General features: G+C 41.6%; 52 protein-coding genes and 1 pseudogene. 33 read left to right on the plus strand and 20 right to left on the minus strand.

Annotated features, from left to right (window positions below):
* Positions 1-263 (minus strand): hypothetical protein (locus tag CQ839_RS21530; RefSeq protein ID WP_146048785.1); only part of this gene is annotated, 263 nt, incomplete at its 3' end.
* Positions 264-601: 338 nt separating this feature from the next.
* Here CQ839_RS21530 and CQ839_RS21540 point away from each other — a divergent pair.
* Positions 602-1,630: a bifunctional riboflavin kinase/FAD synthetase gene (locus CQ839_RS21540; RefSeq protein WP_258040829.1), complete on the plus strand. Its 1,029-nt coding sequence runs from the start codon at positions 602-604 to the stop codon at positions 1,628-1,630.
* A 117-nt stretch (positions 1,631-1,747) separates the two neighbouring features.
* Here CQ839_RS21540 and CQ839_RS21545 read toward each other — a convergent pair whose 3' ends face one another.
* Entirely contained in the window at positions 1,748-3,241 is a 1,494-nt protein-coding gene (locus CQ839_RS21545; RefSeq protein WP_103670360.1) for an LCP family protein, read from the minus strand.
* 412 nt (positions 3,242-3,653) lie between these two features.
* Between CQ839_RS21545 and CQ839_RS21550 the strand changes: the two genes are divergently transcribed.
* From CQ839_RS21550 to petG, 5 genes are all read left to right on the plus strand, one after another.
* Positions 3,654-4,535 (plus strand): DUF4349 domain-containing protein, encoded by an 882-nt coding sequence (locus CQ839_RS21550; protein ID WP_181016287.1) that lies wholly within the window; start codon positions 3,654-3,656, stop codon positions 4,533-4,535.
* A 65-nt stretch (positions 4,536-4,600) separates the two neighbouring features.
* Positions 4,601-5,050 carry a DUF3531 family protein gene (locus CQ839_RS21555; protein ID WP_103670362.1) on the plus strand — a complete coding sequence of 150 codons (450 nt, stop codon included), beginning with the start codon at positions 4,601-4,603 and terminating at the stop codon, positions 5,048-5,050.
* Positions 5,051-5,103: 53 nt separating this feature from the next.
* The gene (gene gloA, locus CQ839_RS21560) at positions 5,104-5,487 is read left to right on the plus strand and encodes a lactoylglutathione lyase (protein ID WP_103670363.1); all 384 of its coding nucleotides are present in this window, start codon (positions 5,104-5,106) and stop codon (positions 5,485-5,487) included.
* A gap of 254 nt (positions 5,488-5,741) precedes the next feature.
* Positions 5,742-7,175: a GDSL family lipase gene (locus CQ839_RS21565; RefSeq protein WP_103670364.1), complete on the plus strand. Its 1,434-nt coding sequence runs from the start codon at positions 5,742-5,744 to the stop codon at positions 7,173-7,175.
* 74 nt (positions 7,176-7,249) lie between these two features.
* On the plus strand, positions 7,250-7,348 hold the full coding sequence (gene petG / locus CQ839_RS21570; protein ID WP_071590170.1) for a cytochrome b6-f complex subunit V: 99 nt from the start codon (positions 7,250-7,252) through the stop codon (positions 7,346-7,348).
* A 198-nt stretch (positions 7,349-7,546) separates the two neighbouring features.
* On the opposite strand, the gene CQ839_RS21575 is transcribed toward petG, so the two are convergent.
* Positions 7,547-7,879 (minus strand): hypothetical protein, encoded by a 333-nt coding sequence (locus CQ839_RS21575; RefSeq protein WP_103670365.1) that lies wholly within the window; start codon positions 7,877-7,879, stop codon positions 7,547-7,549.
* A 236-nt stretch (positions 7,880-8,115) separates the two neighbouring features.
* On the opposite strand from CQ839_RS21575, the gene psbO reads away from it, so the two are divergent.
* The 3 genes from psbO (at position 8,116) to CQ839_RS21590 (ending at position 11,113) form a co-directional block, all read left to right on the plus strand.
* On the plus strand, positions 8,116-8,958 hold the full coding sequence (gene psbO / locus CQ839_RS21580; protein ID WP_103670366.1) for a photosystem II manganese-stabilizing polypeptide: 843 nt from the start codon (positions 8,116-8,118) through the stop codon (positions 8,956-8,958).
* Between the two features lie 122 nt (positions 8,959-9,080).
* Positions 9,081-10,505: an AAA family ATPase gene (locus tag CQ839_RS21585; protein WP_103670367.1), complete on the plus strand. Its 1,425-nt coding sequence runs from the start codon at positions 9,081-9,083 to the stop codon at positions 10,503-10,505.
* Positions 10,502-11,113: a hypothetical protein gene (locus tag CQ839_RS21590; protein WP_103670368.1), complete on the plus strand. Its 612-nt coding sequence runs from the start codon at positions 10,502-10,504 to the stop codon at positions 11,111-11,113. The genes CQ839_RS21585 and CQ839_RS21590 overlap by 4 nt, the downstream gene beginning before the upstream one ends.
* A gap of 57 nt (positions 11,114-11,170) precedes the next feature.
* On the opposite strand, the gene CQ839_RS21595 is transcribed toward CQ839_RS21590, so the two are convergent.
* Complete coding sequence (locus tag CQ839_RS21595; RefSeq protein ID WP_103670369.1) at positions 11,171-12,013, minus strand: Npun_R2479 family HD domain-containing metalloprotein; 843 nt, start codon at positions 12,011-12,013, stop codon at positions 11,171-11,173.
* A gap of 312 nt (positions 12,014-12,325) precedes the next feature.
* Here CQ839_RS21595 and CQ839_RS21600 point away from each other — a divergent pair, with 312 nt between their 5' ends.
* The 3 genes from CQ839_RS21600 (at position 12,326) to cobM (ending at position 14,795) form a co-directional block, all read left to right on the plus strand.
* Positions 12,326-12,865 (plus strand): hypothetical protein, encoded by a 540-nt coding sequence (locus tag CQ839_RS21600; RefSeq protein ID WP_103670370.1) that lies wholly within the window; start codon positions 12,326-12,328, stop codon positions 12,863-12,865.
* Positions 12,866-12,941: 76 nt separating this feature from the next.
* Positions 12,942-13,979, plus strand: a complete 1,038-nt coding sequence (cbiD, locus tag CQ839_RS21605) for a cobalt-precorrin-5B (C(1))-methyltransferase CbiD (protein ID WP_103670371.1) — start codon at positions 12,942-12,944, stop codon at positions 13,977-13,979.
* A gap of 57 nt (positions 13,980-14,036) precedes the next feature.
* Complete coding sequence (gene cobM / locus CQ839_RS21610; RefSeq protein WP_103670372.1) at positions 14,037-14,795, plus strand: precorrin-4 C(11)-methyltransferase; 759 nt, start codon at positions 14,037-14,039, stop codon at positions 14,793-14,795.
* Positions 14,796-14,984: 189 nt separating this feature from the next.
* Here cobM and CQ839_RS21615 read toward each other — a convergent pair whose 3' ends face one another.
* The 3 genes from CQ839_RS21615 to trxA all read right to left on the minus strand — a co-directional run bounded on the left by CQ839_RS21615 (position 14,985) and on the right by trxA (position 16,277).
* The gene (locus CQ839_RS21615; RefSeq protein ID WP_103670373.1) at positions 14,985-15,242 is read right to left on the minus strand and encodes an AbrB/MazE/SpoVT family DNA-binding domain-containing protein; all 258 of its coding nucleotides are present in this window, start codon (positions 15,240-15,242) and stop codon (positions 14,985-14,987) included.
* Between the two features lie 37 nt (positions 15,243-15,279).
* A complete protein-coding gene (pyrR, locus tag CQ839_RS21620; RefSeq protein ID WP_181016288.1) occupies positions 15,280-15,828 on the minus strand; it encodes a bifunctional pyr operon transcriptional regulator/uracil phosphoribosyltransferase PyrR in 549 nt (182 codons plus the stop codon).
* Between the two features lie 119 nt (positions 15,829-15,947).
* Positions 15,948-16,277 carry a thioredoxin gene (gene trxA, locus CQ839_RS21625; protein ID WP_094534188.1) on the minus strand — a complete coding sequence of 110 codons (330 nt, stop codon included), beginning with the start codon at positions 16,275-16,277 and terminating at the stop codon, positions 15,948-15,950.
* A 399-nt stretch (positions 16,278-16,676) separates the two neighbouring features.
* Between trxA and CQ839_RS21630 the strand changes: the two genes are divergently transcribed.
* Positions 16,677-18,107 (plus strand): MFS transporter, encoded by a 1,431-nt coding sequence (locus tag CQ839_RS21630; protein WP_103670375.1) that lies wholly within the window; start codon positions 16,677-16,679, stop codon positions 18,105-18,107.
* A gap of 193 nt (positions 18,108-18,300) precedes the next feature.
* Here CQ839_RS21630 and CQ839_RS21635 read toward each other — a convergent pair whose 3' ends face one another.
* The 3 genes from CQ839_RS21635 to CQ839_RS21640 form a co-directional block, all read right to left on the minus strand.
* Positions 18,301-19,080 carry a DUF3120 domain-containing protein gene (locus CQ839_RS21635; protein ID WP_103670376.1) on the minus strand — a complete coding sequence of 260 codons (780 nt, stop codon included), beginning with the start codon at positions 19,078-19,080 and terminating at the stop codon, positions 18,301-18,303.
* A 123-nt stretch (positions 19,081-19,203) separates the two neighbouring features.
* A complete protein-coding gene (locus CQ839_RS25280; RefSeq protein ID WP_181016289.1) occupies positions 19,204-19,380 on the minus strand; it encodes a hypothetical protein in 177 nt (58 codons plus the stop codon).
* Between the two features lie 47 nt (positions 19,381-19,427).
* Complete coding sequence (locus tag CQ839_RS21640) at positions 19,428-19,634, minus strand: type II toxin-antitoxin system prevent-host-death family antitoxin (protein ID WP_103670377.1); 207 nt, start codon at positions 19,632-19,634, stop codon at positions 19,428-19,430.
* Between the two features lie 316 nt (positions 19,635-19,950).
* Between CQ839_RS21640 and CQ839_RS21645 the strand changes: the two genes are divergently transcribed.
* Positions 19,951-20,541, plus strand: coding sequence for a hypothetical protein (locus tag CQ839_RS21645; protein ID WP_103670378.1), 591 nt, complete (start codon positions 19,951-19,953; stop codon positions 20,539-20,541).
* Positions 20,542-20,613: 72 nt separating this feature from the next.
* A complete protein-coding gene (locus tag CQ839_RS21650) occupies positions 20,614-21,288 on the plus strand; it encodes a hypothetical protein (protein WP_103670379.1) in 675 nt (224 codons plus the stop codon).
* A gap of 468 nt (positions 21,289-21,756) precedes the next feature.
* On the opposite strand, the gene CQ839_RS21655 is transcribed toward CQ839_RS21650, so the two are convergent.
* Positions 21,757-23,073, minus strand: a complete 1,317-nt coding sequence (locus CQ839_RS21655; RefSeq protein WP_103670380.1) for a dihydrolipoamide acetyltransferase family protein — start codon at positions 23,071-23,073, stop codon at positions 21,757-21,759.
* Between the two features lie 195 nt (positions 23,074-23,268).
* The gene (locus tag CQ839_RS21660) at positions 23,269-24,840 is read right to left on the minus strand and encodes a hypothetical protein (protein ID WP_103670381.1); all 1,572 of its coding nucleotides are present in this window, start codon (positions 24,838-24,840) and stop codon (positions 23,269-23,271) included.
* 358 nt (positions 24,841-25,198) lie between these two features.
* Between CQ839_RS21660 and CQ839_RS21665 the strand changes: the two genes are divergently transcribed.
* The 3 genes from CQ839_RS21665 to CQ839_RS21675 all read left to right on the plus strand — a co-directional run bounded on the left by CQ839_RS21665 (position 25,199) and on the right by CQ839_RS21675 (position 27,786).
* Positions 25,199-26,380 carry a peptidylprolyl isomerase gene (locus CQ839_RS21665; protein WP_258040830.1) on the plus strand — a complete coding sequence of 394 codons (1,182 nt, stop codon included), beginning with the start codon at positions 25,199-25,201 and terminating at the stop codon, positions 26,378-26,380.
* A gap of 67 nt (positions 26,381-26,447) precedes the next feature.
* On the plus strand, positions 26,448-27,410 hold the full coding sequence (locus CQ839_RS21670) for a PhoH family protein (RefSeq protein ID WP_103670382.1): 963 nt from the start codon (positions 26,448-26,450) through the stop codon (positions 27,408-27,410).
* A gap of 103 nt (positions 27,411-27,513) precedes the next feature.
* The gene (locus tag CQ839_RS21675; protein WP_103670383.1) at positions 27,514-27,786 is read left to right on the plus strand and encodes a MoaD/ThiS family protein; all 273 of its coding nucleotides are present in this window, start codon (positions 27,514-27,516) and stop codon (positions 27,784-27,786) included.
* Between the two features lie 52 nt (positions 27,787-27,838).
* Here CQ839_RS21675 and CQ839_RS21680 read toward each other — a convergent pair whose 3' ends face one another.
* Positions 27,839-28,054, minus strand: a complete 216-nt coding sequence (locus CQ839_RS21680; RefSeq protein WP_103670384.1) for a DUF2949 domain-containing protein — start codon at positions 28,052-28,054, stop codon at positions 27,839-27,841.
* A gap of 505 nt (positions 28,055-28,559) precedes the next feature.
* On the opposite strand from CQ839_RS21680, the gene CQ839_RS21685 reads away from it, so the two are divergent.
* A complete protein-coding gene (locus CQ839_RS21685; protein WP_103670385.1) occupies positions 28,560-30,581 on the plus strand; it encodes an ATP-binding protein in 2,022 nt (673 codons plus the stop codon).
* Positions 30,582-30,806: 225 nt separating this feature from the next.
* Here the strand turns inward: CQ839_RS21685 and CQ839_RS21690 are convergent, their stop codons facing one another.
* Positions 30,807-31,070 (minus strand): hypothetical protein, encoded by a 264-nt coding sequence (locus CQ839_RS21690; RefSeq protein ID WP_103670386.1) that lies wholly within the window; start codon positions 31,068-31,070, stop codon positions 30,807-30,809.
* A gap of 336 nt (positions 31,071-31,406) precedes the next feature.
* On the opposite strand from CQ839_RS21690, the gene CQ839_RS21695 reads away from it, so the two are divergent.
* The 4 genes from CQ839_RS21695 to CQ839_RS21710 all read left to right on the plus strand — a co-directional run bounded on the left by CQ839_RS21695 (position 31,407) and on the right by CQ839_RS21710 (position 35,327).
* Positions 31,407-32,168 carry a DsbA family protein gene (locus CQ839_RS21695; RefSeq protein ID WP_103670387.1) on the plus strand — a complete coding sequence of 254 codons (762 nt, stop codon included), beginning with the start codon at positions 31,407-31,409 and terminating at the stop codon, positions 32,166-32,168.
* Positions 32,169-32,345: 177 nt separating this feature from the next.
* Positions 32,346-33,704 (plus strand): phospholipid carrier-dependent glycosyltransferase, encoded by a 1,359-nt coding sequence (locus CQ839_RS21700; protein WP_103670388.1) that lies wholly within the window; start codon positions 32,346-32,348, stop codon positions 33,702-33,704.
* Positions 33,705-33,822: 118 nt separating this feature from the next.
* Entirely contained in the window at positions 33,823-34,794 is a 972-nt protein-coding gene (locus CQ839_RS21705) for a DnaJ C-terminal domain-containing protein (protein ID WP_103670389.1), read from the plus strand.
* Positions 34,795-34,844: 50 nt separating this feature from the next.
* Positions 34,845-35,327 carry a CRR6 family NdhI maturation factor gene (locus CQ839_RS21710; RefSeq protein WP_103670390.1) on the plus strand — a complete coding sequence of 161 codons (483 nt, stop codon included), beginning with the start codon at positions 34,845-34,847 and terminating at the stop codon, positions 35,325-35,327.
* Between the two features lie 40 nt (positions 35,328-35,367).
* Here the strand turns inward: CQ839_RS21710 and CQ839_RS25815 are convergent, their stop codons facing one another.
* Positions 35,368-35,499: a hypothetical protein gene (locus CQ839_RS25815; RefSeq protein WP_258040833.1), complete on the minus strand. Its 132-nt coding sequence runs from the start codon at positions 35,497-35,499 to the stop codon at positions 35,368-35,370.
* Positions 35,500-35,535: 36 nt separating this feature from the next.
* On the minus strand, positions 35,536-35,661 hold the full coding sequence (locus tag CQ839_RS25820; protein ID WP_258040834.1) for a hypothetical protein: 126 nt from the start codon (positions 35,659-35,661) through the stop codon (positions 35,536-35,538).
* Positions 35,662-35,828: 167 nt separating this feature from the next.
* Here CQ839_RS25820 and CQ839_RS21715 point away from each other — a divergent pair, with 167 nt between their 5' ends.
* The 10 genes from CQ839_RS21715 to CQ839_RS21760 all read left to right on the plus strand — a co-directional run bounded on the left by CQ839_RS21715 (position 35,829) and on the right by CQ839_RS21760 (position 46,340).
* Complete coding sequence (locus CQ839_RS21715; RefSeq protein ID WP_103670391.1) at positions 35,829-37,136, plus strand: P-loop NTPase fold protein; 1,308 nt, start codon at positions 35,829-35,831, stop codon at positions 37,134-37,136.
* Positions 37,137-37,151: 15 nt separating this feature from the next.
* On the plus strand, positions 37,152-38,726 hold the full coding sequence (locus CQ839_RS21720) for a tetratricopeptide repeat protein (RefSeq protein WP_103670392.1): 1,575 nt from the start codon (positions 37,152-37,154) through the stop codon (positions 38,724-38,726).
* A gap of 224 nt (positions 38,727-38,950) precedes the next feature.
* Complete coding sequence (def, locus tag CQ839_RS21725; protein WP_103670393.1) at positions 38,951-39,517, plus strand: peptide deformylase; 567 nt, start codon at positions 38,951-38,953, stop codon at positions 39,515-39,517.
* Between the two features lie 54 nt (positions 39,518-39,571).
* Positions 39,572-39,934, plus strand: coding sequence for a cupin domain-containing protein (locus CQ839_RS21730; RefSeq protein ID WP_103670394.1), 363 nt, complete (start codon positions 39,572-39,574; stop codon positions 39,932-39,934).
* A gap of 72 nt (positions 39,935-40,006) precedes the next feature.
* A complete protein-coding gene (locus CQ839_RS21735; RefSeq protein WP_103670395.1) occupies positions 40,007-40,801 on the plus strand; it encodes an ABC-2 family transporter protein in 795 nt (264 codons plus the stop codon).
* Positions 40,802-40,970: 169 nt separating this feature from the next.
* Positions 40,971-41,867: a neutral zinc metallopeptidase gene (locus CQ839_RS21740; protein WP_103670396.1), complete on the plus strand. Its 897-nt coding sequence runs from the start codon at positions 40,971-40,973 to the stop codon at positions 41,865-41,867.
* Between the two features lie 227 nt (positions 41,868-42,094).
* Positions 42,095-43,513, plus strand: a complete 1,419-nt coding sequence (locus tag CQ839_RS21745) for an efflux RND transporter periplasmic adaptor subunit (RefSeq protein WP_103670397.1) — start codon at positions 42,095-42,097, stop codon at positions 43,511-43,513.
* A 74-nt stretch (positions 43,514-43,587) separates the two neighbouring features.
* The gene (locus CQ839_RS21750; protein WP_181016290.1) at positions 43,588-44,886 is read left to right on the plus strand and encodes an ABC transporter permease; all 1,299 of its coding nucleotides are present in this window, start codon (positions 43,588-43,590) and stop codon (positions 44,884-44,886) included.
* A 63-nt stretch (positions 44,887-44,949) separates the two neighbouring features.
* Positions 44,950-45,636: an ABC transporter ATP-binding protein gene (locus CQ839_RS21755; RefSeq protein ID WP_103670398.1), complete on the plus strand. Its 687-nt coding sequence runs from the start codon at positions 44,950-44,952 to the stop codon at positions 45,634-45,636.
* A 62-nt stretch (positions 45,637-45,698) separates the two neighbouring features.
* Positions 45,699-46,340 (plus strand): type I restriction endonuclease subunit R, encoded by a 642-nt coding sequence (locus CQ839_RS21760; protein WP_103670399.1) that lies wholly within the window; start codon positions 45,699-45,701, stop codon positions 46,338-46,340.
* A 44-nt stretch (positions 46,341-46,384) separates the two neighbouring features.
* Here the strand turns inward: CQ839_RS21760 and CQ839_RS21765 are convergent.
* The 4 genes and pseudogenes from CQ839_RS21765 to CQ839_RS21780 form a co-directional block, all read right to left on the minus strand.
* A pseudogene (locus tag CQ839_RS21765) lies at positions 46,385-47,005 on the minus strand (PDDEXK nuclease domain-containing protein); the annotation flags it as partial.
* A gap of 122 nt (positions 47,006-47,127) precedes the next feature.
* The gene (locus tag CQ839_RS21770; RefSeq protein WP_103670401.1) at positions 47,128-47,550 is read right to left on the minus strand and encodes a PIN domain-containing protein; all 423 of its coding nucleotides are present in this window, start codon (positions 47,548-47,550) and stop codon (positions 47,128-47,130) included.
* A 2-nt stretch (positions 47,551-47,552) separates the two neighbouring features.
* Positions 47,553-47,813, minus strand: a complete 261-nt coding sequence (locus CQ839_RS21775) for a prevent-host-death family protein (RefSeq protein ID WP_103670402.1) — start codon at positions 47,811-47,813, stop codon at positions 47,553-47,555.
* Between the two features lie 173 nt (positions 47,814-47,986).
* Entirely contained in the window at positions 47,987-48,187 is a 201-nt protein-coding gene (locus tag CQ839_RS21780) for a hypothetical protein (RefSeq protein ID WP_103670403.1), read from the minus strand.
* Positions 48,188-48,320 lie beyond the last annotated feature (133 nt).

Raw genomic sequence — 48,320 nt, forward strand, 5'->3', positions numbered from 1 at the left:
CCAGCCGTGAATGTGGACTGTTTGGCTTCGTATATGGTTAACCAGTTTGCCGAGTTTGAGAAATCCATGACGCTTTTTGGGGATTCTATCCAAGTTATTTTCAGAGACTCAGCCCTATCTGCAATAAGTCGCGAATCATCGAGAGATAATTTTTTGCTGCTTGTTCCTTTGGGAAGAAGAAACAAGTTATAGCTGAAAGATGTGGTTGCCCCTCCATCACTTTTCATCAAGACTGCATCTACTTCTCCATCTGGTGATTTCACTCGATAATGTTCCGTGCTTGATGTCTCAAATAATGGAATTGCGTTGCATCCAAAAGAGTAAAAGCTGAAGAACAAAAAAGTATAGACTAAGAATTTTTTGTGATTCATTATTTCTAAAATAGTCGAGAATTGTAATCTGTGGGGAAAACTTCAAATCACCTGTTAAACGCAGATGGACTGATAATCCATAGGAATTTGGGGCGATAACATTAACGTTTAAGGGTGCTGGTGACAAAGATGATGATTGAGTCGATTCCCCAGATAAATCACTGTAGTTTTTTGAGTGATTATGTGACGGCGCAAAGCGCCTCCACATAATGTCATTGCAATTACATTGCATGACTACTATTTTTTGTTTCTATTATGTCAAAATGTTAAGCGTGAGAGTAATATTTGACCCAACCCAAATTTCTCGTCCCACTGCGATCGCCCTTGGTAACTTTGATGGCGTACATGTGGGACATCGTCATGTGATTGCGCCAATTTTGCCGATATCTTTGCGCGATCGTCATCCTAATTTAACCAGTACCGTCGTTTCCTTTTCGCCACATCCCCAAGAATTTTTTAGCCAAAAATCGCGATCGCTACTTGCTCCATTCGATGAAAAAGTAGCCTTGCTTAAGTCCCTCGGTGTTGAGCAGTTAGTCTTACTACCCTTTGATGCTGCTCTTGCCAAGCTAACTGCCGCCGAATTTATTCAGAAAATTTTAATTGACTCCCTCCAAGTCGAATTAATCAGCGTCGGCTTCGATTTTCACTTTGGGCGGCAACGTCAAGGCAATATCACCGATCTGCAAAATATTTGGGGCGATCGCCTAACGGTCATTCCAGAGCAAAAGATGAGTTTCGGGGATATAGAGCCGCCGCCCGTGCGCATCAGTAGCTCAAATATTCGTTCAGCTTTAGCTCAAGGCGAAATTGATTTAGCCAATTCACTGCTTGGTCGTCCTTATAACCTCGTGGGCAGAGTTGTGCAAGGCAAGCAATTAGGTCGCACAATTGGGTTCCCGACTGCAAATTTAGAGCTGCCTATGCAAAAGTGTTTGCCGCGTGATGGGGTTTATGCTGTCCAAGCAATTATCAATAATCCTGATGCAGCAACACAAACACAATCACAAATATTAGGTGTGATGAATATTGGGTTGCGTCCAACTGTGGATGGCGATCGGCGATCGGTCGAAGTACATTTATTTGACTGGCAAGGCGATCTTTACGATCAAGAACTAAGTGTAAATCTAATCAGATTTATCCGACCTGAAAAGAAATTTGATTCACTTGATGCTCTCAAAGCTCAAATTCAGTCTGATTGTCAGACTGCACGCAACTATCTTGCGCCAAACCAACAGAAACTAGTCACACCCTTTTAATACCAAAACACAAAATGGCTGCGCCACTTTGTGTTTTGGTATTAGTTCCTCTAATTCACGATAAAAAACATAAGAAGTGGCGCAAAGCAATACCTCTTATGTTTTTTATCGTGAGTTTTATCGTTGTTGTTTGGTTTGCGCAGGTTTCAAAGGCTTAAGGGGAATATTATTGGATTCAAGCCAGTCTTTGCCGATCCGAACAGTAATATCTGACTCGATATCTCCCGTTGACTCGATTACCACTTCACCAATACCCAGAGATTCTCGCAATTTCTCGGCACTTTCGCGATCGCCACTTTGAGCAACAATCTGTGTTTTCGCAAGAGGCTTTGTCCAGCGATCGCTAGCAGGAAATACTTGAGCGAATCCAGCCTTAGAGAGAACAGTTGTAGCTTTCTTTGAGCCTTCAGGTTGAGACATACTATCTTGGATCGCAATCCTCAGATTTTGAGGTGTGCTTTCCTCAAGACTTGCGTCTGCTTTCTTCATGATCCCAAAACTTTGGCTCATGATTTTAGAAAGTCGTCTATTATCCAAAATCCAGTAGCTCAAGCTATCGAATTCTCCAGGGTTACTAAACCGCCCAGGAGCCATATGCATCTGAATGTTTTTGCGATCAATTTTTGCCGTATACCCAGCAAGGGCAAGAATTTCTTCGACTGATAGATTTGTATCAATATTGTCCTTAACAATAGTAAGGATTTCAGGAAACTTAGTGACGGCTTGGGGGTTAAGTTTCTGATCGATAAAAGCGCGGAAAAATGCTTGCTGACGTTGTACACGACCAATATCCCCTAGATCGTCGTGACGATAGCGCATATATTGAATTGCCTTGCTACCATTTAACTTTTGCTGCCCCGCATTGAGGTTGATATATAGATGTTGGCTATCATCTTGATATTTCATCTTCTTCGGCACATATACATCAACACCGCCAAGGGCATCTATCAACTTCCCAAACCCATTGACATTGAAGCGGATATAACGATCAATTGGGATATCGCCCAATACTTGACTAACGGTTTGAGCTGATAGGGATGCGCCACCTGCATAGTTGGCAAAATTAATTTTTGTCTTACCTACACCTTGAATATCAACACGGGTATCACGAGGAATTGACAGGACGGAAACTTTTTGAGTTGCAGGCTCAAAACGTATCAGCAACATTGCGTCACTCATACCATTGAGATTGTCGTCAACCTCTGCCAAGTATTTACCTTTTGGCTTGGATTGGGCATCAGGTAAGTCAGAGGTAAGAATGATCGTTCCGAGTACCAAAATATTGACAGGACGAGTCAGCGTCGGTACACCCGCGATCGCTGAAGTCATGCCATCGGAATTGCGATTAAATACTGCCGCCTCATCAGTCGATAGTTGACGCTGCTGAAAAGGTTTACTACTCAATACAAATGCTAGTCCTGCACCTAGTCCCCCAGATAACAGCGCCACAAATAACACTATAAAGAGTGTCCATTTATGCCTAGTTGAAGCCGTTTTTGGCTTTGAAGACTTGCTGGACAAACCTGAATTACCTAAATTGATTGGATTTGTTGCCACAGGTAGGGAATACTCCTCACGACTGAACGTTTGCTTCAGCGATTGCCCACCCATGAGCAAAGATGGGACTCAACACACTTTTTTAACCTAACTCAAGAACTTCGGGTAGCACTCTTGAAGCTTTTAGACTAAATTTGAATTTAACTTTAGCACTGTATCGTAACTTATCGTTACAAAGTGCTAAATATCTTATTAGGCTAGCAAAAAGTCTGGCTATGCAAATTCTTTGGATGGATGATACTACATATTTACAGATATAGAGAATTACCCAAATCGGTAATTCTCTATATCTGTAAATATGTAGTGCTCTACAACTCAAGTGCAAGCTAAAAACAAAAACACAAGAAGGGCAGCGCTAAGCCGCCCTTCTTGTGTTTTTGTTTTTAATTCAGATGCTGAAACATATAAAATCTAGTTAACGTCAATTTGGCAACACAGTTTTGGCAACACAGTAATGAGAAAGAATTTGAAAATTCAACCTTCTCGATCGCTAAAAGTACTGAGCATACTTGCTGTGATTGCTCTTGCCAGTTGCGCTTCTTCGTTAAAAGCTCCCTCCTCCGCGCCTAATATTGCATCCCAACCCGAACAAGCCTCAAATTCTAATGCGCCCGTAACAAAGGACGTTGTCCCACGTCCGCAACTAATTAAATCGGCCGAAATTTCTTTGCAAGTTAAATCCATCGACGAGATTACACAGGCTGTCTCAGCGCTTATCAAACAGCAACAGGGAGATATTTTAGAATTACAGGACTTTCGTTCAGGAAATCCTGACATGGAGCAGTCAGTTTCCCTGAAACTAAGAGTTCCCCAAGAACGTCTCGATTGGGTGATAGATGCGATCGCTCAGTTAGGGATTGTCAAAGGGCGATCGATTAAAGCTGAGGATGTCTCTACTCAATTGGTGGATTTGCAAGCTCGCCTCAAAAATTTGCGCCAAACTGAAGTGCAGCTACAGGGAATCCTTCAACAGACTGGCTCCGTGGGTGATGTCCTAAAAGTTACGCAAGAACTTAGCCGTGTCAGGGAGGGGATTGAGCAAATTGATGCTCAGTTCACAAATCTAAAAAATCAAGTTGCTTATTCAACTTTACAGGTAAGACTCTTGTCAGCGATCTCGACTATTCCACCTCAATCGGATCTCGGCACACAATTACAAAATACTTGGAATAGTGCAACCAATTCGTTGGCAGTTGTGAGTGTTGGTCTGTTAAAGCTCTCGATCTGGTTGCTGGTCTATTGTCCCTATTGGCTAGTCCCCCTAGCAATTTTCTTTTTTCTGCGCCGTCGCCGCCGTCAACTTATTATGCAAGCGCCAAAGCCTGACTCTAATGTGAGTTCAGATTAAGCTACTGCTAAACTAGTATCGATATAATTTTTATCGCGATTTTTGAAAGATCTGTTAAGTGGACTATGGAAGTTAGATTTAGAGAATGTGATTGGTTTGACTTATGGATCTGGATAAAATTTAATGAAATTCCCTCCCAGCAAGAGAAACAACTGTTAGATGAAGTATTTAATTCTTGGTTCTTGCTTGGTAAATTAGGTGGTTTCAATGCTTGCAATATGCAGGTTTTAGAATCTGGTGTGGATGTTAGCTATTTTGACTATGACAACCAAGCCGCAGATGACGAGATGATGTCAGTCATGCACAACATGACTGATCTGGAGTACGAAAATGAATGGGGTCGCTGTTGGGTTGACTTAGGAACGACCGATGCGATCGCGATCGATACTTTGGTAAATGCGTTACGTCAGTTTGATAAAGAATATGTCGCGATCGAAGAAGTAATTATCGGTGGACAAAACTCTGACTGGTTAATTGAGCCTAAGAGTATAGATGATGAAGATTATGATCGTTAAACTGGTAGAGATGTGCTTTGCACATCTCTACCTAAATTGAGAGGAAAGCCAAAATGCGCGTTTTGCATACCATGATTCGAGTTGGTGATCTAGAGCGATCGCTTGATTTTTATAGTAATGTCCTCGGCATGAAAATATTGCGTCGTAAAGATTATCCCGATGGACGCTTTACCCTCGCATTCGTTGGTTATGGCGATGAATCAAGCAATGCCGTCATTGAGCTAACCCATAATTGGGATACCAGTGCCTACGACATTGGCACTGGCTATGGTCATATTGCTTTGGGTATGGAAAATATTTATACCGCCTGTGATGCTATTCGAGAAAAAGGCGGCAAAATCACCCGCGAGCCAGGACCGATGAAGCATGGCACAACTGAAATTGCCTTTGTCGAAGATCCAGATGGCTATAAAATCGAGTTGATTCAACTCAAATAAATAATACCAAAACACAAAATGGCTACGCCATTTTGTGTTTTTAAAACCCTTACTGGGTTTGGCTTTTAATTCACGAAAGTGTTGTCACACTTTTGTGAATTGGTATAAGAACCAGTTTTTTGGTGGAGCGGCAAAGCCGCTCCACCAAAAAACTTAACCCTAACTTGAATTATTACGAAGTACCAATTCAAGTTATTTGCAGATTGAGATAAAAATTGTTATAAGCTGTAAAGCTGCACACCAGTAGCCTAGTCATGCGTAGACCCCGATATACAACTTCTTGGCAATCCAAGCGCAAATCTTGGTTGCGAAATACTCTGCTCCTGATCTTGATTGGTCTGCCATTACTATTGATTTTGGCGGAACTAATTGCGAGAGGAGCAGTTTTAGCAACAGGTAGTAACAACCAGCTCGCTCCCAATAAAACTGTAGCGATCGCCCAGTCCTATGCCTTTAAATTGCAGGACTCTAATGGTAATAACTATCCTGGACTACCAGATGCTGGGCTGCTCCAAGTAAAACGCAGTCCACTACTGGGTTATGAATTGCTTCCCAGCCAAAGTAGTGAATATTGGCAAATCAACGATCAGGGCTTTCGCCAAGATTCATCCGTACCTGTTGTCAAGCCTCCTAGCGAAATCCGTGTGTTTTTGGTTGGTGGCTCCACCGCTTTTACGAATATGGCGGAAAAAAATCAAAAAGCATTGGCTTTTAAGGTTGAGAAATTACTCAACGAGCGCGTTCGTGCTCAAAATAGCAGCCCTGAAAAGTTTAAGCCCAAAGAAATCCCCTACTTTGCCGATCAAATTGAAGCAATGCGAGCATTGCCTCCGCGTATTCGTGATGGCAGCTATCGGGTAATTGCGGCGGCAGTCCCTGGCTATAACTCTGGTAATGAGCTTGCCCTGCTAGCTCATAAGGTGATGACATACAGCCCCAATGCACTGCTGATCCTCGATGGCTATGAAGATTTGCGATCGCCTAGCAATCAGACTGCTCGCGAAATAGGGAATGTTGAGCAAATGTTACGTGATCCACTTGCTCAATATCGACAATATCAAGCCCAGCAATTTAATAACTGGCTAAATTCGCTTTATCTAGTCAAAGCATGGCAAAAATGGGTGATCCCAGCAGATATCAGTACGTTTAGCTCTGAATATCAAGTTTTTAATGCTGAACAACTCAGCAAAGATCCTAAAGAAATTCAAAAAAGAGTTGATCGATATCTTTACAATACTCAGCAAATGATGAGATTGGCTAACAATATTCCTACTTTGATTATTCTTCAGCCAGAAATCACTGGTAAGCAAAAATCTTTAACCAAGGAAGAAGAAGGCATTTTGAAATCTTTGGGTAAGGAATATAGCGATCGCGCTACTAATGCTTATATGCTCTCCGACCAAGCTTTTAGCAAGAGTCCAATCAAGCCAAAATTTGTCAACTTTTACCAACTGTTTCAAAATACCAGCCAGCAAGCTTTCATCGATCCCATTCATCTCACTGAAGCTGCCAATGATGTATTGGCGCAAAAATTATATGAAAGTACTGAGCAGCTCTTTTTGGTTCAACCTGCCCCAAATTCTTTGAGTGGCGACGTGGATGCAAAAACAACAACCCCACCACCCCAGCCCGTGGTTGTGCCAGAATCTAACCAGTCTAGTATTCTGCGTTCATTAGTTATTCCTTAAAAAGCAAAAACTGATTTTCATAATGAGAATTGCTAAAGTAAACTATATAAGTCAGTGATTTTTAACAAATATTTATGGTAGAACCAATTTTGTCAGGCATTTGCCTAGGTCTTATTTTCATTACACTTGGCGGACTGTTTTTTGCTGCTTATCAGCAATACCGTCGCGTCTAGTACCAACATAAAAACCAAAAAGGAGAAGAGGCATAAAATACCTCTTCTCCTTTTTGGTACAAACATACAGCGCTTTGCGCTCAAACCCGAACCAAGAAATTTTTTAGAAGTGTTGCAAAGCAACACTTCTAAAAAATTTCTTGTGGTTAGTTTGATCAGAAACTGCTGTAAAGATAGAGCCTTGGCAAAATTCTTAGTTTATTCTTCCAGCTTTTCTGGTTGTTCTAAATATCGACAAATTTCATTGATTTTCATGCGATAAATATGCGGCCAGCCACCATTTGTCTCAATATCGCGTAACAGATTAAATAGCTCATGCCGACTAGTTGGCAGAGCAGGTTGAAACAAATCATCGCGAATGCGCTTATGGATTAATTCTATGACTCGCAAAATTTGCAAAAGATTAGCTGCATCGCTCTGTTGATCTTGAGCAATTTGCCATAGGCGATCGCTGATCACTTCAAGCTCAGATAAATTAGCCGTTTGCCCCTGTTGTGATTGGTTCTGTGATTGGATTTCAGTTTGTGCCAAGCTAAGTACCCTCGTGCGCGATAATATGATGATTGGAATTTTATAAATTAAGTCTTTAGTTAGCTAACCTCTATGGCTAGTCTAAAGCAACACCAACTCCTTAACGATCTCAATTTAAAATCCCAAACTAGATCGTATTTTTTTAACAGAGTTATTATTGACAGTGCTTTGCGCGTTCCGTCATAACTCTAAAATACTACCCGTTAAATCCCGTTAAATTAAAAAAGAGGTTATTTATGAAATTTCGTAGTTTTACGAAAGCAATTTTTACATTGTGTATCAGTTTATGTATGTTACTAGCAGGCGGTCTGTTTGCTAATAATGCGATCGCTGCTGTTGAACCAGGTTTGACCTACGACCAAATTGTAAATACTGGTTTGGCGAACAAATGTTCTGATATCTTGGGTTCCTCTCGCGGTGGTCGTAACTTTATTTCTATTGGTGCAGGGCAATCTGTGGAAATTTCAGAGCTTTGCCTAGAGCCAACTTCATTCTTTGTCAAAGAAGAGTCGAGCAACAAGCGCAAAAAATCTGAGTTTGTTGCTAGCAAGTTGATGACGCGCTCAACTTCTAGCCTTGACTTTGTAAAGGCAACTGTAACTGGTAATAGTGATGGTAGCCTCAGCTTAGTTGAAACAGATGGTCTAGACTATCAACCCATCACAGTCAAAATGCCTGGTGGTGAACTGGTAGCAATTTTGTTCACCATTAAAGGTTTCAACGCCAAAACTGCTCCTGGGGTAAATGGCATAACCACATCGGTTGATTTTGTTGGTTCTACTCTAGTTCCAACCTATCGTGGTTCTGGATTCATCGATCCTAAGGGGCGTGGTCTAGCGATCGGTTATGACTCTGCTGAAGCATTACCTGCAAAGCGTAATTCTTTTGACAACAGAAGCGTCAAGGATGACTCCACATCCAAAGGTACTATGTCATTGCAAATCGCTAAGCTCAATGCAGATACTGGCGAAATCGCTGGTACTTTCGAGACTGAGCAAACCTCTGACAATGATCTTGGTGGTGTTGAACCCAAGGAAGTGATCATTCGCGGCGTATTTTACGGCAAAGTCAGCGCTTAATCTTTAAGCAAAGCTTTTGAAAAAGGAGTGTCTTATTAATTTAAGACCTCCTTTTTTATTTCATAAAATATAGGCTATAACTAGTTTTAAGACCAAATCACCTAACCAAGTATCTAAACTATATGCAAAAAATTATTATCAAAAACTTTGGTGCGATCGAATACGCCGAAATTGAAATAAAGAAAGTTTTAGTTTTAATTGGTGAACAAGCTAGCGGTAAAAGCACGATTGCTAAGCTTATTTACTTTTTTAAATCACTAAAAGATGATGTATTTAATCAAATTTATCAAGATCAAGAAAGAGATTACTTTGATGAGAATTCTGATATCGCTTTTGTATTACAAGAAAAATTCTACAATTGGTTTGGCTCAACAGAAAAACTTATTGATTTTGAAATAAAATTTTATTATTTCGTTGAAATAAATAAGTACTTACATTTAAGTCTTAATAAAGATAAAACTATACAATGTGAGTTTAGTCAAGATTTTTATAAATACAATATTCCTGAGGCTCTAACTCAAATAAAACTGAGCTTACAACAAGGATCAAAAACGACCAATATTCATGAGAGACTTGCTCATGAGAAAACTAAAATTAATTATGCTCAAATCCTTGCAGAAATATTAAATAATCTTTTTCACAGTTATGAAGTCGATTCATTATTTGTTATTGCAGGAAGGAGTATTACAGTAGGTTATTCTGAATTGTTTGAAAAATATTTCTTTGCCGATTTACAAAGTAGGCTAGAAAAAAACAGCAAAAAAGAATTTCAACAAAAATCTCAAATAGTTAATGAGATCTTAATGATGAAATTTATTGAAAGAGTTATATATGTTAAAGATGTTTTTAGCGTTCATGGAAAATTCCAAGATTTAATTTCTCGTTTTAGATCTTCTATAAAAGATAAAGATAAAGACAAAGAAGAAAAATCTAATCTATATCTTGCGGAAAAGAAAATTGTAGAAATATTAAAAGGTGAATACATTAGTAATAACCTTGAAGAGAAGATTATACTTAATACTCAAGAATCTATTGACCTTCATAATGCTTCATCAGGACAACAAGAATCTATAAGAATTCTGCAAGATATTTTCTTTGTTATACTTAAACAATCAAAAGTATTAAGAATAGTTGAAGAGCCAGAAACACATTTGTTCCCTGTTGCTCAAAAGAGTTTAATTGAGTTATTAGCTTTAATGGTTAATCAAAATGATAATAATCAACTCATTATTACAACTCACAGTCCTTATGTACTTACGGTATTTAACAACTTGTTATTTGCTCAACGAGTTGTGGATAAGAATCCATTGGCTGAGGCTGAAGTTGCTGAACTAATACCAAAAGAATTTTGGCTAAAGGCTAAAGATTTTTCTGCCTATTCGTTAGGTAACTCTTCTATTCAAGAAGAGCATGAATATTGTGAATCTATTTTTAATAATCAAACGGGTGCTATTCAGCAAAATTATTTAGATGCAGTATCTGAAATGTTGGGAGGCGATTTTAATTATTTGTATGGTTTATATACTAAAATATCTAGAAAAAAATGAGTAAGTTTGAACTAATAAAAGAGCATTTGTCAAACAGATTTAATAAGTTAAATGATATTTTAGAAATAGAATTACGAGAAGATTTTACGATAATTGATTATAAGGGGCAATCTTTTATTGTTGTTAGTATCAATTTAGAAGACAATACTTTTACAATTAAACTAAATGGCAAAGAAATTATCGAGCATGATTTTGATCCTGCTAAATTATTCAATATTAAAAATAGCAAAATCATTGGATTTATTCCGATTGATGGAAAAAAGGGGCTTTTAGGCTTTGGAGATTCTCATTGCGATTTTGTCTTTTTTGATGAACATGAATTTTGCTTCGTTGAGTTTAAGTTAAATGCAACAAGTGTAAATGACAATGCAGTTTTTAAAAATCGCATCAAGGCTATTAATCAACTAAAAAATACGATCGCACTATTCAACCATAAGTTAGACAAAAACTATTCAGGCTTATTCCGCGAAGCATACGTTTGTACGCCTGAAACTTATCCTAGAGGAAATAAGGGATGGACAGATTTAGCGATCGCATTTTTTGATGAAGTTGCAATTCCACTTTTTGAACAAAATGAAAAGATTTGTATAAGCACCTTGGCTGAATAAAAAAGGGTGTGCGGCGCTTTGCGCCGTACACCCTTTTTTATGAGAATTTTTGCAGATTTATGGCTGATATTCTGGCTTTTCATGTTCAACTACAAAAACATTTGAATATAGGTGCGCCACAATCTCTTGACCTTGCTGAGTTAGAGACAAGTAGTAAAGAGCATCTTTAACAAATGGATATACACTTGTCCAATAAAATTTAGGATAGTTGCGGCGCAAGTCTCCTGGGTGAGCATAGCCAAGTGCGACATTTACGCCAGTTTCTTCAAACTCATAAAATAAAGCCCCAATTTTTTTGAGATAACGGGGATCGCTGAGCTGCCCGATCAAATCAGCCGATCGCACCAAGCCTGCAAAATGTGTCGTATCTTGGTGGTCGCCAGTTTTCGGTACAGGAAATCTTGTCAGTTCAATGTTACGGCAAATTTTCTCAGCCTTAATTAAAGAATGATTAGCAAAACGCTGATTTACAAATAGTTTGGCGCGATCGACATGATAGGGCGTTAACCCTGCATCAGAAGCTCCAGCGGGTAACTCTACCATTGCTTCGCCAATCCCAGTGGCAAACTTCCCTCCCCCATCTTGGAGACAAACTCCTTTAACATAGCCAATATCATGGCAAACAAGAGAAATAATGTAATGCAGCCAATCTTCAGGAGAGACTCGTCCTTCACGGATATGCTTACCGCGCAAAATTTCTTGACCAACTAACGTCACTAAGATCGTATGTTCGACGTTGTGGTAAAGCGCATCACTATTGGCAATATTTTCCAGAGCCATGTTGCCAGCCCAGCCGATGATGTCTTCATAATCATGTAGATAACCGCCATAGGTACGACGGTATCCTAGCTTTAGTTGTTCAACAAAGTTACCGATCAGCAGTTCAGTTGCATTAAACATAAATCTTCGTGTACCTATGTAAAGCCAAAATGTAACCTAAATAATAAGCCTAACTCTTATCTATTAGTGCGATCGGCTATGAAATCCCAGTAATTCTCATCATAAAAATTGTTTTTTAGCGCCTATGAGGCTGAAAAGAACAAAATTAGTTTCACAATTAGAATTGAGTCTAAAATTTCTAGAAAATAAAGTAAGCGTAAGATAGCACTTTTCCACTCTACTTTTTAAATTGCAGCAAAAAGTACTATACGGGCAATTCATAGTTAGAGTAGTATTATTTAGACTGATCAATCTTATTCCTAAATATCAAATATGCTTAAACGCTTCGCTGGTAGTTTGTTGTTACCTGTATCCATTGCATTGGCATTAGCTTCATGTCAGCAGCCCAGTGCTACAACAACATCTCCTTCACCGTCAGTGGCAGCTTCAGCTTCTCCCTCTCCTACTTCTAGCCCCACCGAATCACCTAAAGCTGATGCTTCACCTAAAGCCGATGCTTCACCTAAAGCTGATGCTTCTCCTAAAGCCGATGCTTCTCCTAAAGCCGATGCTTCTTCTGGCAAAACTAAAGATATTGATGCCCTTATCAAGGAAAATGCCGAATACAAGGAAATGTATGAAGCAACTGGTGGTATCAAGTACATTGGGTTAGTCGAAACAGAAACCTGTAAAGCTCTTGATTCAGGTGTTCCTATTAACACTCTAACCGATGCACTCGAAAAAGAATTTGACAAGCAAGGTGGGTCTATTCCTGCGGATAAACTCGCTAAGTTGAAAGAGTATACGGGGTTTGTGCTTGGTGCTAGTGTTGTTATCTCTTGCCCTCAACATAAAGACAAGATTAAATCCTAGTCGTTAAAGTAATCCTATAAAAAGAGAGACAGAGCTTTGCGCTGTCTCTCTTTTTATGGTCAAGATAATTACCTGTATGAAATCTGGATATACCCTTCCTGTATTTGCGATCGCTGCGGCTAAAGCCGCAATTTTCGCCATCCAAAAAAAGAACTCAGCTTTAGTAGAACTTGATCTACTAGAATCTGGTTCAGGCATAGTGGAAATCGCCCAAAGTGCAATTATTGATGACAATACAGCGATCGCGATCGCCCTTAGTGACCCAGGGGACAATCTCGATCTGACCGCTGGAACTCCTGTCTGGGCTTGGGTAAAATTAGAATCTTCAACAGGTGGAGAACGGATAATTTTGGAAGCTGGAGAAGGTTTGGGAAGAACCTCTAGTGGAGAGCCAGCTATCTATCAATTAGCGCGAAATTTAGCAGACGTTAATCTCTTGCAACTCCTGCCCGATCATCTCTCCGCAAGAATTAGATTTATTTTGCCTGAAGGAAGAGCATTAGCTAAACGTACTTCCAATGCTGCTTTTGGTATTCTTGAGGGACTATCTTTATTAGGAACTTCTGCAATATCCAAACCTCTCTCCGTAGAAGATAAACTCGAAGAGTTTCGCGCAGATTTACGAACTAAAGCATCTAATTCCCATGAAATAGCGTTTTACATCGGCGCAAATGGCTACCAAGTCGCTCAAAATCTTGGGTTTCAAACTTCGCAATTAGTCCAGACAGCCAATTGGGTAGGCGCAATGTTAGTAGAGGCTGCGCTTTTAGGTGTAACTTCGATTACTCTTGTTGGCTATCATGGAAAGTTATTAAAACTAGCAGGTGGAATTTTCAATACCTCTAGTCACTTGGCTGATGCCAGAATAGATATTTTAGTCAGAGCGGCTGTGCATGAGAATTTACCGATCGCACTAATCCAAGAAATAGAGCGATCGCTTACTGCCGAAGCAGTGCATCAATTATTAGTTGAGCATGACTGCGATCGCGTGATCTTTCAGTACCTCACTGATCAAATTACGCGGCGAGCTACAGCTTATGTACAGAAATACACAGATCTTAAAATTGAGATCAAAACAATTTTGTGCGATCGCTTAGGGCAGTTAGTTGTTTAAGATAAGTGTTTGTTTCCCGCCTTCGGTGGGAAACAAACACTTATCTTAGGTTTTTTAATGCAACCAGTTTATATCGTCGGTGCGGGGCCTGGTGACCCTGACTTAATTACAGTTAAGGGGCGCAACCTCTTAATCAAAGCCGATGTGATTGTTTATGCGAATTCTCTCATCCCCGACTCAATGCTGCAATATTGTCGTGCTGATGCCGAAATAATTCCCACTGTGAGCAAATCCCTAGAGGAGATTTTAGAGATTATTGTTGATAGAGTGCGATCGCAAAAACTAGTCGTCCGTTTACACGATGGCGATCCTAGTTTATATGGTGCAATTCAAGAACAAATAGTAGCTCTATCTGAAGCTGAAATCCCTTTTGAAATCATCCCTGGGGTTAGTGCATTTCAGCTAGCAGCAGCAAGATTACAAGTAGAACTAACTGTTCCCGAACTAGTCCAAACGATAATCCTTACGCGGATCAGTGGACGTACTCAAGTTCCTGAACGCGAAGAATTATCGAGTCTGGCTGCCCATCAAGCCTCATTATGTCTATATCTCAGCGCTCACCATGTGGAAAATGCTCAATCTAAATTAATGGAACATTATCCAGCCGATACCAATGTGGCAATTTGCTATCGATTAGGTTGGGAAGATGAAAAGATTTTGACGGTTCCCCTTTCAGAAATGGCATCGGTCACAATCAAAGAGAACTTAACCAGAACTACGCTTTTTGTGATTAGTCCTGCTTTAAATAATTTAAGAAGTAGTACAAAAGAGCGATCGCAGTTATATAGCTCCCACTACCAGCGACTTTTTCGTTAAAGACTAATCTTAAAAAGCTGTGAGATCGATCTCTGAGTTGCTTCACGGTCATCTCGGCTCAAAGCCCCAATGCATTTTGTCTTTAGTATCATGAATTATTCGCACCCCATATGATCCCCATGTAGGGTCAAAGCATTCCCACGGAAATCCATAAGTTTTCAAATAATTTTAATTTGGGAATGCTTTGACCTAAGCTCGCAACGATTGAAGGGCACAATAAGTTTCCTCATCTTCTGGAGATGCCCACTCACTCAAAGTTTCTGAGATCGCACTGAGATAATCTAAATCTAACGGCTGCAATTTTTTGATAAAGACTCGACCTTCCTCAATTTCAAATACAACAACGTCCCCTTGAGATATGCTCATAGCGTCACGAATGATTTTGGGTATTGTAGTTTGAAATTTAGAGGTTACTTTTGAGGCTAGTAGCTTTTGAGCTGTCTGCATAGTATTACGAGAATAACTGTGGAGAAAAGTAAAACATCTAGTTAAGCGGTTTAATTAACTCAACGCCATCTCGACCGTCCCCTGCGGCGCTCAAAAATACTTTTACCTGCTCATCCTTAGAAGTTGGTAGGGTTCGCCCCACATAGTCAGGATGAATTGGAAGCTCACGATGACCGCGATCGATCAGTGCCAATAATCTCACAACCTTGGGGCGACCATAGTCATGAATTGCACTCAAAGCGGCTCCAATTGTTCTTCCGCTATAAATAACATCATCGACTAAGACGATAGTTTTACCATTGAGGTCAAAGGGAATCTCAGTTTTGCTAGGTGTTCGCAATCCAATTTTGTCGAGATCATCCCGATAAAATGTAATGTCTAAAGCGCCTGAAGGAACTAAAATTCCTTCCAGAGCCTCAATCTGCCTTGCGATCGCTACACCTAGTGGGACACCACGGGTATAAACTCCGAGCAAAACCACGTTTGACAAATCATCACTAGCTTCGACAATTTGCGAAGCCAAACGATTGATCGTTCGACGCAACTCGTCAGCAGATAAAATTTCGACAATCTTAGATTGTGACACCACTTAGTTTCGTTCAATTAGCTAGTAGATATTTACTTAAATATAGCGCTTTGCGCTTAACCATATAAAGTAAAAGGGGCGCAACGCGCCCCTTTTACTTTATATGGTTGGAAAAATTTTTAGCTATCCAAATGCTTTTCGATAGTGGTAGACAATGTTGTCTTAGGGACAGCACCTACAACCACATCCACCCGTTGACCACCCTTAAATAACATGAGCGTGGGAATACTGCGAATGCCATATTGTCCAGCTACGCTAGGATTCTCATCGGTGTTAAGCTTAAAAACTTTGATTTTGCCCTCATACTGTGTAGCGACTTCTTCGACTACAGGAGCAACCATACGGCAGGGACCACACCAAGGGGCCCAAAAATCTACTAGAACAGGGATGTCACTTTTAAGTACGTCCTGCTCAAAGCTAGCATCTGTAACGGCGATCGCTGATGACATGCTTTGCTAACTCCCTAAATATTAAAAACTTTTATTTTCAAAAATTGCGTGTAGGTAGTATAACAGCTAGCATTGCACATTTGCTAAAAACCATAATTGTTAAGCTTAACCCTCAATCATTGAGTTAACTCTTCGCAACGATCTCAAATTTTCGCGCCAATCTAATTTGGAAGGCTAAATTAAATGTAGGATGCGTTAGTGAAACGTAACGTATCAATTAGTTGTCAATGATGGGTTACGCTATCGCTAACCTATCCTACGTTTAATTTTAACAACTTAACTTAGGCAAAAAAGAAGAAACCGCCCTTGCTGCTCATAAGCTTGGGCGGAATGTGGTGTGAGGAGTGAACGGAAACTTTCGTCTCCGCTTACATATATATTGTAGTCTAATCCGCAAGTATGAATACGATCGCCCAATTTTTTCGAGTTTTTCAGAGTCGCAAAATGGCGGCGCTTTTGTCACTGGGCTTTGCATCAGGGCTACCCTATGCACTGACCGATGATGCATTTCGCGCATGGCTTACCAGCGCTAAGTTTGACCTTAGTACGATTGGCTGGTTAGGTTTAGTTTCACTGCCATATTCACTCAAATTTCTGTGGTCACCCTTTATCGATCGCTTTGTGCCACCTTTTCTAGGGCGACGGAGAGGCTGGATTTTGCTAACACAAGGCGGTTTAGTTCTTGCTATTTTGGCGATCGCATTACAAATGTTTACGATCGATAGCTTACCCCTAGCTAGTCGGAACGAAGCTTTACCAGTTTTAGCAGTTACCGCCTTAGTTCTCGCTTTTCTCAGTGCGACTCAAGATATTGCGATCGACGCTTACCGTACTGATGTCTTAAAAGTGCAGGAAGTCGGTGCAGGGATCGGGATTTGGGTAATGGGATATCGAATTGCGCTCCTATTTGCGGGATTTGTCGGATTTAATTTGGCGACTCGATTAAGTTGGAAATCCTCGCTTTCACAGTTTCTATCCAGCAACGGTTTTACAAGCTTAAGCCTCAGTCGATTTGGTTGGGCTTGGGTGTATGTGTTACTAGCAGTTGTGATGAGTCTAGGGCTGATCGCCACATTTATCGCCCCCGAACCGCCAGAAGCTAATGCTCGTCCTGCGACATTAGATGAAGCTGTAGTTAAACCTTTTCAAGAATTTTTTCAACGCTTGGGTGTGGGCAAGGTTTTACTAATTCTTATATTCACGATCTTCTATCGATTTAGCGATGCGATGGTGGGTAAAATGGCAGTCCCTTTCTTAAAAACTATTTTTGATGATGGCACGATTGGCACGGTCAGACAGGGAATTGGACTAGTTGCCACGATTGTGGGGACTTTAGCTGGGGGAGCTATTCTTAGCAAGATTGGGGTTAATCGATCGCTATGGGTATTTGGATTCCTGCAAGCAATTAGCAATATCGGCTATTACGCGATCGCCGTTGCTGGGAAAAATGATCTGGTTTTACTAGCTGCAATTAATGTAGAAAATTTTTGCAGTGGTCTAGGAACCGCAGGGTTTTTAGGATTTCTGATGGTGTTGTGCAATCCTAGTTTCTCAGCAACTCAATTTGCATTGCTTTCGAGTCTATTTGCCGTTGGGAGAGATCTTATAGCTTCACCATTTTCAGGCGAGTCTGCCCAATTTATTCAGCGTAATATTCCCTCATGGACTTCGATTAATCAAATCTCTTGGTTAGCAGGTAGTGATGGCAAGGGCTGGGCTTTATTTTTCTTGTTTACGTTGGTATTAGCCATTCCTGGGATGATGTTCTTACCATTTTTTGCGCCTTGGAATGGGGAATTCAAAAAAGTGGATTCTTTGCCAATCGATTAAACAAAAACAGCCCTGCTTTGCAGAGCTGTTTTTGTTGAGAATATTTCACCCGATCGCGTGAGGTAAAGAGAGGACTTACTCAAGTAATCTACTTATCAATGAAGCCTTAAACTGACTGCACCCAGCGCACCAACGCTGGGTTTTTATTTGCCTATAATTCCTGAAAAAAAAGAGTCGCTTAGCGACTCTTTTTTTATCCCAATACTGCGACGCTGAAAAATAGCAAATCTACAAAAATCGTACCTAACACTGCTCCGCCAAAAGCCCAGTAAGCGAGATTAGGCGATCGCATTGCTTTATTCCCAGTAATCAAGAGCAAAGCTGCCAAAATACAAGCCCAAGTCATTCCCCAAGGGGTTTCGACTAAAGTTAAAGCATTTTTTAAAATCGGTTGAGCAAGACTAATATTTGATTCAACTTGCATCAAGGCTTTCCAGTTAGGAAAAAGATGCGCGATGTAGAAATACAGATCGGTAATGGCTGTCCCGAATAGTGAGCCTATATAAAACCATCCGCCGACGCGGTGGGAATCTTGACGAGTTGCCCAGATTGCCCAAGGCAAAGCTAAAGCTTCGACTGGTACATGGTAGGCAGGCTCCCAGCGTAGCCAGCCCCAATACAGAGAGCCACATAACCAAGTCAGGCTAAAGCCCCAAGTGAGACTGCCCCACACTTGTTTTTTTGGTTCTGCTTGAAGATGTTTGGCGATCGCTAACCAACCGACGGTACAAATCAAGCTCAACCAAGGGGCATAGCGCACAAGGGGAGCTTCAAAAAAGACGGGGACGGATACTAAAAAGAGTGATGCAAACCAGACGCGCCAATGTTGTAACAGTGAGGCGGTGGCTAGTAAATGTTGTGATAAGTATTGCGGAAACGCTGACGTGACATTGACAGTAGGGGGTAGAACCTGAACTGTTGCCCGTGCTAAGGAGCGCTCCTCAAGTTCAACCTTGTCAGGAGATAAAAACAATGTATGTTAAAAAGTTATATTAATTTTTATTACTTAATATATTAACAGGCTTTTTTGAGCAATTCCGTACCTTCTCTATCTTTTCTTAATGCGGATTGTTATCTCTAACCCATTACCGAAATTCTAGCGATCGCCTATATCTTCTAGCAATTGCTCAAAGGTTTGCCAACTGATGTTTTCTAGCCAAATCCTTTGTTCGGCAACAGGTCGCACTAGATCGCCGCGATCGGGTAAAGCCATAAACTCTTCATCAGTCCAAATTTTGGCTTTAGATTTAGCTTGTTCTGTAGCGATCGTCATGGCTTTAATTTCTTTTATCTAGTGTGAACCTGTGCTAAGTCTTATAATCATTTTTCTACTCCTACAATAGCTTTTAGTTCTTCAATTTTATTGAGTAATTGTTGATAGGACGCTGCATCTTGGACGACTAATTCTGCTTTACCATTGATGGTTAATACGATGGGATGTCCAGTATTTCTCATCTGGGTGATGAGTTCGTTGGTATTACGCTTGAAGGTGGATAGGGGTTGAATGTCTTGGCTGAGGTTAATCATAGGGCTACTGCACTAAATTTGCATTCAATTTAATGCTAGCACGAAACAAAAGATGCGAAGCAGTATGAAATTGTCAAGTGGTTAGCCTGAATAATATATTGTGATGTCGGTCTAATAAGCTATCTGGGGGCTTAGGTAGAATTTCCCCATATAACTTACTATATAGGGTAAATAGCCCGAATTTTTCTGCCTAACATGCCATATGGGTTGATTAGACACAATCTTGACTTTCAGCCTATATTGCTTATACTGACGTTAGACAGAATTTTTCCGTCTAAATACATAGTTACCTTAGCTAGAAAGAATTGATGCAGTTATGGCAAGTGGTTTAGACTCTAGTGATCAGATGGATGGTTCGGATGCAGATTCATCTAAGGCTAATATATTGGCGCAAAGTTTCCAAAAGATTTTTGAAAACATCAACCAATTTGACATCAAAAATAAAGTTGACAAGATGGGGATTGATGCATTCATCAATCAATGTGCAACTTTAGCTGCTACAACGGGTGCGGCAAGTGGTTTCGGAGGATTTACAACATCGATTGTTGGAGTTCCCTTTGATCTGATGAACAATGTTCTTCAGCTATTTCGAGTGACATTAGGGGTCATATACCATAAGAAAGGAGTGTATAAAGTTTCTTTTCTTGAATTAATCAAGATTATAGGCACAGCAATAGGTGTAGAAGTCGGTACATTCTTGACAAGAGTAATCCTCCTAGCGATCGCCAAGAGCATTCTTCTTCGTATGTCCGCTTCCTTAGCTGGAAAATCAGTTCCTTTCCTAGGAGCCGCTATTGGTGGGTTTGCGAACTACCAATATATCCGCGATATGGGTGAGTCGGTCAAACGCATTGATATGACCACCAAAACCTTTCAGGATGAGGGATTAACGAATGGTAAAGGATAGTAAAGCTGGTGGCTGTTAAGCGCAGTAATTTCCATTTAGTCCATAATCCTCAGTAAATAAAGGTCTACCAATATGTCTCACTATGAAAATAGAAAAGCGTCTCCACAATGGTTAGGTTTTCATCGGGATGGATTAATTGCAGTATTTCTCCTTGATTGCCTGTGGATGTTAATCGAAACAGGAGCAGCCATTTCAATTGTTGGAATTCCAGCAATTCCAGTGATTGTTTTTGTTCTCTTTGGATTGAGTGCTTATATCGTTTTTTCTAAGCAGCGGATTTTAGGAGATCGACCTGCTCCAGCCTTAGTTAAAGCCGTATTTTTAGGTGCAGTTGTAGCGGTGCCATTTCCAGTTTTTTACACCATGCTGCTGGTAGTCATTTCAATACTGCACCGATTACTACCAAAAGCTAGCAACACCGCAGCAAAAGTTGGTAGCGCAACAACGGTATCCCTTTTTAAGGATGAAAGATTTGGTAGATTTGCCAATGATTTTAAGGAGATTGAAGACATTTTAGCGGAGGCTGTAGGAAAAGTTGATCAATCACAAGTGAGGAAGGAGGTCTATAAAAATATCGACTTTCTCAATCGCAAAGGAATGATGTCACAAGATTTATACGATTCATTGTATGAAATTAGACAAATCAGGAATAATCTGACTCACGAAGAGCTAGTCATGCCAGACTCGGTTCAATTTGACTTACTCAAAAAATGTAAGCAAAAAGTCATAACGACGTTTAAACAGTAGCCCACTTTGCAGTGATAGTGAAAATGCGATCGCCGATCTTGTAGCGTGCATTAATGAGATATAACTCACATTTTGATGTTTATTGTGAATGCGTTACGCTTCGCTAACACATGCTAAAGCTGGGTCATCGCTTCAGCAAAATCAGTTTGGAGCGATCGCCAACAAAGCATCTAAATCGATCGCCACAAAAAAAATTACCAATCACCTGTAGGGGTAGAGCTTTTGCGCCAGTATTTCATGCTTTCTACCCATCACCTCGAAACGCAAAAGCTCTACCCTCTTCGCTTTCACCGATAAATTGTCCCTGCGTTGCGAGTTTAGGGCAAAGCATTCCCAAAATTAAAACAACCTCAAAATTTATGAATTGCTTCGGGAATGCTCTGCCCCTACAAGTTTGTTGTTGTAAATCGTTAATTGTTATGAATAAATCATGACAATTGACGATTTTTTGATAAATAGCCAGAAATATTACAGAGTCAAGGATTGAGAATTAGTTTCAATCAACTTGGCTAGATCTTGCAAGAACTGCGCCGCATGAGCGCCATAGATCACACGGTGATCGGCAGTGAGATTGACTTGCATTTGACTAGCAACCTTGATTGCACCATCCTTAGTTGCCACAACTTGAGGACGAGAACCACCGATCGCTAAAATTGCACCAGTTCCAGGGGGCAAAATTGCATCGAAGCGATCAACTCCAAACATACCCAAGTTGGAAATGGTGAATGTGCCAGAGTTATATTCATCGGGTTGCAATTGCTTCGCACGGGCGCGATCGACTAGTCCTTTCCAATCACGAGAGAGACTGTAGAGGTCGGTTTGATCTGCATTTTTTAATACAGGCGTAATCAGACCACCGTCATCCATTGCTACAGCAACGGCAACATTGATATTGCTCTTATACTCGATACCGCGATCGCTAAGACTTGCATTCACCAAAGGATGCTTTTGCAAAGTTACGGCAACTGCCTTCGCCAAAAGTGCGGTCATGGTCACGCCCTTAGACTTAACTTGCTTGTAGAGAGCATCTAGAGCATCAGTAGTAATCGTGTAGCCCACACGGAATGTAGGTACAGAAAGACTCTGATTCATATTGTTGATTACTGCCTTTTGTAAGGTAGTAAGTGATTGTGCTGTTCCTAATGCTGGTGCGGGGGCTGATGGTTTTGCAGCAGGTGAAGCAGTTACCGATGGTGCAGGTGTGGCAACCTTTGTTGCGGGAGCCGCCACAGGTTGTAAAAATGCTTCGACATCAGCAGCAGTGACTCGCCCATTTGGGCCAGTTCCTGAAATTTTAGCTAGGTCAATCCCATTATCCTTAGCAATGCGCTTAGCTCTTGGGGATACGATTTGACGGTCTGATGCTGCTGTTGGTGCAGATTTGCGTGGTGAGGAGACGACGACATCAGGGATGGAAGCAACCGAGGCTGCTGTGGGGGTAGAAACTAATTTGGCGGGAGGCTCTTCAGATAGTTTGGGTGCTGCCGATCCGTTTTGTGACGATGATTTACCAGCCGCTTTCAACTTAGCTTCTTCGATTTCTTCTTTGGTCTCAGCGACATAGGCGATCGCGGAGCCGACGGGTGCAGATTCTCCTGCGGGGGTAATGATTACACCGAGATAACCTTCGTAGAAGGTTTCGACATCCATATCAGCTTTGTCAGACTCTACAATCACGACAGTTTCGCCTTTTTCCACTTTGTCGCCAGGCGATTTCACCCAAGAGGTGATTTTTCCTTCGGTCATAGTGGAGCTAAGCGCGGGCATGAAAATTTCGTAAATCATAGGGAATTTTTAAAAATCTATTGCACAACTAACAAAGTCAACGGCTGTCAACGGCTGGGTCGCTAAGCCATCATAAATCTTAACTTGTTTTTGCGATCGCTTACAGCAATTCTCATTAAAACCCAAAGAGTGTGAAGCGGCGCTTCGCGCCGCCTCACACTCTTTGAGTTTTAACTAAAAGGCGGCGCGGCTAACCTATTCGTTCATTTCTCGATAAATTGTGGCGGTGGCAGGTGAAGCTTGCGTTAGGTATTGGAAAATCCAGAATTTGAAAAGTCCATCCAAAAACACAGGAACTGTAGAGATAAAAGATTGCGCCAAAATTTTATTTTCAGGTAGTCCAAAATGACTAAATAAAACTGTGAGCAAAGCATCCCATCCTTCACTAGAGTGAAATCCTACAAAGGTATCGGTTGCAATGATAATCAGGAAAGCTTTGGCATTGTCATTCAGACTATAAAGAACTTCATCTAGAAATTCTTTAATAGTTTCTAATTCTTTGCGTCCTGAAAGTAGAAAAAGGTAAAAGACAAAAGCAGCAGTAATATCGGATAGTAAGTTCTTAACACCATCAAGGCTTTCAGTGTTGAACTTTTTTAAAATTTTAACTGATTCTTCCTGTATCAATTTCTCAAGTTCTTCTGATTGCTCTGAAGCTGTCTTTTTAAGAGTGTTAGAAGGTTCATCAGGTTTTTCTGAGACTGTCTGTTTCGGAGTGTTAGAAGGTTCTTCAGGTTTTTCTGAAGCTGTCTTTTTAGTAGTAGCTTCTTGTTTCTCTTGCGATTGCTCCAGCACAATTGTTTTAATCATGAAATCAAATTCAATCCGCTCTTTGGCTAATCGCAACGCATTAAAAGCTTTTTCCTCGATCGCTGGACTAAACTTGACAGTCATATTATTTGTGTCAATAAAACTGTTAATCATCGGATTGAAAATCAGTGCTTTCGATAAAATCTGAACTGCAATTACAGAAATCACTAAGACCACAATGTAGCGTAAAGCCTGATTAATCCGAAGTCGTGATTGTCTTAATTCTTCAACAATATCTTTTTCATAATCAGTATATGAGCCACTAAGATTACGTTTAACCCGATCAAAAGCTTTAAAAAATGACCCAGGCAAAATACTTTTCTCCACAGATGTCACCTGCTGAGGAGGTCGTCTATAGCTATTAGGCTTAGTATTTTTAAAGAGTTGAAACTTTTCTTCAGTTTCTACTTCAGTTTCTTCAGCCTCTATGCCTTTACTGTTAGATAAGTTTGTCTTAACTGAAGGCTTAACAACAACATCGATAGTCTGAGCACTTGCGCTGGTATATCTTTCGAGAGTGTAGTCAATAAACGCAAGCTTCTGATAAATAGAAAATCTTCGACTATTCCCACCTAGTTGATTTGCAGATAATTGTCCATTACCTACGGGATCATTGTCCTGTTCGTTGGCTGCATATTTGGCGATCGCCGTATTTGCTTGATTGCTAGAGCTTTGAGTCTGCAAATAGGGCAGTGAGGCACTAACTTTGTAGAAATTCAGTCGCGCATTGATCGTTCGGAGATACTTTTGAAGCTGGATCTCAAATACACTAAATACATTGTTACCAAAGCTCCCGTCATTAGAAATTTTATTGCCTTTAAAAGTTTCTTCTTCAATCCGCTTGATGCTGACAGCCGCTTCAAAAGCCTCGTCAATTGCTCTCTCAGGGGTGTTCTTAACCCAAGAGAAGATATTTTGTAAGGGTGAGGCGTTATTGTCGGGTGAGTTAGATTTCATAGTGGGGCGATCGCTACAATGCCTAGAATAAACGAAAACCGAAATAGCAGAGGGTATAATTCGCACCTCTTTTACTACCTATACCGACATTTCGAGCCTAAACTCCGTCCCTACGCCGATTTTAGAAAAACATTCCAATCTGCCATGATGCTTTTCCGCCACAATTTCACAATTTTAAAGATATAGCAAAAAAAGAGTTAGCTAGTACAAACCAAACCCAGAAGATGAGTGGCGGCGCTTCGCGCCGCCACTCATCTTCTGGGTTTATGTCCTAAGCAAACCTTGGTTTGCTATAGGAATGCATGAAATCAAATTTAAGTTTTCCTAACTGTGCAACCAAATGCAATAGCATTTTTAAGTGGCTAATTTAGTTCTGGGCGCAATGTTAAATCTTAATTTAAATCGTAATTTAGAAAGAATCAGTGATCTAACAAATCAGCAAATAGATCTTGTATCTCGGAGATCTTGGTGGTTTACGAGCATAACGTTCATGATCGCTTGTTTGCTTGTGACTTGTTTGACGATGGTATCGGCGATCGCGCCAAGCATAGCAGCACTACCAACCAAAAGTGCGATTAAAGATCCTCGTGTCATCTTGAGAAATGCTTTACCGATTGATAGTGAAGTTCTGCGAGATGTCCAGCGCATATTGGAGCAAATGCCCCGCCAAGCCAATCTTAAAAGGTGGAGCAACCTCAAAAGAGATATTGAAACGATTTCGCAAACCCTTAGCCAAAATCAGGCACAGTTGATTGCTGAAGTTAGTAGCGATCGCCAAGGATTAGTAACCGAACATTTGGCTAGCTTAGCGACAGCCATTGTGCCTTTACAAGAGGCGATCGGAGTCAAAGATCGTAACAGTGTTAAAGCCTTATCGGAAAAAGCCTTGGACTATGTCGGGTTAGTCGAATCTGACTTTATTCAAGCCTTCCCCTTTGAAGTTCCTGCCCAATATGCCCAATTGCCTCAACTTAAGGGACGCGCCCTCGTGGAGATATCCACCGAAAAAGGTAATGCCACGATTACAGTCGATGGCTACAATGCACCAGTCAATGCAGGTCAATTTGTCGATCTCGTTCAGAAAGGCTTTTACGATGGTCTAACTTTCACACGAGCCGACGAAAACTATTACTTGCAGACAGGTGATCCCGATGGCGCAGCTGATGGCTACATCGATCCTAAAACCAAAAAATATCGGACTGTACCCATTGAAGTGCGCCTCCCAGATCAAAAGGTTCCTACCTATGGCAAAACCTTTGAAGAACAAGGTCTGTCAGGCACATTGCCAGTACTGCCTTTCGCTGCCTTTGGGACGGTTGCCATGGCGCATCCTAATGATGATGCTAATGCTGGTTCATCTCAGTTTTTCATCTACCTATTTGAATCAGAATTAACCCCCGCAGGCTTAAATTTGCTTGATGGAAACTATACCGTTTTTGGTTATGTCACTGATGGCAAGGAAACTTTGGATAAACTAAGACTAGGCGACAAAATTTTGTCAGCCCGTGTCATTAGTGGCGCTGAGAATTTAATCAAATAATAATCAAGTAATGTGATGGGACTTTGCCCCATCACATTACGATCACAACCAGAGGATAACTAATTTAATGGGTACAGCCCGCAACGAACCGTATATTTTGAGCTTGCCAAATCCTAGTAGTGCGATCTGTCTTGCAGGGACACGCGAGGAAAACTTAAAACTACTTGCAGAAACAACAGGTGTGCGGATAATCATGCGGGGCCAAGACCTATTAATTGATGGCACGACGGAGCAGATCAGCCTTATAGAAAAAATGGTTAACGCTCTGAAGCCACTGTGGTCACAGGAAAAAACGATCGCAGCTGTAGATATTAGAGCTGCTCGTGAAGCGATCGCGGAGGAACGTTCTGGCGAATGGCGCGATCGCGCCACTATTTCTCGTAATCGTCGTGGTGACTCAGTGCAGCCACGCACCTATCGCCAGCAGCAATATGTGCGAGCGATGGAAAATCACGATTTAATCTTTGGCGTGGGGCCTGCGGGTACTGGAAAAACCTATCTCGCCGCAGTTGCTGCGGTGAGCGCATTGCAAAGCAATAAATTTGAGCGGATTATCCTCACCCGCCCCGCAGTCGAAGCAGGCGAAAGTCTCGGTTTTCTGCCTGGAGATTTACAGCAAAAAATTGATCCCTATCTACGTCCTCTCTATGACGCAATGAACGAAATGATCGGGGCGGAGAAAGTTCCGCAATTAATGGAGCGTGGCATTATCGAAGTCGCGCCTCTTGCCTATATGCGTGGACGTACCCTCAGTAACTCATTCATCATCGTTGATGAGGCACAAAACACAACTGCCGCCCAAATGAAAATGGTCTTAACGCGACTGGGGTTTAAATCGCGTATGGTTGTAACAGGCGACATTACCCAGATTGATTTACCCCGCCATCAAAAATCTGGCTTAATCATTGCCATGAATATTCTGAAAGGAGTTGAAGGAGTTTCCTTTAATTTATTTGATAAAAATGATGTAGTGCGCCATCCTCTAGTGCATAACATCATCGCCGCTTACGAAAACGCAGAAGCAGATTAATATAAGCTCCAAGATTTCTGTTAAATGTAAGGGCAATTCATGAATTGCCCTTACGTTTAACAGAAATCTTGGTTCTCATTTCACGGCAAAGCGCTGTAAAACTATGAACTACGAATCAATTTCTGAAGATATTCAAATCACTGTCAAATTATTTGCAATTTTTCAAGAGGTACTCGCTACCGATGAAATACAAATTACGCTAGCCTCAGGTACTGCGGTGTCGCAAATATTTGATCGCCTAGCTAGTCAATATCCAAATCTTGAGAAATGGCGATCGCTAACTCGTTATGCCGTGAATCTCAATTTTGCAGAACCACAGACAATTCTTAAAAATGGTGACGAAGTCGCACTGATCCCCCCTGTAAGTGGCGGATAAATCCCCAAAAAAGCAAAGCGCCCGCAACGCGGGCGCTTTGCTTTTTTGGGGATTAGCCCTGTCCAGACCAGTCAAGTAAGCCACTAAACTGGTGCAGGTCAATAAAACTAAGCTGTAACAAAATCATGAGCAAGGGGCCTTCTTGTCGGGCTTGCCAGCGTTTGGCAACCGCCAACTGCTCACGGTCAACGACAGACAACTCTAGCAGGTGTCTTTCTAAATCTTCTTGGCGACTAGCGATCGCGTATGTCTGGGAGTGATAACTCATTGAGATCAAATAACTAATTACTTAGGCAATTTGGATTAATAGCGTAGCGCACCTTACCACATCTATCAACCTCCGTCAAAGTTATTTTTTTGTATGGACACAAACCGAAAAATATGAGATGCGATATGACTCGGCACATCTCATAATTTTCAGTTTGAATGAGTCTTAATGCAAGTGGACATTGTTGACGAACATGTCAAAAATTTTTGACAAAAATCAACTGATAGAACCGCTAAAAGCACATAATAAGTTTAGTAACCTTTTTAACGTTTAGAAATCATTTAGATTGTGTGTCTCATCAATTCTTATAATAAAAATCGGTTTTAATGCAAGTCGCCTGACGATTGACGTTCATTAAAACCGATTTTTAGGTTTGGATCGTCTGCGGCGCTGCAAATCCAAACATTGGCTTCATAATTAGAATTGATTTTATGTGTCTAAATTGCTTTGCGCTTGCTTTGGACGTTTCTAAATAAATTGTAGTGCTTTAGCAAAATCTCTCTACATGGACAATTCCAAATTTTCTGAAGAAATATCCATGAAAGACTGGCTAAAACTCCAGCAGGAAGTCAAAGGACTACGAACGCAAGTAAGCCGACTTCAGATGGAAAATAGCGATCTGGAAAACTCATTGTTAACCGCAGTTGAACATGGCGATCTTGTTGAAGCGGAGCTTCTAGATGTTAACAAAAAACTAAAAAGTGAAATCATCGAGCGCAAGATGGCTCAAGCCACCCTGCAATCAATCTTAGAAATTGTCTATCGGGACAAAAGCGATCTCGAAATAATGCTGGCGACTAGCACTGAGCATGGTGATGCGATCGAATACGAGCAATACAATCGCGCTGTCGAGACGATGCACCAAAGCGAGGAGCAGTTTAGATCGATCGCAGAATCAACTAGTATGGCGATGCTGGTTAGTAGACTCTCTGATGGTGCGATTGTATATGCTAATACTAGTGCTGGCACAATCCTCGAAAGAGAATCCCACGATTTAATACAGCGATCTATTAAAGATCTTTACTACTTGCCAGCAGAATGGGAGATTTTACAGCAGCATTTTTTGCAAAACCAAAAAGTGCGTGACTATGAGATTCGTCTATGCAAAGCCAATCAAGAACCCTTGTGGGTGCTAGCATCTGTGCATCCACTATGGCTAAAAGGCGAGCAAGTTTTATTAAATACTTTTTATGATATTACGCTGCTTAAAAAGACAGAACTTGCTCTGCGTGAGTCAGAAGCTAAACTCCGAGAACAAGCCAATCTCTTAGAACAACGAGTGGAAGAACGTACTTATGACCTTAAGCTAGCAAAAGAAGCTGCCGAGTCAGCAAGCCGTTCTAAAGCTGCCTTTTTAGCAAATATGAGTCATGAGTTGCGTACTCCTCTAAATGCAATTCTAGGTTTTGCTCAGCTTATGCTTTATGACCAAGAATTAAATGAACAACACCAGACAGATCTCCAAACTATCTGTAATAGTGGCAATCATCTACTAGCAATGATTAATGACATTTTAGAAATGTCAAAGCTCGAAGCTGGCAGCGTACTTTTGCGTGAGAAGGAATGCTCTCTATACGACATCGTAGATACCGCAAGAGACATGTTGTATCTGAAGGCTCAAGAAAAAGATTTGTCTTTTGATGTGAGTGTTCAGCCAGATGTTCCTCCCTATATTTATACCGATGAAGGTAAATTACGCCAAATATTAATCAATTTAATCGGTAATGCGATCAAGTTTACTGAATCAGGACACATTATTTTGCGCGTAGATGTCCGCAACTTACCCAATAATATAGACAGAATAGCTGGAGAAGTTTCTGAGATTCCTCGTTGCTTGTGTTTTGAAGTGGAAGACACGGGGGCGGGCATTTCCGAAGCGGAGGTGTTAACCTTATTTCAGCCCTTTGTCCAAACGGATTCTGGTAAGCGATCGCAAGAAGGGACTGGGCTAGGACTATCGATTAGCTATAACTATGTGAGGCTAATGGGTGGTCAAATGTTTGTCATCAGTAAAGTTGGCGAAGGTTCTACCTTCAGGTTTTATATTCCAGTTAAGTCTTTAGATCTGTTTAGTGCCGATTCTCCAACTAAATCACCACGTCGAGTAATTGGCATTGAAGGCAATCAAGTCCACCGTATCTTAATTGCTGAAGATATGCGTCTGAACCGCCAACTATTAACGAGAATTTTATCGCCACTAGGAATTGAGGTGCGCGAAGTTACGAATGGACAAGATGCGATCGATGTATGGCAATCTTGGTCACCACATTTAATCTGGATGGATGTCAGAATGCCGATCATGAATGGTCAAGAAGCTGCATCGGCAATCAGGGAAATTGAGGCAAAGCGGAGTATTTCCACTTCGCAGAAAGTCCGAATAATTGCTTTGACCGCTAGTTTAGTTGAGCTTAGAGAAGAAGATTTATTTATTAATGGGTTCGATGGATTTCTTTCTAAACCATATACTGAGGATAAAGTTTTTGACAGAATGGCAGAGCATCTAAACTTGCAATATATTTATAAGTAAGTGATGTTACGTGGAAAGAAAAATGCACCACATCCCCCAACCCCTTCTCCTTGCAAGGAGAAGGGGAGCCAGAGCTTTTTCTTGTTCCCCTCTCCTTTGCAAGGAGAGGGGCTAGGGGTGAGGTTTTAGAAACTTCCACGTAACATCAGTAAGTAACTAAAACCTCAAAAGACAAATCGCCTGCTTAGCTGGCGATTTGTCTTTTGAGGTTTTAGTGTTAATTTTCTAACGCACATAAGCGTGAAATGGAGAATTACGTTCAGCCAAAAGCTCGCGCATTCTTAAGGTGTTATAGACAGGATTATGCTCATAATCTCCATAGAGAACGATATTAGCTAAAAAACCTTGTATTTCCTGTATATCTTCAATCCGTTCTACATACTTACAAGATTTAATAGATAGATTGTTTTTACGCCAATTTAAATATTCAGCATAGCTGCCTGTAATTATTAGAGTCTGTCTGTTGGAAGTATCTTTAATAGCGGTCATTGTTGGATCTATTGGTATCACTAAGATTTTTTAACTACGTCTCAAATCAATTGCCTCGTTTTTTACCTTAAACAAACTTAGTATAACTTAACACATTTTGTCATCATCCATAAGGACGCAATTTTTTGTGGCGAGGCTTTGCCTCGCCACAAAAAATTGCGTCCTTATTAAATCGCATAGTCCTTAAGAGGTAAGAAATTCAGCAATTCTAATTATGAAATCGATTTTAGAGTTTTCATCGCCTGCGATGATGAAAACTCTAAAATCGGTTTTGATTAGAGATCGTGTAGACTTAATACGAAAAGAATTCCGCCTTCTATTTGGGATGTTTTTGTAATGCGACTCCAACCATACCTGCTCTCAGCTTTAGTTGCACTCATACTGATGATTACTAGTTGTGCTTCTACAGGACAATCGGCAAACGCTCAACTATCTGATGCTCAATTTGAAACTAAAGTCTTAGAAATCATCCGTAAAAATCCGAAGGTGATTTTAGATTCGGTGCAAGCTTATCAAAGATCTCAAGCTCAACAAGAAGAGCAGTTACGCGATAAGGTGTTATCACAAATCCGCCAAGAACCTCGCCTACTACTCCGCAATTCGCCAGTTACAGGTTCGGCAAACCAGAAAATTATTATGGCGGAGTTCTCAGATTTTGAATGTCCTTTTTGTGCAAGAGGGTATGCTGTGGTGAAAGAATTTATGGCAAAAAATCAGAATGATGTCACTTTAGTGTTTAAGCATTTCCCTCTTAAGGAGATTCATCCTCAGGCAGAACCTGCTGCTCTTGCGGCTTGGGCGGCTTCACAACAGGGCAAGTTTTGGGAATATCATGATGCTTTATTTGAGCAGCAGGGCAAGCTTGGAGAAGATTTCTATCTCGAACTTGCAAATACTTTGAAACTTGATGTCGATCGCTTTAATCGCGATCGCAAGAGCGAAGAAGCGAAAGCAGCTATCAAGAAAGATTTTGAACTTGGTAAGTCTTTAGGAGTACGCGGGACACCTTCATTTGTGATAAATGGAGTGTTTTTCTCTGGTGTACCAGACATTAAGGATTTGGAATCTTTGGTTGCCCAGATTAAAGCGGGTAAATAAACCAAGAACTCAAGTTCTTGGCTAAAAGCTCAAGTCCACTGAAGTGGGCTGAAAGAACTTCTAATTAACCCGTTTCAACGGGTTTGAGCTTTTAGCCCGCACTTGAGTGCAGGGCTTGAGTGCGGGGCTACAGCGTAACCCCTAATATATCTAGTATTTTTTAGATGAGAACAGTAAATGGGCAATTGGAGAGAACAAATAATTATTACTCCCATTGCTCGTTTTTCCGATCGCCTGATTTGGCTATCGGAGCATCCAGTTTTTGGCGTAATGGCGATCGCTTTAGTTGCATTTGCGACTCGCTTTTGGAACTTGGATGGCACAGGAGATGTTGTTTTTGATGAGGCTTATTATCCTAAGTTTGCTCAAAACTATTTGCGTGGTGAGACTCTATTTGACGCACATCCACCCCTAGCCAAATATATCATTGCTATAGGTATCAAGATTTTTGGTTATGCTCCTTTTGGCTATCGCTGTATGACGGCACTAGCAGGTTCATTACTGCCCTTAGTTACCTATGAGTTGATCTGGCAGTTGAGCGATCGCCGTGGTTGGGCATGGCTGACGGGATGGTTTGTTGCCATGGATGGCTTGTTATTGGTGGAGTCACGCTTTGGCTTGATCAATATTTACATTTTACTTTTCGGGATGCTCAGTCATCTATGTATGGTGCTAGCCTTGAAGCGATCGCGACAAAGATGGTTTTGGGTACTTGCTACAGGCTTGATGTTCGGCGCATCAATCAGCGTGAAGTGGACAGGCTTGGCTTATGTTGTCGGGCTAGTAGCACTTATGGGCTATGCATGGTCACGTTATCGTCAAGCTTTAAATGCTCCGCAGATAGTGATTGGATTAATCATTGTGCCGATCGCTTTTTATTTTGTGCAGTGGATTCCGCATTTAATGATTAATCCCGAACGCGATATTTGGGAATTGCACCGTCAGATCCTTGGTTTTCATCAAAACTTAGGCGTTGGCAAAACCGAACCGATCCATCCCTATTGTTCGCCTTGGTGGAGTTGGGCTTTACTAATTCGTCCCGTAGCCTACTTTTTTGAGATGCGGCCTAACAGCATGTTGCAATTTGTTCTGGCAATAGGTAATCCCTTTTTATATTGGCTCAGTGCGCTCGCCTTGTTGATCGGTCTATCATTTTTAGTTGCCTCAAAGCTAAGGTTCCCGCCCAAGCTAATAACTCAAATAAATCTTGCAAACAGATCTCAGTCGCCATCAACATTATTCTGGGTTACTTTCTATGTAACTACTAGTTTTCTGGCGCATTGGCTGCCTTGGAGCTTAAGCAAACGTTGCATATTTTTGTATCACTATATGCCTGCCTCAGTTTTTGCCTTTGCCACTCTTGCCTTGTTGGTGTCGTTAATGTGGCGATCGCCATTACAAGAATTGAGGACGCTTGGTTCTGGGATTGTGGGAATTATTGCGATCGCTTTTGTATTTTGGATGCCAATTTATATCGGTTTACCGATCTCCTCAGGTTATTTGCCCGTGCTAATGTGGTTACCTAGCTGGATCTAAATCAAAACAAATGCCGTGTAAAGCACTGTATTTGCGCTGTGCCTAGCAAACCCGCAAGCGTTTGCTAAAGCAACGATAAGGTAAGCTAAGTTATCTCCTTGTTTGCAGTTCGGGAAATATGCAAAACTTTCGCAACTATTATGAAATCCTCGGTGTACCGAAGACAGCCACGGCTGACGAAATTAAGCGCTCCTATCGCAGGTTAGCGCGGAAATATCATCCCGACCTGAATCCCAATGACAAGGCAGCCGAAGAGCGCTTCAAAGACATTGGCGAAGCCTACGAAGTCTTGTCTGATACCACCAAACGCCAACAATACGATCGCTTTGGGCAATATTGGAAACAAGGCGGATTTCAAGGTGCAGGTGGCAGACCGCCATCATCACGAGAGCAATATACACCAGACTTTGAGCGCGGTGGCTACTCGGGCGATGTGGACTTTAGCCAATATAACGACTTCCAAGAATTTGTCGATCAATTACTTGGTAAATTTCGCACTAATGAACGTGCCCAAGACACAGGAGGCGCGTCCTCCTACCGCACCAATACCCAAACTCAACCGCGCCCTACTCCACGCCGCGATTCGGAAGCTTTATTAGAGTTGCCGCTCGAACGCGCCTATGTCGGTGGTCGCGAACGCATCCGCCTCGAAGATGGGCGATCGCTAGAAGTAAATATGCCCGCAGGTGTGCTTTCAGGTCAAAGAATCAGGCTTAAAGGTCAAGGCGCATCAGGTGGCGATCTCTATCTCAAAATTACGCTCAAGCCACATACATTCTTTACCCTCGAAGGTTCCGATATTCGTTGTCAATTGCCAATTTCGCCCAGCGAATCGGTTCTCGGCATCCAAGTAGAAGTACCAACCCTAAGTGGATTAGTGAAGTTGACGATTCCTCCTGCGGTGAAGTCTGGACAACAATTGCGACTCTCTGGAAAAGGCTTCCCTAAAGACGCGCGAACCTTTGGCGATCAATATGTGGAAATCCAGATTGTCGTTCCCAAAACTCCTAGTAAACAAGAACGCGAACTCTACGAAAAGTTACTAGCAATCCAATCCTTCGATCCTCGCGAAAACTTACCGAAAAAATAAACATTAGGGCGGCGCATTGCACCGCCCTAACTTAATTCTATCTAATACATATGTCTACTATCATCTACGTCAACCAAGCCTGTATTGAGTCGCTGGATATTACTCCTGCCAAAATTGCGATCGAGAAGTTATTAGCTAATTGGGATGAAACACCCGAAGGCGATCGCCAATTTCAAATCGAACTTGTGTGGGATAAGGAAGATGGCGACCCACGCGAATTATCAGAAATCTCGGAAGTGCGACTCTGGTTTGTGCGTCTCGATGCGACCTATCCTTGGTTTAGCTATCTCCTCGATTGGAGATCGGAACTCAGTCGCTATGCCGCGATGCTAGTTCCCCACCAGTTTAAGCGCGAAGGTGATGGCTATGTGTTGCAATACAATCCTGAGGCACTGGAGATTTTTGTAATGCAGAAGGTTTTCACAATTTCCCTCTGGCTCAAGTCGCGCGGCATTGACAGCACGGCAAAGTTACAACAAATGACTCAAAGCTTAGGCTACGAAATAGATTCAGCATTCTTCACTCTTTTGTAAATCTTTAAGATTATTCGTTATTTGGAGGATGATGTATCGCCTAGACATGGACTGGTTGACGATTAATCTGTAATTGCTTCATCAATTCGGCTAGTGAAATATTCCGTAATTGAGATAACTTAATAAGATGTTGGAGGCGATCTCCATCAGCTTTCTCGACAATATCAATCATCTTGAGTAAGTCTTGATGTTCTTCAGGAGTAATAGTTTACGATCGCATTTTTGCGCTTAAATCATTATATTTTCGTTGTATTTCTTCTGGTAAAGCTTGATTAATTTTTTGTAGTAATTCCAGTTCTGCAATGCCATCTGTCTTAACCTGAACTGTAGCCATGTATAGTGACCTTTGTAAGGTTGTGAATTACTTATTCTTGTAGAGCATTATAGCAAGAGTGATAATTTGTCAGTGCGATCGCCTCCAAACCCTACTCGACAAGAAAAAAGCAAAACGCTATACAATGTAAAAGTGAATTTATAAGCTAAGTACAGCAAAATATTCCGATGTCTCAACGTACTCGCAATCAATTAATTGAAATTTTTAGAGAAGCAGCTAATAACTTAGAGTTGTTTCCCTTGGATAATGCTTCTACGTTGGATCGGTTTGCAATTGAGTATGATCTAGAGACTTTAGAAGAACTTGCGGCGTTAGTCGAAGATAGTCCTAGCCAGTCGAGCAAAATTATTTTTAGTGGTCATACTGGTTGTGGGAAGTCTACTATACTAGCGGCGCTAGCACAAAAATTACACGATCACTTTTTTGTGGTGCGCTTTTCTATTGCTAATACCATCGAGAATGCGGATGTGAATCACGTTACGATTTTGTTTGCGATCGCCTTAAAGATCATGCAAGAGGCAGAAATTCAGAATGTGAAAATTTTGCCCAAGACTAAAGAGGGTTTACTCAATTGGTTTGCGAAAAAGACAAAATCTGAGGAGTTGAAAGTAACGGGTGAAGCTAGTATCGGGGCAAAATTATTAGAACTAATTGGCTTAAAGCTCAAAGTTGATGCAGTGATTCGGCAGGAAATTAAGCAAGAATTTGAGAGAAAGGTATCGGAATTAGTTGCGAAGTTAAATGAGATTGCAGCGATTGCTAATGGGGCAAGTGGAAAAAATATTTTGGTGATTATTGATGATATCGATAAGCTAGAGATACCAGTAATTCGCGATGTTTTTATCAATAATATTAAGGCGCTATTTCTGCCTAATTTGCAAATCATTTACACATTGCCGATCTCGGCTTTGCATGACAAAGATATTGTGCCTATATTAGAGACGGAAACCAGCGATCGCATTGTACCGATGCGAATTTTGAAGCTATATAAAAAAGGTGAGAGTCGCCATCCAGATCCTACTCCTGTTATGGAGATTGTTGACAAGCTTGAGAAGTTATTGGCAAAGAGAATTGATTTGGAACTTTTTGAACCAGATGCATTGCAGAAAGTAATTGCCTATAGTGGCGGCGTGTTGCGTGAGGTAATTCGGATTGTGCAGCAGTCTTGTCGGATTTGTTTGCGCCAGTTGCGATCGCTATCTGAAGATGCGGATGTGAGCAATTTAAAAATTTCGCTGACAGTGGTTGAGGAAGCGGCGAATAATCTAAGGGTGCAAATGTCTCGTCCTTTAGGAAAAGTAGACTATGAGATTTTAAAAACGGTCTATCAAAACTATGCGCCTGATGATCCCCGTGATGATGAATTTTTGGGATTGCTGAAGGGTTTACCAGTTTTGGAATATCGCAATGCGCGGGAATGGCATGATGTGCATCCGTTGTTGTGGCAATTAATTCAAGAGCGATTGACTCCTTAAGAATATGGCGAAGCAATGGAACAGAATGAAGTTAATTTTCTAGATTTGCTTGTTGCGATTGAGACGAGTAATAAGCATTTGAGTTTATTGCTTGCCGTTTGTGATCGCGATCGCTTGCGAAGTTCTTTAACTGAGCGCTATGAGCAAGAGTTAGCCTCAGAGGGCATCAAATCCTATCGTGTAACGATTGATCGCCAAGAACCAAGTTTATTTGCTGCAATTAATCAACTGGTTGAAGCGGAACCATATTTACAGGCTGGGAATCCTGCGGTGATTACGGTAGAGGGGGTGGTGAGTTTATCGAGTTTTGCGTCAGAGGGTGAGCGATCGCCTGTTGATAAGTTTTTGGGCTATTTGCAATGGACTAGGGAGGGAATGCGTCAGTTTCCATTTCCAATTGTGATTTGGGTAACGGAACATATTCACAATGAAATTTCGCGCAAAGCCCAAGATTTCTACAGTTGGCGACAGGGTGTATTTTTCTTTGAGTCAATTCAAGAGGAGACGATTGTACCGATTGATGTTGAGCCAATTCGGCTACCAGAGTCTGAGACTGATGATTTGGATCTGCCGATTGATGAGTTGTTGGTTTATATTGCTCAACGGGAGGTGGCTGGTCAAGAGGATGCGAGTTTGGCTACGTTTTACACGTTATTAGCGAGAGCATACGAAAGAGATCAAGAAATTGATCGAGCGATCTCTACATGGCAAAAAGCGATCAATCTTCAAGAAAAGCTTAATCTATCTCTAGAACTAGCTAATAGTTTGAATAACTTAGGGATTCTGTATGATTATCAAGGTAAGTATAGCGAATCCGAACCTCTCTATTGGCGATCACTCGAAATTAGGGAGCGAGAATTAGGGGCAAACCATCCCGAAGTCTCAACTAGCCTCAACAATATCGCAGCACTTTACTATTCACAGGGGAAGTACAGCGAAGCCGAACCTCTCTATCAGCGATCACTCAAGATTAGAGAATGGAGGCTAGGATTAGACCATCCCTCTGTTGCCATCAGCCTCAATAATCTCGCATTACTTTACGAATCGCAGGGGAAGTATAGCGAAGCAGAACCTCTTTATCTACGATCACTCGATATCGACAAACAAATCTATGGAGAAGATCATCCTGAAATTGCAGCAGCTCTCAACAATCTCGCTGCACTTTACGAATCACAAGGGGATTACAGCAAAGCCGAACCTCTCTATCTACAATCGCTCAAAATTAGTGAACGACAACTAGGGACAGATCAGCGCTATATCGCCACCACGCTCAACAACCTTGCATTACTTTATAGATTGCAGGGGAAGTATAGCGAAGCTGAATCTCTCCATCGGAGATCTCTCGAAATCAGAGAACGCCAACTAGGATCTGAGCATCCTGATGTTGCCAACAGTCTCCGCAATCTCGCAATAATGCGTTACCATCAAAATCAATATGATGAAGCTAAAGCTCTATTGATACAAGCTCTAAAAATTCAAGAAGTTGTTCTTGGTGACAATCATCCTGACACACAAAATACTAAAGAATCTCTCGCATATATCCAAGCAAATCATCAAAGCCAACCTATTCTCGGACAGGACATTAATTGATAGAGGTTAAGATCCTCGACTTTTTTGTACTCTTACGACTACAGAAAATCTTGAGCTAAAAGCGATCGCTGAACTGGACGAGATTTTTAGCTATATTAATGGGGCAATATTCAGAATACATATTCCTCATAGCCAAGCAAAGTACGTTAATTGCTGAACAAGCGATGCAATATGCCAAAATATAAATAGTTAACTACAAGCTTATATTTACAAGCTGATTGGCAATGTCTGCAATTTCAATAAAAGTCCCCAAGCAAAAGCTCAAGAATCCACCACTGCAAGTCCATACACTAGGCGATCGCGTCTTGCGCCAGCCAGCCAAGCGCATTAGCAAAGTAAACGACGAAATTCGTCAGATTGTTGTCGATATGCTGCAAACCATGTATAGCAACGATGGCATCGGGCTTGCTGCGCCACAGGTGGGGATCAATAAGCAATTACTCGTTATTGATATCGAACTCAAGGATGAGAACATCCCGCCCTTAGTAATGATCAATCCTGAAGTAAAGTCTTCAGGTGGTGACCTGATTACTGGCGAAGAAGGCTGTCTGAGTATTCCTGAAGTATTTCTGGATGTCGTGCGTCCCGATCGCGTTGAGGTGTCCTATCGCGATGAAGATGGTAGACCCAAGCATCTTGTAGCTGAAGGTTTACTTGCAAGAGTAATTCAACATGAAATGGATCATTTGAATGGAGTCTTGTTTGTCGATCGCGTTAAGAATGCGATCGCTCTTAACAAAGAATTAAGCGCTCATGGCTTTGCGACTAAGGATGTCCAAGCGATTAGATAGTAGCAGGGCGGCAATGCCGCTTTGCAATGCCACTTTGTGAGAGGAGTTCCATTTATGTTGATCCAAAAATTGCTGGATTGTCCAGAGTTTATTGCTGGAGATTCGACGATATTGCGCGAATTATTACATCCTGACAAGCAGGAGATTAATCTGCGATATAGTCTCGCCCATGCAATTTTGCCAGTGGGGGAGACTTCTCAAGCTCATTCTCTGACAACTTCTGAGGTGTATTACATCCTGAGTGGTAAAGGGGAAATGCATATTGATGAAGAGATTCGCGAGATCGAATCTGGCGATGCGGTATATATTCCTCCAGATGCCAAGCAATTTCTGCGCAACATTGGTGATGAGCCGATTGTATTCATTTGCATCGTCGATCCCGCTTGGCGCAAAGAAGACGAAACTATTTACGATTAGCTGTTGTGGCAAAGCTCTGCACTCAAGTGAGAGCTAAAAGCTCAAATCCGTTGAAACGGGTGGTGATTAATTATGCGGTTTAGATATATATTTCGTGTTTCTAAAACGTTATTCTCAACCTACTACGCCTATATGCTCGAATATCGGGCAGAACTTTTTATTTGGTTATTATCGAATTCTTTACCATTTATTTTGATGGGGGCATGGCTAAAAGCTTCTGAAACTGGCAGCTTTGGTTTCACAGCTTTAGAGTTTATTCGTTACTTTTTGGCGGTATTTGTAGTAAGGCAATTTAATATTGTTTGGGTGATTTGGGACTTTGAGAGAGAACTAATTTCAGGACAGCTCTCACATCGTCTATTGCAACCGATTGATCCATTTTGGCATCATTTGATCAATCACATCGCTGAGCGTTTTGCGAGATTGCCGATGCTTGTGGTTTTGATTGCTCTATTTTTTGTTCTCTATCCGCAATCATTCTGGATTCCGTCATGGTCAACTGGTTTACTTGCGACATTTATTGTGGCGATCGCTTTTTTATTGCGATTCCTCATTCAATATACTTTTGGACTTCTATCATTTTGGACAGAGAGAGCTAGTGCGATCGAGCAACTCTGGTTTTTGACCTATATATTTCTGTCAGGGATCATTGCTCCTCTAGATGTATTTCCACCACAGGTGCGAGATATCGTCATGTGGACACCTTTTCCTTATATGGTGTATTTTCCTGCTGCACTTTTGGTGGGTAAAGCGATCGATGTCTGGCATGGGATAGGGATAATGGCTGGATGGATGGGGATTTTCTTTGTTGTCAGTCGTTGGCTATGGCGTAAAGGCATCAAGCAATATTCTGGTATGGGAGCCTAAAAAGCTAAATGTGATTCTCCCGCAATAAACCCAAAAGATAAGTGACGGCGCGAAGCGCCGCCACTTATCTTTTGGGTTCTAGCTATATTTTAAAAAAGTATTTGGTTTTAGTTAGGGCTGATAGCGCTATATTCACAACAATGAAATCACATGAAGCAGGATTGGCAATATGAAATGGGATGAAATGCGTGAAAGCGATAACGTAGAAGACCAGCGTGATGGTTCTGATGAGGCATCTGAGCCATCTAACTTAAGCTCATCACCAATGGGAATGTTGGGAGGGCTAGGTGCTGGTGGGATGGCGATCGCAGTTATCGTTGGGCTAATTTTTAAGGTTGATCCCGCTCAGATTTTAAATTTGATTGGTGGCAACAATAAAACTGCCCCTGCACCACAAGCCCTAGTCAAAAAGCCAACCAAAGATCGCGATTCGGCATTTGTGAAATCAGTACTTGGTGATACTGAAGATACATGGGAGCGCATTTTTAAGCAGCAGCTAAACAGTAATTATCAAGCACCAAAATTAGTTCTATTTGATGGTTACGTTAATTCAGCCTGTGGATCAGCCAAAACTTCGGCGGGCCCGTTTTATTGTCCTGCCGATCGCAAAGTTTATCTAGATATGGGTTTCTTTAGATATCTAGAAGCTACGGCTGGTAACGATGCTGACTTCGCGAGAGCCTATGCGATCGCCCATGAAGTTGGTCATCATATTCAAAATTTGCGTGGCACATCAGGCAAGGTCAGGCAGTTGAAATCTACAGCCAGTAAAGCTAAAGCCAATGAACTATCAGTGAGGATAGAACTGCAAGCGGATTGTTTAGCAGGTGTTTGGGGACATTTCACGGCTCAACGTGGCTTGATTACCGATCAAGATGTGACTAAAGCTCTAAATACCGCGACTCAGATCGGTGACGATTATTTGCAAAAACAATCTAAGGGTGGTCATGTAATTCCAGAATCTTTCACTCATGGAACTTCGGAACAAAGGGTAACTTGGTTTAAGCGTGGTTTAAACACAGGTGATATCAACCAATGTGACACTTTTGAAACTAGTAAATTATAAAATAGGGGTGCGAAGCGCCCCTATTTTATAATTCTTGATCAGTCCAAGATTTGGGATCTTCTAATGGTTCCAAATGCGAGAGAACATTCATATGTGGTAGTGCATTACAGGAGGAGTCACTTCGTATCTCCTTTAGTTTTTAGATTTCATAATCAAAAATATTTGTGCGAAATGAACGTTTAATCGCGTATAAGAGTCTAAACCCACTAACCATTGACGTAACTTTCATGCAATCAGAAAAAGAGCTAGAACCAAAGGAAGTGGATATTACCAATGATCTATCCGATTTCCCTGATGAACTTGATCGCCCTAAAAAAAAGTTTATGGGCAAATGGAGATGGCGTATTGCTATCGTCTTAATCCTTGTGGCTGTTAGCGGTGGTGGTTACTATGCCTATACCCAGCTAATTGCCCCTGCCAATAATCAATCAACCCGTAAACGCGATCGCACTGTTGCGATTAAGCGTACAGATTTACAAATTATCGTGACTGCTAATGGGACAATTCAGCCCGAAAAGTCGATTAATGTCAGTCCCAAAAGCTCAGGCAGGCTGAAGAGTTTACTAGTCAAAGAAGGCGAAAATGTCCGCATAGGTCAAATCCTTGCCTATATGGATGAGTCCAATACTTTAGGGCAAATTACTCAAGCTGACGGAAATTTGGCGGCGGCGCAGGCAAGTCTCGATCTATTAAGGGCGGGCAATCGTCCCCAAGATATTTCTCAAGCCCAAGCTAATCTAACTAATGCCCAAGCGACGCTTGAGCAATCAGAGATCGTATATCGCCAAAACCAACAGCTTTATCAGCAAGGGGCGATCGCATCACGAGATCTTGATGCGTCAAGAACGACTATGGAAGCTAATCTCGCTAGAGTTTCGCAAACGCGAGAGGCATTATCCTTGCAACGAGCAGGCTCACGTCCTGAAGAAATCGATCGCGCAGAAGCGCAAGTTGTCGCTGCCGCAGGATCTTTGCAAAATGTGCAAGCTCAGCTAGAAGATACAATCATTCGTGCTCCCTTTGATGGGGTGGTAGTCAGAAAATATGCTGATCCAGGGGCATTTGTGACACCGACAACATCTGGAAGCGCGGTGAGTTCGGCAACGGCATCTTCGATTCTTGCGCTTGCTAGCAATAATCAAGTTGTCGCCAATGTCGCTGAGGCGAATATTGCTCAAATTAAGATTGGGCAAACAGTTACTTTACAAGTTGATGCTTATCCTAATAAAAAGTTTAATGGCCGTGTCGTGTCGATCTCGCCGCAAGCGATCGTTAATCAAAATGTCACCAGTTTTGAAGTGAAAGCCGAAATCACTTCTCAAGATAAGCAAATGCTGCGATCGGGTATGAACGCCAGCTTGGAGTTTAAGGCTGGTGAATTAAAGAATGTGCTGGTTGTGCCAACAGTTGCGATCGTGCGTCAGCAAGGTAGCACAGGTGTATATGTGAAGACCGATCAGAGTACAGCCCCTGTATTTACACAAATTGAAACAGGTGTAACTGTTGACGATAAGACCGAAGTGAAATCGGGATTGACAGGCGACGAAAAAATCTTTGTTTCCTTCCCTGAAGGTTCACGTCCAAAGACCGAGCCTAGAGGAGTTCCCGGATTAACACCTGCTTCTCCACAAAGGCAACGTGGTTAGACAAATTTGAGAGTGACACTTCACGGCATTCTTAACAAATATCTAGGTTTTAAATTGAAAAGCACGATGAATTTATGCAAAAGTCAAAACCTATAACCAAATCGCCAGCAAAACCATTGACAAAGCCACGTATCCAAGTTGCTAAGGTTCCCTTTTCGGAAATTCTGACAATGGCAGCAGAATCTCTATGGAATAATCGTCTCCGAACAGCGCTGACCATGCTAGGAGTAATTATTGGTATTGCCGCAGTAATTGCGATTACATCCATTGGGCAAGGCATTCAAAAATCAACGGAAAATCAACTACAGGCACTTGGCACAAATTCGATTAATGTATTGACAGGCTCAGCGCGGACAGGTGGTATTAATCAGGGTGGTGGCTCTGCTTCTACTTTGACCTTGGAAGATGCTCAGGCGGTGGCAAAAGCACCTGCGGTAAAGTTGGTGTCCGCGTATTTACAGCGTACTAGGCAGGTTTCCTATGGGAATCAAAATACTTCGACAACGGTAATTGGGACAGATGTTAACTATTCACCAATTAGGAATACCTTCCCAACCGAAGGAAGAAATTTTGAGCAGGAAGAAATTGATAATGCCAAATCTGTTGTAGTGCTTGGCTCTAAAGTTCGTTCTGATTTGTTTGGTAGTAGTAATGCGATCGGCGAGCGGATTCGGATTCAGGGTGAACAATACCAAGTAATCGGCGTAATGGAATCAAAAGGAGCTTCAGGAGGCTTCGATCAGGACGATCGCGTATTTATTCCGCTCAAAAATATGTCTGCACGTCAGGTCGGCAACAATGCTTTGCAAGGCATTTCGGTGAATGGTTTTTGGGTGCAAGCTCTGGATGAGACAGAACTTGAAGCTGCACAATTCCAATTAACTAATCTGTTGCGTCTAAGACACAAAATTTATCCGCCACAGCCCGATGACTTTCGGATTGTCAACCAGACAGATATCGTGAGCGCCTTTACAAATATTGTCGGCTTGCTGACGCTTATGGTCGGAGCGATCGCAGCCATATCTCTAATTGTTGGCGGCATCGGCATTGCGAATATCATGCTAGTTTCGGTGGTAGAACGTACCCGCGAAATCGGTGTCAGGAAAGCACTAGGAGCAACGCGATCGGCGATTCTTAATCAGTTTCTTACCGAAGCAATTTTAGTGTCAGGGCTTGGCGGTGTAGTTGGTATTGGGTTCGGCGTTGCGATCGCCTATACTTCGGCAACAATTTTTCAATTTCCATTTCTGATTTCAATTTGGTCAGTGGTGGCAGGTTTTGGTTTATCAATGGTGGTTGGATTAGTTGCGGGAGTAATTCCTGCACGGAGTGCCGCTAAGTTAGATCCTATTCAAGCTCTTAGAAGTGATTAATTTATGAGAAAGAGCAACCCGAAGGGTTGCTCTTTCTCAAACACAACTCAGGTGATTAACAAAATGATTCGTTTAGAAAATATCCGCAAAGCTTACCGCCTTGGTGAAGTTGATGTGCCAATTCTGAAAGGTATTGATCTAGAGATTAAGTCAGGAGAATATGCCGCCATTATGGGCATGTCAGGGTCTGGCAAATCGACGTTGATGAACATTATCGGCTGTCTCGATCGCCCTACATCTGGCAAATACTATCTCGAAGATCGGGAGCTGACGACCTATAACGATGATGAATTAGCCTTTATTCGCAATCGTCGCATTGGATTTGTGTTTCAGCAGTTTAATTTGCTCTCGCGCTCAACGGCGATCGAGAATGTGATGCTGCCGATGATTTATTCCAATATCCCGAAAGAAAAACGTCGCCGCCTCGCCACCGAAGCATTAACTAAAGTCGGACTTAGCGATCGCATGTCCAATCGTCCCAATCAACTATCGGGTGGTCAACAACAACGAGTTGCGATCGCTCGTGCCTTAGCCAATCGTCCTGCATTAATTCTGGCGGATGAACCGACGGGAGCTCTAGACACGCAAACATCTCATGAGGTAATGGAACTATTAGGTGAGTTAAATTCACAGGGGATTACGATTGTGTTAGTCACCCATGAGCATGATGTTGCGGAAAGAACTCGCCGTATTATTCGGATTCAAGATGGTTTGATTGTTAAAGCCGAACAGATAGCGGCTCTCAAATGAGCATTGGTTGCTAGCGATCGCCATGTTATCGTAAATCTAAGTACTAACTCAAGGTATTCACTATGCAAACACTAGCTGTTACTGAGTCTGTCACAACAATCGTTGAAGCAGAACAAAAATTTGGCTTGAGTCGTAGTGAATTGAAGGATTTTTTTACAGAATGGTATGACGAGCTTCCTGAAATGAATTCTAGCGATCGCGCTAGTCTAGAAGTTCTCTGGCGGCGTTATATTTATCATCGCTCTGGTGGACATTTGCTAGAAAGTACGGTGATGTTGTTGCTGGTTTCTCCATTATTAACGATTACTGGTTTGTACGATCCTCCTTTCCTTCTCAAGGCGGAAGAGTCTGTGCTGATCAAGATATCGGATAGTGAAGAAACTCTACAGGGACGAATTGATGTGTTGGTATTGCGCGATCGCTTTTGGATCATCGTTTTAGAATCAAAGAAAACAATGCTTTCAGTTTGGTCTGCTTTGCCACAAACTCTTGCTTATTTGATGGCTAGTCCCAATGGCGGCGGTACGCATCCCGCAGGGAATCGCCCTACTTTTGCGATGTTGACAAATGGTGATGATATTGTGTTTGTGAAGCTAGAGGGTAAGCAATATGGAATGTCTCAGGTTTTGTCTCCTCTAGTTAATCAGGGTGAGTTAGAGGTGGCATGGCAAGTTTTACGCAAGATTGCAGAAATAGAAGTTTGATAGCGATCGCTGTGTTGCTCCAGCCGCGATCGCAAAAAAACATATCAATCTTTTTCTAACGAAGGTAATCGACGACGAGCCGAGGCGATCGCTTGCTGGAGTTTCGCTTGGAGTAATTCTTTGGGTGGTAATACGGTAAGGTATTCGGCGACATGGATACCGCTTTTGTCTAGTTCGAGTAATTCAATTTGTTCTTGTTTTTTACCTGCACATAAAATGATTCCCAATGGTGACTGTTCATCGCTTTCTTGGTCATATTTGGCAAGCCAACGCAGATAAAGTTCCATTTGGCTTTTATATTCATGGCGAAAGTTGCCAAGTTTGAGGTCGATCGCAACAAGGCGTTTGAGTTTGCGGTTATAGAACAGTAGGTCGATATAAAAGTCATCATTATCGATTTGGATGCGTTTTTGTCGTGCGATAAAGGTGAATCCTGCACCAAGTTCTAATAAAAATTTCTCAATATCTCGCAAAATAGCATCTTCGAGGTCTTTTTCGTGGTAGCGATCGCTGATATCTAGAAAGTCTAGGATGTAGGGATCTTTGAGCAGTAAGTCTGTGGATATTTGCTGCTCTTGACGCAGTTGTTCTAAATGATGCCGAATGAGGTCTTCGGGTTTACGCACAAGTTCGGCATTTCTAATCATAGTAACGGCAGCGCGTTGTTTGGCTGCATCAATAAGCTGACTAATTTCGCCAAAGAGTTTTTGCGCTGTCTCTTGGATATCTGGATTAATCTGTGGTGGGTGGCGATCAGATGTGCTCATAATTGGGTGAGATATGTCTCTTAATTGCTACTTAGATAAATCTCTACATTTCGGGTGTTCCATGTTGCAATGCCAATTCCAAAAAAGTCTTGATCTTCAGTCCAGATTGGGCAGTCTAATGCTAGAGCTAGAGCAACTATAGTCCAGTCTTTAAGATCACGATCTTCTATCCTGCGTTTTGCCTCGTACTCATAGTCGCTATAAATTTCTAGAGCTAATGGTGTGACTATTTTTGCTAGTTGTGCGATCGCATTTAAGAATGGTTCTAGTGCAAGATTCCGTTTTTGTAATATTTTGGGCAAATGGTGATTCAATTCGTCATAGCAACTGACGGGGGTAACGAAACTACAGCTAGAACTATACTTCTCTAGTAAGTTGGGAACTCGTTCTCCTAATATTGCGCGAATGAGAATGTTGGTATCTAGGACAATTAACTTTCTCATCGTTAAGGTGTGTGTTTCCTAACGCTTTGAAAATCAGCAAATAGCTCTTCTTCACTGATACCTTGTGTTTGCAGTAATTGGGTAATTTTTTGTACTGCTTCTTGCAGAGCGAGTAAGTCTTGTTTTTGGGGAGTGGGTTGTGTGGGGATGTAGTAGCCTATGGGCACACCATGAGAGGTAACGGCTATTGGTTCGGACGTTTGCTTGGTGTATTTGTGTAAGTTAGCCCGAAATTCTTTAATTCCGACAGATTGAATTTCCATAGTCACAAATTGTTAAAGTGTACACTTGAGTACACTTTAACATAAGTCATAAGTTCTTAGCGATCAAACAAAACTACATCAACCGTGTTTTGATGTAACTGCCAAAAGCAATAATAGCTAGATTCTAATTGTTTATTCGATATCAATAGATCAATAAATACTAAAATTCATTGTTATTGAACTAACGCTGGATAGGCTGAATAGTCATCAGACTCTTGTAAATTCTGTCGTAATATTTCGCAATCAGTAGCTAAGGGGATATTTAACTCTGTCGCCAATACCAATGCTTGTTGGCAGTATTGCTGCGCTACCACCAACTCTCCCAAGTCTTTATACAATTCTGCCAAATCTTTAAGAATATTCGCTTTATGCACAAGGCTTCTAGTATTCCCTGAAAGTTCTAGAGCTATCAAAAGAGAACGGGAGCATCTCAGTTAAGCACTGAGTGTAAATGCTTATAAGTGTAGAGATGAGATAATAGAACAAAATCCCCGTGCGAAGCCAATG

It is taken from the genome of Pseudanabaena sp. BC1403, from assembly GCF_002914585.1.
Classification (GTDB): Bacteria; Cyanobacteriota; Cyanobacteriia; order Pseudanabaenales; family Pseudanabaenaceae; genus Pseudanabaena.

Bases quoted from the DNA above. Each gene is read 5' to 3' on its own strand.
- CQ839_RS21565 (WP_103670364.1), top strand. From the start codon at position 5,742: ATGCGTAGACCCCGATATACAACTTCTTGGCAATCCAAGCGCAAATCT.
- cbiD (WP_103670371.1), top strand. From the start codon at position 12,942: ATGAAATCTGGATATACCCTTCCTGTATTTGCGATCGCTGCGGCTAAA.
- CQ839_RS21740 (WP_103670396.1), top strand. From the start codon at position 40,971: ATGAAATGGGATGAAATGCGTGAAAGCGATAACGTAGAAGACCAGCGT.
- CQ839_RS21775 (WP_103670402.1), bottom strand. From the start codon at position 47,813: ATGGAAATTCAATCTGTCGGAATTAAAGAATTTCGGGCTAACTTACAC.
- CQ839_RS21590 (WP_103670368.1), top strand. From the start codon at position 10,502: ATGAGTAAGTTTGAACTAATAAAAGAGCATTTGTCAAACAGATTTAAT.
- CQ839_RS21675 (WP_103670383.1), top strand. From the start codon at position 27,514: ATGAACTACGAATCAATTTCTGAAGATATTCAAATCACTGTCAAATTA.
- CQ839_RS21650 (WP_103670379.1), top strand. From the start codon at position 20,614: ATGTCTCACTATGAAAATAGAAAAGCGTCTCCACAATGGTTAGGTTTT.
- CQ839_RS21655 (WP_103670380.1), bottom strand. From the start codon at position 23,073: ATGATTTACGAAATTTTCATGCCCGCGCTTAGCTCCACTATGACCGAA.
- CQ839_RS21750 (WP_181016290.1), top strand. From the start codon at position 43,588: ATGCAAAAGTCAAAACCTATAACCAAATCGCCAGCAAAACCATTGACA.
- CQ839_RS21760 (WP_103670399.1), top strand. From the start codon at position 45,699: ATGCAAACACTAGCTGTTACTGAGTCTGTCACAACAATCGTTGAAGCA.
- CQ839_RS21660 (WP_103670381.1), bottom strand. From the start codon at position 24,840: ATGAAATCTAACTCACCCGACAATAACGCCTCACCCTTACAAAATATC.
- psbO (WP_103670366.1), top strand. From the start codon at position 8,116: ATGAAATTTCGTAGTTTTACGAAAGCAATTTTTACATTGTGTATCAGT.
- gloA (WP_103670363.1), top strand. From the start codon at position 5,104: ATGCGCGTTTTGCATACCATGATTCGAGTTGGTGATCTAGAGCGATCG.
- CQ839_RS21735 (WP_103670395.1), top strand. From the start codon at position 40,007: ATGCGGTTTAGATATATATTTCGTGTTTCTAAAACGTTATTCTCAACC.
- CQ839_RS21705 (WP_103670389.1), top strand. From the start codon at position 33,823: ATGCAAAACTTTCGCAACTATTATGAAATCCTCGGTGTACCGAAGACA.
- CQ839_RS21680 (WP_103670384.1), bottom strand. From the start codon at position 28,054: ATGAGTTATCACTCCCAGACATACGCGATCGCTAGTCGCCAAGAAGAT.
- petG (WP_071590170.1), top strand. From the start codon at position 7,250: ATGGTAGAACCAATTTTGTCAGGCATTTGCCTAGGTCTTATTTTCATT.
- CQ839_RS21630 (WP_103670375.1), top strand. From the start codon at position 16,677: ATGAATACGATCGCCCAATTTTTTCGAGTTTTTCAGAGTCGCAAAATG.
- CQ839_RS21600 (WP_103670370.1), top strand. From the start codon at position 12,326: ATGCTTAAACGCTTCGCTGGTAGTTTGTTGTTACCTGTATCCATTGCA.
- CQ839_RS21595 (WP_103670369.1), bottom strand. From the start codon at position 12,013: ATGTTTAATGCAACTGAACTGCTGATCGGTAACTTTGTTGAACAACTA.
- CQ839_RS21685 (WP_103670385.1), top strand. From the start codon at position 28,560: ATGGACAATTCCAAATTTTCTGAAGAAATATCCATGAAAGACTGGCTA.
- def (WP_103670393.1), top strand. From the start codon at position 38,951: ATGTCTGCAATTTCAATAAAAGTCCCCAAGCAAAAGCTCAAGAATCCA.
- CQ839_RS21555 (WP_103670362.1), top strand. From the start codon at position 4,601: ATGGAAGTTAGATTTAGAGAATGTGATTGGTTTGACTTATGGATCTGG.
- CQ839_RS21690 (WP_103670386.1), bottom strand. From the start codon at position 31,070: ATGACCGCTATTAAAGATACTTCCAACAGACAGACTCTAATAATTACA.
- CQ839_RS21710 (WP_103670390.1), top strand. From the start codon at position 34,845: ATGTCTACTATCATCTACGTCAACCAAGCCTGTATTGAGTCGCTGGAT.
- CQ839_RS21755 (WP_103670398.1), top strand. From the start codon at position 44,950: ATGATTCGTTTAGAAAATATCCGCAAAGCTTACCGCCTTGGTGAAGTT.
- CQ839_RS21700 (WP_103670388.1), top strand. From the start codon at position 32,346: ATGGGCAATTGGAGAGAACAAATAATTATTACTCCCATTGCTCGTTTT.
- CQ839_RS21730 (WP_103670394.1), top strand. From the start codon at position 39,572: ATGTTGATCCAAAAATTGCTGGATTGTCCAGAGTTTATTGCTGGAGAT.
- CQ839_RS21770 (WP_103670401.1), bottom strand. From the start codon at position 47,550: ATGAGAAAGTTAATTGTCCTAGATACCAACATTCTCATTCGCGCAATA.
- CQ839_RS21715 (WP_103670391.1), top strand. From the start codon at position 35,829: ATGTCTCAACGTACTCGCAATCAATTAATTGAAATTTTTAGAGAAGCA.
- CQ839_RS21545 (WP_103670360.1), bottom strand. From the start codon at position 3,241: ATGGGTGGGCAATCGCTGAAGCAAACGTTCAGTCGTGAGGAGTATTCC.
- CQ839_RS21670 (WP_103670382.1), top strand. From the start codon at position 26,448: ATGGGTACAGCCCGCAACGAACCGTATATTTTGAGCTTGCCAAATCCT.
- CQ839_RS21645 (WP_103670378.1), top strand. From the start codon at position 19,951: ATGGCAAGTGGTTTAGACTCTAGTGATCAGATGGATGGTTCGGATGCA.
- cobM (WP_103670372.1), top strand. From the start codon at position 14,037: ATGCAACCAGTTTATATCGTCGGTGCGGGGCCTGGTGACCCTGACTTA.
- CQ839_RS21640 (WP_103670377.1), bottom strand. From the start codon at position 19,634: ATGATTAACCTCAGCCAAGACATTCAACCCCTATCCACCTTCAAGCGT.
- CQ839_RS25280 (WP_181016289.1), bottom strand. From the start codon at position 19,380: ATGACGATCGCTACAGAACAAGCTAAATCTAAAGCCAAAATTTGGACT.
- CQ839_RS21720 (WP_103670392.1), top strand. From the start codon at position 37,152: ATGGAACAGAATGAAGTTAATTTTCTAGATTTGCTTGTTGCGATTGAG.
- CQ839_RS21695 (WP_103670387.1), top strand. From the start codon at position 31,407: ATGCGACTCCAACCATACCTGCTCTCAGCTTTAGTTGCACTCATACTG.
- trxA (WP_094534188.1), bottom strand. From the start codon at position 16,277: ATGTCATCAGCGATCGCCGTTACAGATGCTAGCTTTGAGCAGGACGTA.
- CQ839_RS21540 (WP_258040829.1), top strand. From the start codon at position 602: ATGACTACTATTTTTTGTTTCTATTATGTCAAAATGTTAAGCGTGAGA.
- CQ839_RS21615 (WP_103670373.1), bottom strand. From the start codon at position 15,242: ATGCAGACAGCTCAAAAGCTACTAGCCTCAAAAGTAACCTCTAAATTT.
- CQ839_RS21585 (WP_103670367.1), top strand. From the start codon at position 9,081: ATGCAAAAAATTATTATCAAAAACTTTGGTGCGATCGAATACGCCGAA.
- CQ839_RS25815 (WP_258040833.1), bottom strand. From the start codon at position 35,499: ATGATTGATATTGTCGAGAAAGCTGATGGAGATCGCCTCCAACATCTT.
- CQ839_RS25820 (WP_258040834.1), bottom strand. From the start codon at position 35,661: ATGGCTACAGTTCAGGTTAAGACAGATGGCATTGCAGAACTGGAATTA.
- CQ839_RS21745 (WP_103670397.1), top strand. From the start codon at position 42,095: ATGCAATCAGAAAAAGAGCTAGAACCAAAGGAAGTGGATATTACCAAT.